Here is a 57,671-nt window from a genome sequence, read left to right on the forward strand (position 1 = left end):
CCGAACGCATGCAAGCTTTCATGAGAGCAGTACACCGTGCCGATGATGTAGAAGGTGTCGTCGACGTTGGCGACCCAGTCACGCAGTGCCTCGTTCATCGCGTCCTTGAGCGTGCGTGAACCAGAGGTGACCGGCACGACCTCGGCGCCGAGCAAGCGCATCCGAAATACATTGGGGGACTGGCGGGCGATGTCTTCCTCGCCCATGTAGACCACACATTTCAGGCCCAGCCGAGCCGCGACCGTGGCGGTCGCCACGCCATGCTGGCCGGCTCCAGTCTCGGCGATAATGCGCGTCTTGCCCATACGGTTGGCGAGCATCGCCTGCCCCACCGTGTTGTTCACCTTGTGGGCGCCGGTGTGGTTCAGGTCCTCACGCTTGAGGAAGATGCGTGCGCCGCCGTACTCGCGAGTCAGCCGCGCGGCAAAATACAACGGCGTGGGGCGACCGACGTAGTTGGCCAGATCCGCATCCAGCTCGGCGCGGAACGCAGGGTCAACCTTCAGCTTGTCGTAGGACTCGATCAGCGCATTCAGCGGCTCGATCAGTGTTTCGGAGACGAAGGAGCCGCCGTAGGGGCCAAAATGGCCAGGCGCGGGCGGTCTCGACGGTTCAGGGATCGGATTGGTCGGCACGTTGTACTGCTCTCATGAAAGCTTGCATGCGTTCGGCTGACTTCAGCCCCGGGCCATCTTCGACCCCGGTGCTGACATCCACCGCCCACGGACGAACGGCACGGATCGCCTGCTCGACATTGTCGGGTTGGAGCCCACCAGCCAGCATCAACGGCCGCTGGCGAGCCCAGCCCGCCACGCGATTCCAGTCAAAGGTCTGGCCGGTACCCCCGGCGGCACCAGGCGCATGGCTATCTGCCAGCACCAGCGCGTCCGGGTGCCCCGCAGGATCGACCGGAGTGGAGCCGCCAAGCCCCAGCGCCTTGATGTAGGGAAGCCCGAATTGACGGCATTCTTCAGCCGTTTCCGCACCATGAAACTGTAGCATGTCGGGCCGGACCACCTGAACGATCTGCTTGACCTGTTCAGCAGGCTGATCCATCACCAGGACCACGCAGGAACAGAGTCCGGGAATGCGCTCACGCAGCGTTGCGGCCTGCTGCAAATTCACCTGTCGGGGGCTTGCTGCAGCGAAAACCAGGCCGACGGCATCCGCGCCGAATTGAACGGCCTGATCAACGTCCTCGGCCCGCGTGAGCCCGCAGATTTTTATTCGAGTGCGTCGCATGGTGGTCCGAATAGCGCGGTATCACTGTCCGTCGAGGGGAAGTCGTAAGGTGGCGGATACAGGGCGGCGACGAAGTAAAGCCCGCCGGCCGGCCCGGTGACACCTGCCGCTTTGCGATCACGGGCAGCGAGAATGTCACCCATCGCCGCAGCATCACGCTTGCCCTGCCCGATCTCCAGCAGTGTACCTGCGATGTTGCGCACCATATGGTGAACAAAGGCGTTGGCCTGGATATCGATGAGCACGAAAGCGCCGAGCCGACGGACCTGCAAAGCGTCCACACGTCGCCATGGCGTACTGGATTGGCACTCCGAAGCACGAAACGAGCTGAAGTCATGCTCCCCGACCAGCACCTGTCCGGCGGCGTGCATGCGGTCTGCGTCCAGGGCATAGCTCCACCACGCAGCCCGGTCAGCCCAGATCGCCGAACGCGATCGGGAATTATGAATCACGTAACGATAGCGGCGGCCGACGGCCGTGTAACGGGCGTGAAAGGCGTCGTCCACCGGACGCACCCAGCGAATGCTGATATCCGCCGGCAGGCTAGTGTTGGCACCGAGCATCCAGCTATGCGTGGGGCGTGCGACAGGCGAATCGAAGTGCACGACCTGACCCAGGCCATGCACGCCAGCGTCGGTGCGGCCCGCGCAGATCACTCCAATCCGAGTATTCGCCACCGCGGACAGCGCGGCCTCAACATCGGCCTGCACCCCAGGCGAATGCTTCTGAGCCTGCCAGCCGGCATAGCGGGTTCCGAGATACTCCACTCCGGCCGCGAACCGCATCACAGCGCAAGCCCCGCGATCACGCCGCCTGCGAGCGCCACCGGCATCAGCCATTCCTGTAGCTGGGGGGTCGGCAACTCAATGGCCTGCGACGCAGTGTTTGCGGACGGTGCCTGTTCGATACCACGAATCAGCTCTGCCGCCGTGTCGACCCAGCCTTGCCTTGCGGCACCCCGCAACGCGTTGACCTGTTCCTGCAGCTCGCCCACCCGATGCAGCGTCATCGCCAGCCGGACCGCGAACCGCCGGGTGTGCAAACCCAGGCGTTCCAGCGGCGTGGTCAGCCAGACCATACCGCCCGCAAGCGCATCGGTGGGCACGGGCCGAACCAGCCAGTGCACCGCCATCAGCAGGGTTGCCAGGACCAGCGCCCTGTGACCACCTTCCAGGGCACCTTGCCAGGTCGGCCGCGCAGCCCAATCCAGCAGCGGTGTACCTGGCGTGAAGCCGAGATAGAGCACGGCCAATGCGAGAAACAACCATTTCAACTGCCAGAGTGCCCGCAGCCATTCCTTGATGGCGGTGCGTCCGCATTCCAGCAGAAACAGGAGAGCAACCACCCCGAAGAAGACGCCCAGCGCGGCGAGATCGACCAGCATCAGGCCAACCGCCAGGACCAGCAGCGTGATCAACCGGACGGGGGCCGACGGCTTTCGCCAGCTTGCAGAAGGATATCGAGTCAAACCAACAAGGTCCGTCGCCGCGACGAGCCATCACGCCGCATCAGACTCCGAACTCCCTTAGCTGCCGCCACTCAAGCGATTCTTCAGCGTCGCCGCTTCCGCCTTCTGCTCGTCGTTTCCGCCAGCCAGCACGTCGTCGATCAGGCTGTTCGCCATTTCGGCATCGCCCATGTCGACATAGGCTCTGGCCAGATCCAGCTTGCCACCAAGATCGGCATCGGCGGCCGTGTCGGAGTCGACATCCGCCGCATCGTCGTCGTCGAACATCGCGTCGAGATCAAAGTCCGTCGCATCGGTTGACACCGGAAGCGCCGGTTCCGCAGGACCGTCCGACTCGAAATCGAACTGATCGAGATCAATCTCGGAATCGTCGGCACTCAGCAGGTCACTTTCGCCGGACGACGCAGCATCCGCTACAGCCTCATCCCCCAGGTCGAAATCGCCCAGGTCAAAATCGAACGCCGGCTCATCCCCTGCCGGTTTATCGTCCGGTATCGCATCGACGTTCGCTGACGATGTCAGCGGGGGTTCGGGCTGTGGTTCGGGTGATTGAAGGCTTGGTGACTCCTCGGCGTCCACAACGAAATCATCCAGGTCGCCGAGAAAGGCTTCCGCCTCATCCGCGTCGATGGTTTCGCTTGACTCGTCCGAAGCCTCTTCGGACTCGACGTCGACGGAATCATCGATTCCAACCGCGGCGACTGGCGCCTCGCTCAGGGCCGGTTCATCAGGAAACTCCGGCACGATGTCCTGCGGTGGCGGTGCTGCTGCGACCTCATCGGCAACGCCGTCGTCAGCGCCATGGTCATCCGTCGACGGCTCAGCCTCGGCGCTGCCAACCTCGAAGTCCTCCAGGCCTGCCAACACGTCTTCGGCATCGTCTTCGCCCGCCTGGGTGCCGGTGTAGAGCGGCGCGTCAGACGTCATCGTGTCGATGTCGAAGGCGAGTCGATCCTGAATGTCGGCTGCCACCGCGGATTCGGGGTCAACCTCGTCCGCTACGCTGGCCGGCTCCGGCTCGGGCTCGGACGACGGCACGTCAGCGTCGAAGTCTTCGAGCTCGAACTCCAGCGAATGTCCGTCGTCTTCGACGCCCGCGTCGGCCTTCGTGGATTCGTTACTGTCGACCGTCGGCGGCTCGATCTCGAATGCCAGCGATGCCTCGTCCTCGGCGGTTTCATCGGCCCCAAAGTCATCGAGATCGAAGTCAGTCGCTGGCGCTGCTGTGTCGGGTTCGGCGTCAAAGTCCAGATCAAGACCAGCGTCATCGAACCCGGCCACTTCGTCCTGCTGGAAGATGGCCTCATCGGGGGCGAGCTGCTGCCCCATGATGATGACGCGCTGCCACTCGGCGGATGACAGCTCATCCTGGATTTGTTCGGCGAGTTCGATGAACTCGGCACGCTGGCTGGCCGCGAAATAGACCTCCGCCAGCTTGGCCTTCACATCGGCGCGACCCGGTTCAGCCTGCATCGCCTGCTGCAATAACAGGGCGGCCTCGTCATATAGCCCGTATGCCAGATGGAAATCCGCCTCCGCCACCGGATCGTCGCCGCTGACGTCGATCATGATGGTTTCGGAGTGGAACTGCTGCGTCGACTCCGAAGCCGGCGTCGCTTCGCGCGAAGGCTCATCGCCCGGCGCGGTCAGATTGCCCGCATCGAAGATCGCGGTCGCATCCAGATCGCCAGCGGTTTCGCCAGTCTCCTGCGGCGCCGTTGGCTCAGCGTCGCCGGCATCGTAGACCGCCGTCGCCACCATGAGATCATCGGCAACCGGTGCTGCGGCGGCAGGCGCCGCTTTCTCCGGCTTACTCCGCTGTTCGGCGGCGTCGGTTTCCGTCTGCGAGACATCGACCGGCGCGGGCTGCGGCGCGGTTGGCCAGATGGAGGCCGGTTCTTCAGCCGCCTGACGGCGTTTCCAGAACCAGTAGCCAGCCCCGCCGGCCACCAGAACCAACAACAGCAGCAACCAAGGGAACCCACCCTCGTCGTCGACCGGTTGCGCCGGCGCCGATGGCTGCTGAACCGGGCGTGTGGCGGGCGGTTCGTCCGGTTCCGCAGCCAGATCTTTCGCGCCGGCATCACCTTCAGTCGCTGGCGGAGCGGCGGCCAGCTCGGTCTCGACATCCGTGTCGTCGCGCGTTGACGGCTGGGGCTCCTGCGAGCGCCCTGCCTGCTGCGCACGCAAGCGCTCCAGCGCGCTCATCGGTTGTTCAGCCGGCGGCGAAGACCCCGCACTCGGCTCGCGACTGGCCGGCGGCGTGCTTTGCTCTGATGACGTTTGCGGTGACCGCGCCGGCTCGGCACGCGCCACGTCGGAATCAGCGACCTGCTCGTCGGCTCCCCCCGCGGCGGCCGTCTGGCTATCGGCAACAACCGGTTCAGGCGTTTCGGGCTCGCGTTGCGTCGGCGTGGCGTCTTCCGTGATCGCGCTGCCGGTTTCGGGCACCGGCGGCTCAGCAACGGCAGGTTGTTGGATCGGTTGGTCTTGTGTGGGCGTCGGCTCGGGGCGGCGAGGCGCTGCCGGCCGTTCGGCGCGAGGTGACGCCACCGGCGCCACTGGAGGCACGTACGCCCTGCGCTGGCGCGCGACCTCCTGCTTGGCCGTCTCAGGGTCGACGCTGGCAACGTCCGCCGCTGATGGCACGGCGAGCGTCGCGCCAGCCTTGAGGGTGTTCAGATTGCCGTCGAACGCCTCCGGATTGGCATAGAAGATCGCCAGCTGCATCTGATCCATCGACAGCGACGGGTCTGGGCGCAGGCGATACGCGATGCTCCAAAGCGTTTCGGATTTCTTGACTGGCCCGTATCGCCCGGTGGTGGTGCCACGCGCGGCGCCGACCGTCGGCGCGGAGGCCGCGGCTGCGGGTCGCGTCCGGGGTTGAGGCTTGGGCTGGACCGACGTTTCGGGCGATGCCGCGTCGACCCAACCAACGCCTTCGTTGAACGCCGGATCGGTGATGGGTTGTGCGGTGTCCGCAGGTGCTGGCGCCACAGGCCGGGCTGGAGCCGCGCTCTGCGGCTCTCCCACGCTCGGCTCAACCGCGGCCGGCGCATCGGATTGCGACTGCTCTGCCTGCGCGACCTGCTGGAAAGCCACGGCCGGCGGGTCAAGCAGGATGGTGTAGTTGCGCAACAGCCGCCCACTACCCCAGCTGAATTCCAGAAGCAGGTCCAGAAACGGCTCGCGGGCGGCGGTCCGCCCGCGGACGCGCACGAACGGCGATGCGCCCGGCACCACTTCAAACTGCAAGCCGGCGACATAACCGGTTAGTTCAAGACCGGCTGTTTCAAACGCAGCTGCCGACGCCGGGCTGACTACAAGCGTGCTGAGCTCGGATGACGATGCGGCCACGAGCGGCACCTGGGCATCCAGGGGCTCGTTGAGCATGGAACGCACTTCGATTTCGCCCAGCGCAAGCGCGTCGGCACGAAAGACGAGACTGATACTCGCGACCGCGAGAAAAACGGCGAATAAACGCATGATGCTGTCGACTCTCCCCTGGCGCGATGCCACTGGTCGACCTACCCCCGGTCTGAATTAGGCGCGTTAACTTGCTGTTATACCTTACAAACCTCTGGCGACCAAGGTTTCTGCGATCTGGATGCTGTTGAGCGCCGCACCCTTGCGGACGTTGTCGGAGACGATCCACAAATTGAGGCCGTTCGGATGGGAGATATCCTCGCGGATGCGGCCCACATAAACCGCATCGTTGTTAACCCCTTCCGTTACAGCTGTCGGGTAGCCACCATCTTCATGGCTGTCGACCACGACCACGCCAGGCGCCCGTTCGAGCAGCTCCCGGGCATCCAGTGCCGACAGCGGCTCCCGCAGTTCCAGATGCACGGCTTCGGAATGGCCGAAAAACACGGGAATGCGCACCGCCGTGGGGTTCACACGAATGTCCGCGCGCCCCATGATCTTCTGGGTCTCCCACACCATCTTCATTTCTTCCTTGGTGTAGCCGTTGTCCAGGAAGACATCAATGTGCGGCAAGGCGTTGAACGCGATCTGCTTGGGATACGCCGTCGGCGTCTCGATCTCGAGACCGTTGAGCAGCCGGGCCGTCTGGCCGGCCAGTTCCTCGACGCCGGGCTTACCGGTACCAGAGACCGCCTGATACGTGGCGACATTGATCCGTTCGATATGCGCCGCGTCGTCAATCGGCTTGAGGGCCACCACCATCTGAATGGTGGAGCAATTCGGATTGGCAATGATGTTCCGTGCTTCGAAGCCGTCCAGTGCCTGCGGATTCACCTCCGGCACGACCAGTGGAATGTCGTCGTCGTAGCGAAACTGCGAGGTGTTGTCGATAACCACGCAACCGGCGGCCGCAGCCTTCGGGGCGTATTCGGCAGAAACCGAAGCACCGGCCGAGAACAGGCCGATCTGCACCTTGGCAAAGTCGAAATCGGCAAGGTTCTGCACTTTCAGCTGACGCGAGCCGAAGGCCACGCGTGCGCCTGCGGAGCGTTCGCTCGCCAGCGCGTACACCTCGCCAACGGGGAACTTGCGCTCGGCGAGTATGGACAGCATCGCCTCGCCCACCGCACCGGTCGCACCGACGACAGCCACATCGTATGTCTTGCTCATGATCGTCTTTCCAATTCGTTAAGTGTTCAGTCCGCGCGGCTTTCCAGCGCCCGGATCACGGCGTCACCCATGGCGACGGTTCCGACGCTGGGGCCGCCGCCGGTTTGCAGATCGGCGGTACGTAGCCCGCCCGCCAGCACCTCTGCCACCGCGGTCTCGACCGCGTCGGCCATCGCTATTTCGTTGAGGCTATAGCGCAGCAACATGGCCAGCGACAGCATCGTCGCCAGCGGGTTCGCCTTGTCCTGCCCGGCGATATCCGGCGCCGAGCCATGCACCGGCTCGTACAGACCGCGGCTCTGCTCGTTGAGCGATGCCGATGGCAACATGCCGATGGAACCGGTCAGCATCGCAGCAATGTCCGACAGGATGTCGCCAAAGAGGTTACCGGTCACGATGACATCGAACTGCTTCGGCGCCCGCACGAGCTGCATGGCCGCATTGTCGACATACATGTGTGACAGCTCGACATCCGGATAGTCCTGAGCAACCGCCGTCACCGTGTCACGCCAGAATTCGGAGACTTCCAGGACGTTGGCCTTGTCCACCGAGCACAGCCGCCCATCACGCAGTCGAGCGATCTCGAACGCGCGCCGGGCAATGCGCTCGATCTCGTCCCGGCGGTAGACCATGGTATTGAACGCACGATGCTCGGCGCGCTCCCGCGGCTGGCCGAAGTAAATGCCTCCGGTCAGCTCGCGCACGATCATGATATCCAGCCCGGCCACCAATTCCGGGCGCAGGCTGGAGGCGGATGCCAACTCCGGCACCAGACTGGCCGGCCGCAGATTGGCGAACAGGTCCAGCGCCGCACGAATGCGCAGCAGCCCACGCTCCGGACGCAGGTCGCGTTCGATGCCGTCCCACTTCGGACCGCCGACGGCGCCGAACAGGATGGCATCGCTCGCCTTTGCAAGAGCCTGGGTGCTGGGTGGCAGTGGATCACCGTCCGCCTCATAGGCGGCGCCGCCGATCAGCGCCGATTCGGTTTCCACGTTCAGGCCATGGGTGCGGACCAGGGTCTGCAACACCCGCTCGGTCTGCCCGACGATCTCCGGACCAATGCCATCGCCAGGAAGTAACAGCAGCTTGTGCGTCATACCTCGGTGACTCCCTGCAACCACGGCGAGGCCGCTCGCTGTTTGGCCTCGAATGCACGAATGGCCTCTTCGTATTGCAGCGTCTTGCCGATCTCGTCCAGCCCCTGCATCAAGGCATCGCGGCGAAAGCCATCGATGTCGAAGCTCCACACGCGCCCGTCTGGGTGCCGCACTTCGCAGGCCTGCAAATCCACCGTCAGATCCAATGGCGCGGCCAGCGCATCCTGCATCAGGGCTTCGATTGCATCAGCCGGCAGCACGACGGGCAGCACGCCATTCTTGAAGCAGTTGCTGAAAAAAATGTCTGCATAGCTCTCGGCGATGACCACGCGAAACCCGTAGTCCGCCAGCGCCCAGACCGCGTGCTCACGGGAGGAGCCACAACCGAAGTTGCGCCGCGCCAGCGCGATACTGCTGCCCCGGAACGCCGGCTGGTTCAGCACGAATTCAGGATTCTCCGTGCGGTCTTCCGGACGCGAATCCAGTGTGCCCGGATCCTTGAAGCGCCATTCGTCGAACAGGAAGGCACCGAAACCCGTGCGTTTGATCGATTTCAGGTATTGCTTGGGAATGATGGCATCGGTGTCGACATTCGACCGATCCATCGGCATCACCCGGCCAGTGTGCGTAATCAGTGCTTCCATGATCTAGGCTCCCAGTTCCAGCGTGCGCACGTCGACAAAATGACCATGGACGGCTGCAGCCGCCGCCATCGCCGGGCTGCACAAATGCGTACGCCCGCCCTGTCCCTGACGTCCTTCGAAATTGCGATTGGATGTCGAGGCGCACCGTTCGCCAGGGTCCAGTCGGTCTGCGTTCATACCCAGACACATGGAACAACCCGGCTCGCGCCACTCGAATCCGGCATCGACAAAAACCTTGTCCAAACCTTCGGCCTCTGCCTGCGCCTTGACCAGACCCGATCCCGGCACGACCAGCGCCTGGCGGATGTTGGGGGCCACGCGACGGCCTCTGGCCACAGCCGCGGCTGCGCGCAAATCCTCAATCCGTGAATTCGTGCAGGAACCAATGAACACACGGTCCATGGCGATCTCGGTCAGGGCTTGCCCGGCGCGGATGTCCATGTATTCCAGGGCCCGCGTCCATCCGGATCGCTTGTCAGCCGGCGCGGCGGCCGGATCCGGCACGCGGGCGGTGACGGGCGCCACCATCTCCGGGGAGGTGCCCCAGCTCACCTGCGGCGTGATGTCGGCTCCCTGCAGCTCGACTTCAACGTCGAACACGGCGCCGGCATCGGACACCAGATCCCTCCACGCAGCCTCGGCCTGGTTCCACAGTGCACCACTCGGCGCATAGGGGCGGCCGCGCACGTAATCGATCGTCTTGTCATCGACGGCGACCATGCCGGCTCGGGCGCCCGCCTCGATCGCCATGTTGCACAAGGTCATACGCCCTTCCATCGACAGGTCGCGGATCGCCTGACCGGCAAATTCGATCACACAGCCAGTGCCGCCGGCGGTTCCGATCTCGCCAATGATGGCCAGCACGATGTCCTTTGCAGTGACTCCCGCACCCACCGCCCCATCCACGGTGACGCGCATGCTGCGTGATTTCGACAGCACCAGGCATTGCGTGGCCAGCACCTGCTCGACCTCGGAGGTTCCGATGCCGAATGCCAGCGCCCCGAACGCGCCGTGGGTGGCCGTGTGCGAATCGCCACAGACTACCGTCATGCCCGGTAAGGTCGCGCCCTGCTCCGGACCCATGACGTGGACGATGCCCTGCCGTGGGTCGCCCAGGTCGAAGAACGTCATTCCCACGGTACGCACGTTGCTCCGCAGCGCCTCGACCTGCGTACGGGAAATCGGATCGGCAATTTCCACACTCTGATCCGTGGTCGGCACGTTGTGATCCGGCACGGCGAGGTTCGCATCCAGACGCCAGATATCCCGCCCGGCCAGCCGCAGCCCCTCAAACGCCTGTGGCGAGGTCACTTCGTGAACGAGATGGCGATCGATATAGACCAGGGCTGTCCCGTCACCGTTGTCGCGCACCATGTGGGCATCCCACAACTTGTCGTAAAGCGTCTGTCCAGCCACGGCCCAACCTCTCTGGCATCCATCAGGGGTGGCGACTGTGCCCGCCTGGCACTCATTCTACAAATGAATTATTTTTCCTACACACATTCCATAATGGAATTACCCGACACAAATGGACACTGCCCAACTGCAAGCGTTTGTCAGCACCATTGAGTCCGGCTCGGTATCGGCCGCGGCCGCCCGCCTGCATTTGACCCAGTCAGCCGTCACCAAACGCCTGCAGGCGCTGGAATCGCAACTCGGCGAGACGCTGCTTGACCGCATTGGCCGCGGCGTCCAGCTCACCGACGCCGGCCAGCGCCTGGTACCGATTGCGCGCCGAATTCTGGCCGACATGACACTGGCGCAGCAGGCGGTTCGCAGCGCGCCTGGTACCGTCACCGGCGAACTGAATCTGGCGACCAGCCACCACCTGGGCCTGCACCGCTTGCCGTCAGTACTCAGCCGATTCTCCCGCGCCTACCCCGCCGTGGATTTGAACCTGGAATTTCTGGACTCGGAGGAAGGCTGTGACGCTGTGGAATCCGGCCGACTGGAACTGGCCGTCGTGACGCTGCCGCGCCGACCGTCCACCCGCCTGCTGACCCGCGTGATCTGGGAAGATCCGCTCACGCTCTGCGCTGCGCCAGACCACCCGCTGACGACGCAAGCCGATCTGACAATCGAGCACCTGGGGCGTCACGCCGCGATTCTTCCGGATCGCCGCACCTTCACCCACCGGCTGATCGCGGATGCGCTGGCGCAGGTCGACATGGCGCCGAAAGTCCGCATGTCCACCAACTACCTGGAGACGATCAAGATGTTGGTGTCGATCGGGTTGGGCTGGTCGGCGCTGCCGCGGACGATGCTGGACGACTCCATCGTCGCCCTGCCACTGGATCTGAACATCCACCGCAGCCTCGGCACGGCCGTGCACCGCGGGCGCACGCTCTCTGGCCCGGCGCGCGCGTTTCTCTCCGTTCTGGAGCCAGCCACCGGCTAAGCGAAGACAACTCCCGAGAAATTCAGGTCTCCACCACGGCCGCCGGCCGGCCCGACCGGACCAGCGCCGGGCCACGTAGGTAGCGCCATGCGACCAGCCAGCCGGCAATGGCCGAGCCGGCCGCGAACAGGAACAGCGCTTCCGATGGGAGATGGTCCCAGATTACGCCGCCCAGCAGGCTGCCCAGCGCACCACCGGCGCCGAAGGAAACCGCGCTGTACAGGGCCTGCCCTCGGCCTTGCTGGCGCCCCAGAAACACGCGATTGATCAAAAACACGCCGACGGCGTGATAAAGCCCGAAGGATCCCATGTGCAGACATTGGATCAGCACCAGCATCGGCAGCGACCCCGCAAAAAACGCCAGCAAGGACCAGCGCAGGGCGGCCACGGCCAGCGCCACTAGCATCAAGCGGCGCGGGCCATAACGCCGCAGCCAGCGCGGCGCGAGCAAGAACGTCAGAATCTCCGCCGCTACGCCCATGGCCCAAAGGCCGCCGATCAGGCTTTCGCCATGACCATGGCTTTTCACGTACAGCGAGTAGAAACCGTAGTACGGACCGTGGCTCATCTGCATCAGCGCGCAGGCCAGCAGCAGACCGGCGACCATCGGTTGCCGCAGCGTATGCAGGATCGGCCCGGGGTCATGCGTGGTCTGCGCTTCGGGTTCGCGCACCGTCGAGGCGACCAGCGCCAGCATGCCGAGCACGGCCGCAACCACATAGGGCAGCACGGTTACGCCCACCCGCTCGATCCAGGCGCCCAAACCGATGGAGGCGATGATGAAACCGACCGAGCCCCAGAGCCGGATCTGTCCGTAGCGATCGGCCTCATCCCGCAGGTAGTTGAAGGTGATGGCCTCGAACTGAGGCAGCGCGGCGTTCCAGAAGAACGCGAACACCACGATGACAAGCAGCAGCGGCCAGAAGCTACTGACCTGCGGCACCACCAGAAAGGCCGCCGCAGCCAACACCGCCGCGAGCCGGATCACCGGTAAGCGGTGTCCCAGATGATCGGCCAGTTGCCCCCATACATACGGCGCGATGATCTTCAGGCCCAGCATCGCCCCGAGCAACACACCAATCCGGGACGCCGAGTAACCGATGTCATCGAGGTAAACGCTCCAGAACGGCAGCAGCAACCCCAGGGTCGAGAAGTAGAACGCGTAGAACGCCGATAAACGGACGTACGGCAGCTTGGCCGGCAAAATCTTAGCGCTGCGCGGGAATGCGCGGCGTCGTCGGGGTGACGTCGGCGTTCTGAGCCCGGTGTCGTAACCAGTGGTCGATGATCACGAGCGCCATCATCGCCTCGACAATCGGCACCGCGCGTATGCCCACGCAGGGGTCATGGCGCCCGGTGGTGCGCATCTCGGTGGCCTCACCGGCCCGGGTGATGGTCTCGCCGGGAATGATGATGCTGGAGGTCGGCTTGAACGCGACGCGCGCGACCAGGTCTTGGCCGGTGCTGATGCCACCGGCCACTCCGCCCGAGTGGTTGGAGCCGAAACCGTCGGGGCTGAGCACATCACGGTGCTCGCTGCCGCGCTGGCCGGCCGCGGCGAAGCCGTCACCGATCTCCACCCCCTTGACCGCATTAATGCCCATCATGGCCTTGGCGATGTCGGCATCCAGCCGGTCGAACACGGGCTCGCCAAGACCGGGAGGCATACCGGTGGCCTCTACCTGCAACACTGCGCCCACCGAATCGCCGTCGCGCCGCAACGCGATCAAATCCTGCTCCAGCGCCTCCACCTGTCCGGGATCCGCACAGAAAAACGGGTTGTCGTTAACGGCGCTCCAATCATGAATCGCCAGCGCTCGCGAACCGATGGCCGTGACACAGGCCCGTATCGATACGCCGAGCTGCGTCTGCAGGTATTCGCGGGCAATCGCACCCGCCGCCACCCGCACGGCGGTCTCACGGGCGCTGGAGCGCCCGCCACCCCGGTAATCGCGAAACCCGTACTTCTGGTCGTAGGCGTAGTCGGCGTGATTCGGACGGAAGACGTCCTTGATCTTGTCGTAGTCCCGCGAGCGCTGATCCTGGTTACGGATTAACAGCCCGATCGGGGTTCCGGTGGTCTTGCCCTCGAACACGCCGGAGAGAATCTCGACCGCATCCGGCTCCTTGCGCTGCGTCACATGCCGGGAGGTGCCGGGGCGCCGACGATCCAACTCGCGCTGGATCAGCGCCTCGTCCACCGCGAGCCCGGGCGGGCAGCCGTCAACGACACAGCCAATGGCGGGGCCATGCGATTCACCAAATGAGGTCACTGCGAACAGATGACCGAACGTGTTTCCAGACATGCGGACCGTACTTCGAAAGGCGATGCAGCGGCATCGCGGGACGCAGAAGTCTACCGCGGCAAATCGTCCTCGCCGACCACGAAGATCCCTTCGCCGCCTTGTTCCAGCTCGACCCAGGTGAACGGCACGGCCGGGAACGCCGCTTCAAACTCGGGGCGCCAGGCACCGACTTCACCAATGAGACTGCCGCCAGCTCGCAGATGCCGGCGCGCTTCGCTCACGATCCGACGCGGATGCTCCATACCGTCCTCGCCAGATTCCAGACCCATCCGGGGTTCGTGCGCGAACTCCTCTGGCAGTGCATCCACTTCCAGGCTCGGCACATAGGGCGGGTTGGTCAGAATCAGGTCAAAGGTCTCGTCGGCCAGGGCATCGAACAAATCGGATTCAACCAGCGTCGCGCGCTCTTCGAGGCCGTGAAACTCCACGTTCATCGCGGCCACGGCCAAGGCATCCGGCGACAGATCAGCCAGCACCAGCGTGGCTTCAGGAAAGGCCATCGCCGCCGCCAACCCGATACAACCCGAGCCACAGCAGAGATCAAGAATGCGCGTCGGCGGATGAGACAACCAGGGGCTGAACCGCTGATGAACCAGCTCGGCCAGCGGGGACCGCGGAACCAGTACGCGCTCGTCGACAAGAAATGGCATGCCCGCAAACCAGGCCTCGCCGGTGATGTAGGCGACCGGCCGGGCATCGACGATGCGCTCATGCAGTGCCTCGTAAATCGCTGTTCGTTCGTCATGCAACAGGCGCCCCCGAAGCCAGTCGAGGGTGCTGTCCTGCGGCAGGCCCAGCACGTGGCGCACGAGAAAGACCGTTTCGTCCAGCGGCGAAACATAGCCATGCCCGCTGCAGCGCTGCGCCCGCTGCATCTCGGATGCGCCCCATCGCGCCCAGTCCAAACCGGTTTCCAGCATGTCGATCACGGTTTGAGCGGCTGCGTCTGTCATAATTTCTTCTCTTGGCTCCCTGCCCACAAGCAAGTTCTCCCTCGAGATGTCCAAACGTCTGTTGTTATTAATCGTCGTGGCTCCGGCCGCGCTGGGTCTGATTGTCGCCATGATCCTGCGTGCACCCGCTCCGGTGCAATCCATCACCCTGCTGGACAACCCGCGACCCCTGCCGGATACGCGCCTGTTGACCGGCGAGCAGCAGACCGTGTCGGCCAATGCCGCAGGCAAGCAGTGGCGGCTGATGTTCTTCGGTTTCACGCACTGCCCGGACATCTGCCCGACCACGCTGCAACGGCTGGCGAAACTGCGCGGCGACTCCGACCTGCTACGCGATGCATTGCGTCTCGAGTTCGTCACGGTAGACCCGGAACGCGATACACCGGAAACCATGCAGCAATACGCCACCTACTTCGATCCCAGCATCCGTTCGCTCACCGGGTCGACCGACGCCATCGCCGAACTCGCCGAAGGCGCCGGCATCGCGTTTGTGAAGGTGCCGATGGATGACGGCGGCTACACGGTCGACCACTCAGCTGCGCTAGTCCTGGTCAGCCCATCCGGCGCCATCGCCGGTTATATCCTGCCGCCCTGGGATGACGATCAGCTGCGCAAGGACCTTGAGACCGTGGTGGCTTCGTGAGCGAGGCCCGCGAGCGCCTCACACCACAGCAACGCGCGTTCGTGCTGTTGCAAAGGGTGTTGCCCACGCTGATGCTCTCGCGACTCGCGCACCGCATCACGCGCAGCCAGCGCGCCTGGCTTAAGCGGCGCCTGATCCAGCGATTCATGTCCCACTTCGGCATCTCGTTGGCGGACGCCCGGCTGCGCAACCCGGATGCCTACGTCAGCTTCAATCACTTCTTCACGCGCGCGCTAGTGCCCAGCGCCCGCCCCATCGACCCCGACACGGACGCGCTGATCAGCCCGGTGGATGGAGCCGTCAGCCAGGCCGGGGCGAGTCAGGAAGGTCGCCTGATTCAGGCGAAGGGAATCCGCTATTCAGCGGCCGAATTACTGGGCTTGGATGCCGTTGGTCTGGGCGCATTCCTCGGTGGGGAATTTGCGACCTTGTATTTGTCACCCAAGGACTACCATCGGATCCACATGCCAATGGACGGCAAATTGATATCGATGAGCTTCCAACCTGGGCGGCTGTTCAGCGTCAATCCGACGACGGTGGCGGGGATTCCGCGCGTGTTCAGCCGCAACGAGCGGCTGAACCTGTTCTTCGAGACGGCAGTCGGCCCGTTCGCACTCGTGTTGGTTGGCGCGATCTTTGTTGGTTCGATCGAGACCCGCTGGACGGGTGTCGTGACACCGCCGCATGGTCAACGCGCCTGGCAGAAGCGCATGGACACACCGGTCTCGGTCGCCAAGGGCGAAGAGATTGGTCGGTTCAACATGGGTTCCACTGTCATCCTGCTGGCCGGGGCCGGCGGTGTGCAGTGGAGTTCGCAATTGCAACCACTGGCTCCGCTGCGCATGGGGCAGCGGATTGGAACCCTTGGCAGAGATTGATGCGCGCGCGGAACTGCTGCGGGCATCACGCCATCAGAACTAGGATGCTGGCCTAGGAGGCCGTCAATGAATCTGGCACGAATGGAATCGCTGGGATACGCTTCCCACTCAATGGATATGGACGCACATAGTCAACTCGACCGGGCCCTGCGGCGCTTACTGCGCCCGTTGGTGCGCATCATGCTCCGGCAAGGCATTTCCTTTGGCGAGTTCTCGGAAATCGCCAAGCGCACCTACATGGAGATCGCCTGGGACGAATTCACACCCAGCGATGCGCGCGCATCGGACTCGCGCGTAGCCATCATGACCGGACTGACGCGCAAGGAAGTGAAGCGTCTGCGCGAAACCCGCGCGCAGAAGACTGAGACGTCCACCAATCACATGAACCGGGCGACGCGCGTGCTGTCAGGCTGGTTCCGTGACCCGGATTTCTGCGACGAAAAGGGTCAGCCACGCAGGTTGAACATGACCGACGACGGCCTGCAGTTTCCGGCGCTGGTTCGCCGCTATTCGGGCGATATGCCGCCGCGCGCGATGCTCGAAGAGCTGCGTCGCGTGAACGCCGTGCGCGTCGATGAGAAGGGCATCCAGGTCCTCTCCCGCAGCTTTGTGCCCGCCGGTGGTGACCCCGACAGCCTGCGCATGTTCGGCCTGGCCATGAGCGACCTGGGCCACACCATTGACCGCAATCTGAACGATGGCACCAGCAGTGAAGAGCTTTTGTTCCAGCGCTACGTGTCGAACGCCCAACTGAATCCGCGCATGGTGCCGCTGTTCAAGCGCTTGCTCGCCGAACGTGGCATGCAATTGCTGGAGTCGCTGGACGATTGGATGTCCAGCAACGAACAACCGGATGACGCGGCCGGCTCATCCGCTCATATCGGCGCTGGCATCTATTTCTTTGATCGCACCGACCAGCCCCCCACCGACGACTAATCCATGCACCGATTGCTTGCCCACCGCCTGTTCCCTGCCCTTGTTGCCGCCAGCCTCACGGTGGCCTGCGGCACGGCTTTGCGGGTGGCCGGCATCGAAGGCACAGGAGACTCGAACGGCTCGGCGTCCGGTTATGGCAGCCTGTTCGTCAATGGCCGGGAGTTCGACACGAGTCTCACTGAGTTCCGGCTGAATGGAGCCTCGGCGACCGAAGCCGACATCAAGGTCGGCATGCAAACCTCGGTGCAAGGCGACCTGCTCGCCGAGCAGGCAAGCAGCGTTTCTGCCCGACGCGCGCTGCTGGCGCCCATCGACGGCATCGCACGCGTTGGCGCGGTCAAAACGGCGTCGTTATCCGTCCTCGGACAGAACGTTCGCGTCGATGAGATGACCCGGCTGATCGGCATCACGCTGGATGAACTCGACTCCGACATGCTGGTGGACATTCATGCGCTGGTGCCGGCATCAGGCGAAGCGCTGGCAACCTATCTCGCCGTGGAAGATTCCGACTACAGTGCCGGCAGCCAGCCGCTGACACTGACCGGCTTTGTCGACACGCTGTCGGCGACCGAGCTGACGATCGGCTCGCTCACCGTAGACGTCAGCGCAGCCACCGTCGTAGACGCCGTGGCCATTGGCGATCGCGTCACCGTCACCGGACAACAACCAACCCGCGGCGGCACGTTATTCGCGTCCGTGGTCACACCGGCGCCGGCCGCACCGACGCCAGCCACCTACGCCGATCGCGCCGTAGTTGTGGACGCCATCGATGGCAGCCGGGTGCGCGGCGGCCAAACCGAGATTGAACTGGCCGATGCGCAGCGCCGCGATACCGCCGCGCAGTCCATCGACGTTGGAGCCCATCTGCTCGCCCGTGGCCCGGTCGACGACAGCGGCCTGCTGAACGCAGCCGACTACTGGGTGATCCCGGCACCCGATGTCCTGCTGCACGGCGTCGTCGCAAGCCTGACACCGAACATCCAGGTTCTTGATCAGGCCCTCACCGTGCAGCCGCTGACCCAATACATCGAGTCCCGGCCCGGCCAGCCACGGCAGTTCTCGGCCACCGACTTGCAGCTCGGTGACGCGCTTGCGTTGGTCGGGTATTTCGACCAGAGCGGACAGCTCGTCGTGACACGCATGGAACGTACGCCCGCCGACCCGATAGCAGCGGTTTACGGCGTTCTGTCGGATATCGTGGCAGGCGTCACCTCCAACACACTGGTCATTGGCGGTGTCAACGTGATCACCGATGACAATACCGTCTACGAATCGGTCGGCGGTACCGAGATCTCGGAAACTGTCTTCCTCGCGACGGCAACAACGGGACTGCTGGTACAGGCCTGGGGCGAGGAAGTCACCGGCGCACACACCCTGCTCGCCAGCCGGGTCCGGCTGCTGAATTCGGAAGAAGATATCGCCACAGCGCGCTAGCGTCGGCCGCGGTTGTTTGTCGCCTAGTCGCGAGCAAACGGCATCACATGCCCCACTGCGTTCGCGCCTAGCGCGCACATAAGCAAGCGATCAACGCCCAACGCGACACCGCTTGCAGCCGGCAGCCCGAGCTCCAGCGCCGCCACCCAGTCCGCATCGATGGCCATGACGGGCAACCCGGCCCGGCGACGATACTCCAGATCCGCGGACGCCCGGCGGCGCCAGGCGTCCAGCTCGGTGAGTTCCTCACCGCCGTTTGCCAACTCCACGCCAGCCCAATACAACTCAAAGCGCAAGGCCCGCGTATCGTCGGCAGGATCCAGCCGGGCGAACGCGGCCTCTTCCGCGGGAAAACCCGTCACGAAGACCGGGCGATTCTGGCCCAGAGTCGGCTGAACACAGTGGGAAAACAGCAAGTCGCGTAACGCACGGGGATCAGCGGTCTCCAGCAGCTGCCGCGAGACGCCAAGGCCGGCTGCGCGTTGAGCCAGGGCGTGCCGGTCAGCCTCGGGTTCCAGACTCGTGTGGTCCACGAACACGCTCCGCCAGTCCACCGTGTCCACTTGCGTCACCGCGGGCTCGACCAGGCGCAGGATGGCGACCACCTCGTCCATCAAGTTCTGCATCGACCAGCCCGGTCGGTACCACTCCAGCATCGTGAATTCGGGCTGATGCAACCGACCCAGCTCACCGGCGCGGTAGACCTTGCCCAGCTGATAGATCGGCCGACCATGTTCCGCCAGCAGGCATTTCATCAATGCCTCAGGCGACGACTGCAGGAACTGCGGCTCCGCAGCCTCGCCCACGGCGAGCACCGGGATATGCGGGTCGGAAGCGCAGGTGATCCGCAAGGACGGCGTGTCCACCTCGACCACGCCGCAAGCGGCGAAATAGGCGCGAATCGCCGCCATCAAATCAGCGCGTTGCCGGAGCCGCTCCCAGCTCAGTCCGGAGCGGCCGTGCTCTCGCATGGCTTATTCTTTGACGCGCGACACGTACTCCGCCGTGCGCGTATCCACCTTCAGGAGTTCGCCCTCTTCGACGAACAGCGGAACGCGCACGACTGCGCCCGTTTCCAGCGTGGCCGGCTTGCCGCCACCACCGGAGGTGTCGCCACGCACACCGGGATCGGTTTCGGTGACCTTCAACTCAACGAAATTTGGTGGTTCCACGGAAATCGGCGAGCCATTCCAGAGCATCAACTTGCAGACGTCCTGCTCTTTCAACCAGATCTTGTTGTCGCCCACCGCGACTTCGTCTGCCGAGTACTGCTCGAAGCTGACGGGCTCCATGAAGTGCCAGAATTCACCGTCGTAGTAGAGATACTGGAGGTCCAACTCCATGACGTCGGCACCCTCGACGGTGTCGCCGGACTTGAACGTCTTTTCGACAACGCGGCCATTCTTGAGATTGCGCACGCGCACGCGGCTGAAGGCTTGGCCCTTACCCGGCTTCACGAATTCGTTTTCGACGATGGTGTAGGGATCACCGTCGAGGAGAATCTTCAGGCCGCTCTTGAACTGGTTCGTGGCGTAAGTCGTCATAGGGTCTCGCTCGCGCTGCGCCGCTGGCTGCGCGACGCCGATAGAATAAAAGGGATATGGAAGCGCGCATGATACAGCCACAGCCGTCGGGCACCGAGCCCCCGCAAGCGTTCCGCTCGCCCGGCGAGTTGCTCCGCCACCTTGGCCTCACGGAAGCGGCGCTGGCCTTTGCGCTCGACCCTCACCCGGATTTTCCGTTTCGTGTTCCACGTGCATTGGCCGACCGCATGCGTCATGGCGACGCGAAAGACCCGATCCTGCGTCAGGTGCTACCCAGTCTCGAGGAGCGCGCCGCCGATCCGCTGGCTTCGACCGACCCGGTCGGCGAGTCGCAGTTCGCGATCGGCGATGGCCTGATTCGCAAGTACCCCGGCCGGGCTCTCATCGTGACCACTGGCGCCTGTGCCGTGCACTGCCGGTATTGCTTTCGCCGCCACACGGACTACGGTGCCGTCGGCCTGGGGCGGCAACTGGAACGCGCCATTGAGGTACTGGAAGGCGACGCGACGATTCACGAGGTGATTCTGTCCGGCGGCGATCCGCTTTCACTGGCTGAACATCGCCTGATCGACCTCATCCAGGCGCTGGGCGACATCGCCCACCTGACCACACTGCGGCTGCATTCACGCACCGTGGTGGCAGATCCAGAGCGGCTTGGCGATCCGCTCATCGACGCGCTCGCAGCTAGCCGGCTCCGCATTGTCCTCGTGACCCACGTAAACCATGCCGCCGAGATCGGCCCATCGGCCCAGACGCGTCTGCGGGCGCTACAAAACGCCGGGATCACCTTGTTGAACCAATCCGTACTGCTAGGCGGCGTCAACGATCACGTCGAGACGCTGGCGGAGTTGTCGACCACACTCTTCGAAAACGGGGTGCTACCCTATTATCTGCATGCGCTGGACCCCGTGGCCGGTGCGTCTCACTACCGTGTCACTGACCTACACGCATTGCACATCATGCAAGAGCTTCGAGATCGTCTGCCTGGGTACTTGATTCCGCGCTTCGTTCGCGAGGTTCCGGGTGATGATTCCAAGCGCCCCGTTGAAGTGGGTCCGACAATCGCCACCAGCACGGAGCACTCGTGAGTCGCAGCCGGCAGAAACCCCAGTTGATCGTCGCGTCGCGCACGGAAAACCTCGCGAACACGATCCAGAGCGAGTTACGCAATTCGGGCATCCAGACACAGGTGCACTGGCCGTCGGCGGGCGACGAATTCGGCTCGATGCTGGCGAGTCTCACCCCCGAGTTAGTGCTGTGTGAAGAGCGCCTCAAGGACCCGGCGGTTGAGGATGTGATTCGGGCGGTCCGCGACTTCGATCCCGACCTGCCGGTGCTGGTCATGGGCGATCATGTCACGCTGATGCGCACCGTCGGCGCCATTGACCTGGGCGCGCGCGATTTTGTGTCGTCGCAGGACATGCGCCATCTCACCCTGGTCGTGCGCCGCGAACTGGAGTGCTACGAGGACCGTCGTCGCATGCATTCGCTGTTCAAGCGGGCGCAAGAGCTGGAAGCCCGCGCCCGCAGCCTGTTGAAGGAGACCGGTGACGCGGTGCTGCAGGTGCAGGAAGGCGTGATCACCGAGATCAACCCGGCCTTTCTGGGCCTGCTGGGGCGGACCACCGACGACGACGCATTGATCGGCCAGCCTGTGCTGGATATCGCCGCTGCCGACGACCAGCCATCGTTGAAAACCGTTCTGAAGCGAGCCCGTAAATCACCGGCAACGGAGATCGAAACGGAGATCCGGCTGCTGGGCAAGGACGGCGTCACGCCACCGGTGCAACTGGATGTGGCCTCCAAGTTCGTCGATGGCGAGCTGGTCACCGAATGCATGGTCCGCCAAAGCGCGCTGGACAAGGCATTCTCGCCCGGTAGCCGACCCGACCTGTTCAAGCGGCTACAGGCACTCACGCCTCCTGTCGATGGCAGCCTGACCGCGCTAGTGCTCATCTACGTCGACCAGTTCGATTCCCTGGAAGAGCGCATCGGCTATCTGGATTCCGATCAGATTCTGCAACACCTTTACGACATGCTGGCGCCGGTTCAGCAACCCGGCGACCGCGTGTTCCGGTTTTCGGTGTCGGAACTGATTCTGCTGGTGAAGCGCAGCTCCGCTGACGACACCCGGGCGTTCGCCGACCAATTGCTGGATGTCGTCGACCAAGCCACGTTCACCACGGCGGAACACGAGACCGCAATCACCGCAACCATCGTGTCCTACCCGCTCACCGGGGAGGAGCGCCCGCAGACGCTGATCCGCGATATGCGCCGCAACGCCGCGCAGGTGTCGCGGCGTGGTGGCGATATCACCATCTTCATGGGCCCGACGGCGGAAGCTTCAGAACGCAAGCGCGTGGCCGACCAGCAGGCCGAACGTATCCGTGCTGCCCTGCGCGCCGATCAACTGAAGCTGGTGTTCCAGCCGATCGCCAGTCTGGAAGGCGAGCCGGGCAACCTCCTCGACACCCATGTGCGCATGCTGACGCCCGACGGCGGCGAGCTGATGGCCATGGACTTTCTACCTGTGGCCATCGAGTACGAGTTGATGCCCGAGATCGACGCATGGGTCATGCAGGCGGCGGTGCGGGTGCTGGGCGGCTCGGGCGACGCGGCGGGCCTGAACCCCACCCTGTTCATTCGAATCTCCAACCAGACCCTGGCCAATCCGCAGACCGTGACCAGCATCTGGCGGGATGCGATCGAGTCAGGGCAATGTCGCAGCGAGCAGATCGTGTTCGAGATTGGTGAAGGGCAGATTCACGATCATCGCGCCAAGTTCGCGGCCCTCGCCGAGGCGCTACAAGCCCACGGCGGCCGCGTGGCAATTGACCGATTCGGCAACAAGCGTGCGTCGCTAAGCCTGCTCACAACCCTGCAGCCGCAGTTCATCAAGCTCGATCCGGCCTTTACGCGCTCGCTGGAATCCTCTGATGCTGAGGCGAAGCGCCAATTCGCTGAACTCATCGAGACCGCGCAGTCCCAAGGCATCCGGACGATCGCGGAGCATGTGGAGGACGCGAACTCCATGGCGCAGCTATGGCAACTCGGCATCAACTACGTGCAAGGCAACCACGTGCAGTCAACCATCACCGCCGACGAACCGCTGGCGGACGCCATTTCGCTCGTGTGAAGACCCGCCCGCAGGGCCGTGAAGACACCCGTTAAGGCTGCGACGACTCCAGGGCACGTATGCGTTCGCCAAGCGGTGGATGCGTCATGAACAAGCGGCGCAGACCCTGTCCCACGTGCCCGGCGATTCCGAATGCACTGAACTGATCAGGCAGAGGGTCCGGCTGTCCCCCCTGTAGCCGGCGTAGCGCCGCGATCATCTTGCGGCGACCGGCCAGATGGGCGCCTGCCGCATCGGCACGGAACTCACGCTGCCGCGAGAACCAGCACACCACCACGGACGCCAACACGCCGAACAGAATCTCGAACACAATCCAGGAGATGAAATACCCAGGCCCGCGGCCCTCCTGCGTACGAAAGATGAGGCGGTCGACAAAAAAGGCCGCGACGCGGGCGAGGAAAATCACGAAAGTATTCACCACGCCCTGGATCAGAGTGAGCGTCACCATGTCGCCATTGGCCACATGTCCGATCTCGTGACCCAGGACCGCCTCGACCTCGTCGGCGGACATGTTCTGGAGCAACCCGGTGGACACGGCGACCAAGGCGTTGTTCTTGGACGCGCCCGTGGCGAACGCGTTGGGCGATGGCGACTGGAAGATCGCGACCTCCGGCATGCCGATGCCCGCCTGACGCGCCAGCCGCTGCACGGTTTGCATCAGCCAGGCTTCTTGGGAGTTCGATGGCCGCTCGATGACCTGCGCGCCCATGGACCGTTTGGCCATCCACTTGCTCATGGCCAGCGATATGAACGCCCCGCCAAAACCGAACACCGCCGAAAAGATCAGCAACGCGCCGTAGTTGAGCTGCCCGCCCGTCGTGTGATCAAAGGCGTTGACGCCGAACACGGCGCCCAGCACCCAGACCGCAATGGACAGAATCACCATCACCGCGATGTTGGTGGCCAGAAACAGAACAATTCGCTTCATCGATATCCCTGATGTCGACCGAGATCTACAGTCATCGCCTACGACCTCAACGCAGATCGTCGGTTCGCGATGCCCCGCCTAATATGCGACCGCCGAACGGCGAATCAAGCATCCACGGTGACGATTCGCTGCACCCGCTGAAAGCCCCGCGGGAGCATGACCCCTCGCTGGGCACGCTTGCCCTGATAGCTGGCCTCGATATCGGAGATTTTCAGCCCGATGTGGCGCTGGCCGCTCTCCAGCCGGAGTTGTTGTGCGGGGCCCAGCGCGGCCCAGCCCACCAGGGTCTCACCGGCCTTGAGGGTCATCAGCTTGTTGCCCTTGCCGCGCGCGAGTTCGGGCAACTCATCCAGCGGAAAGGCGAGCATCCGTCCACCGGACGACACCACGCAAATCCATTGCGCGTCGCTGCCGAAAGGCACCGGGGCGAGCACCGCACCCGCTTTCGGCACCGTCAGCACGGTCTTGCCGCTCTTGTTCCGGCTGACCAGTTCGGAGACCCGGGTCGCGAAGCCGTACCCGGCGCTGGAGCCAAGCAGCACCCGCTGTTCGGGATCGCCAATGACCAGACCGACGAAACGAGCGCCGGGCGGCGGATTGAGCTTGCCTGACAGCGGCTCGCCCTGCCCGCGTGCCGACGGCAGCTTGTGTGCTGCGATCTGATAGGACCGGCCGGTTGAATCGAGGACCACCAGCGACTGGTTACTGCGGCCCGGCACATCGCAGAGATAGGCGTCGCCGGCCTTATAGCTGAGCGTATCCGCCTCGACGGCGTGCCCCTTGGCCGCCCTGATCCAGCCAAGCTCGGATAACACCACGGTGATGGGCTCGGCCGGCAGCAGGTCCGACTCGGCCAGAGCACGGGCCTGCGGCCGTTGCGCCAGCGCGCAGCGGCGATCGTCGCCGTATTTTTCGGCATCCGCGGACAACTCTTCGCGAATCAGTTTGGTCATCCGGGCTTCTGAACCCAGCACGCCGGTGAGCCAGTCGCGCTCGCGGGCCAGTTCATCCTGTTCGCCGCGAATCTTCATCTCTTCCAGACGCATCAGGTGACGCAAGCGCAGGTTGAGAATCGCCTCGGCCTGGACCTCGGTGATGCCGAAGCGCTCCATCATCACCGGCTTGGGCGCCTCCTCGGTGCGGATGATGCGAATCACCTCATCGATATTCAGATAGGCGATCAGCAGACCGTCGAGGATGTGCAAGCGGTCTTCGACCTTGGTCAACCGATGTTCCAGGCGCCGCCGCACGGTCTGACGGCGGAACACCAGCCACTCGCTCAATATCTCGCGCAGACCACGCACGCGTGGACGACCATCAAGGCCGATCATGTTGAGGTTGACGCGTATGGTCTTTTCCAGATCGGTCGTCGCGCAGAGATGCGCGATCAGCGCATCGACATCGACCCGATTGGACCGCGGCGAGATCACCAGCCGGCAAGGCGATTCGTGGTCCGATTCATCCCGCAGGTCGTCGACCATCGGCAGCTTCTTGGCCCGCATCTGCGCCGCGATCTGCTCCAGGATCTTGGAACCGGACACATGGTGGGGCAGCGCCGAGACAACCAGGTCCTGACCATCACGCTCGAATACGGCACGGACACGCACCTGCCCGGTCCCGGCCTCGTAGATGGCGCGCAGCTCATCGGTGCTGGACACGATCTCGCAGCCGGTCGGGAAATCCGGCGCGGGCACATACGCCAGCAAATCGTCCAGAGTCGCCTTGGGCCGGTCCAGCAAATGCCGGGCCGCCGTGACGACTTCGCGCAGGTTATGGGGAGGGATGTCCGTGGCCATACCCACGGCGATGCCGGTGCCGCCATTGAGCAGCACATTCGGCAGCCGCGCCGGCAGCACCTTGGGTTCGGTCAGCGTGCCATCGAAATTCGGCGCCCAGTCCACGGTTCCCAGCGCGATCTCCGCGAGCAGCGTCGCCGCATAGGGGGCTAGCCGGGATTCGGTATAGCGCATGGCCGCAAAGGACTTGGGATCGTCCGGCGAGCCCCAGTTGCCCTGTCCGTCGACAATGGGATAGCGGTAGGTGAACGGCTGCGCCATGATCACCATCGCCTCGTAACAGGCGCTGTCGCCATGCGGATGGAACTTGCCGATCACGTCGCCGACGGTGCGCGCCGACTTCTTGTGTTTGGACGCCGCGCTAAGTCCTAACTCGCTCATCGCGTAGGTAATACGCCGCTGCACCGGTTTGAGGCCGTCCCCGATATGGGGCAGCGCCCGGTCCAGCACGACGTACATGGAGTAGTCCAGGTAGGCCTTTTCGGCAAAGCTGCGGATCGGCAGGTATTCGCCTTCCAGCGCGGTGTCTTCAGTCATCTCGCGTTCCCGTCAGAACGGTGGGAAAAAATATGGGCTCAGCCGACTGGCTCGGCGCGATCACCCTCGGCTTCCAGCCAGACGCGGCGATCAGACGCCCGTTTCTTGGCCAGCAGCATGTCGAACAGCGCATCGGCGTCGGTGGCCTCGACACGCAGTTGAACCAACCTGCGGGTATCCGGTGCCATGGTGGTCTCGCGCAGCTGCGGCGGGTTCATCTCGCCCAGGCCCTTGAATCGCGTCACCGACACCTTGCCCTTGATGCCCTCCGCATCAATGCGGTCCAGGATGCCGTCGCGCTCTGCGTCGTCCAGCGCGTATTCCACCTGCTTGCCGATATCGACACGGAACAGCGGCGGCATCGCCACGTAGACATGGCCCTGCTCCACCAAAGGACGGAAGTGCTTCAGGAACAAGGCGCAAAGCAGCGTGGCGATATGCAGGCCATCCGAATCGGCGTCGGCGAGAATGCACACCTTGCCGTAGCGCAGGCCGACCAGGTCGGCCTGACCGGGCGAGATCCCGATGGCCACCGAAATATCATGAATTTCCTGCGACCCGAGGATCTCGCCGGTGTCGACCTCCCAGGTGTTCATGATCTTGCCGCGCAGCGGCATGATCGCCTGTGTCGTCCGGTCTCGGGCCTGCTTGGCTGAGCCACCAGCCGAATCCCCCTCCACCAGAAACAGCTCGGTCTGTGCGGGATCGTCGATCACGCAGTCGGCCAGCTTGCCGGGCAGCGCGGGGCCGGAGACCACCCTCTTGCGCACCACTTTCTTGGCGGCCCGCGCCCGACGCTGGGCCGTGGAGATAATCCACTGGGCCAGCGCTTCGCCGTCCTGATGATGCTGGTTCAGCCACAGGCTGAAGGCGTCCTTGACCACGCCGGAAACAAAGGCGGCGCATTCGCGCGAACTCAGGCGCTCCTTGGTCTGTCCGGCGAACTGCGGATCCTGCATCTTCACCGAGATCACGTACGCGCAGCCATTCCAGACGTCATCCGGCGTGATGCGCAGGCCGCGCGGCAGCAGATTACGAAACTCGCAGAACTCGCGCATCGCTTCGGTGAGCCCGGTGCGCAGGCCGTTTACATGGGTCCCACCCTGTGGGGTCGGCACCAGATTCACATAGCTTTCGGTGACCACGGAAGACTCGCTGTCTTCGTCGACCACCCAGGCCACGGCCCAGTCCACGCCCTCTCGCTCGCTGGCGAAATGGCCGACAAAGGCCTGTTGTGGAATGCGATCGGCCACCCCCACCGATTCATCCAGGTACTCCGCAAGACCGTCTGCGTAGCACCAGACCTCCGGCTCCTCGACACCCGGGTAGTGGAAGACGACTCGCAGGCCGGGACATAGCACGGCCTTGGCCCGCAACACGTGGCGCAAACGAGGAATGGAAAACTTCGGCGAGTCGAAAAAGGTGACATCCGGCCAAAAGCGTAAGCGTGTGCCGGTGTTGCGCTTGCCCACCGCCTCGACCGCCTCCAGCGGTCCGACCAATGCCCCGGCGGCGTACACCGACATCCAGCGCTGTCCGTCGCGCTTGATGTCCACCTCCAGGCGGGTGGACAGCGCATTGACCACCGACACCCCGACCCCGTGGAGCCCGCCGGAAAACTGATAGTTCTTGCTGGAAAACTTCCCGCCGGCATGCAGCCGCGTGAGGATGAGCTCAACGCCCGGCACCCCATGCTCCGGATGGAGATCAACCGGCATGCCGCGGCCGTCGTCCTCGACCTGCAAGGAACCGTCGTCAAACACGGTGACCTGGATTTCGGTGGCGTGGCCGGCCAGGGCTTCATCGACACTGTTGTCGATGACCTCCTGCGCCAGATGATTGGGTCGTTGCGTATCGGTGAACATGCCCGGGCGCTTCCGGACAGGCTCCAGGCCGCTGAGCACCTCGATGGAGGCCGCGTCGTAACTACTTGTCATGATTGGCTTTTAAGGAAACACTGATTGATTCGTACCGCCAAGTTGCTGCCCGAAATGAGGCCAAGCAAGGCGCGAGAAGTGAAGTTTGGTCATTCCAAATAAGCGACGAACACCCATTCGCCAAGCGCGAATTGAAACCGCCGATGGCCGGTCCGAATCCGTTCCGTACGCATTCGTGTCGTTCGCTCATTTGGAATGACCCAATCGCACTCACTACCGCCTTCGCTTGCGCGAAAACCGTCTCCGGCTTGGTGGTACGAAGCAATCAGTGTTTCCTTCACGAGCGGCGAAACACCGCGTGCAGGCAACCTAATCGACGCCCGTCGTGCAATCAAGCAGCGACCCATTCTGACGGATTGCGACGCCTGCCGCCGCCGACTCGGCGCATGTGAATCCATTACACTTGCGCCCCCGAAAATCGCCGCCACGCCGATGCCGCAGTCCAACAAAACCCAGAAACTCTCGCTGTCCGATTTCGAATCCGCAGTCGCGGAACTGGAAGGCATTGTGACAGCCATGGAATCGGGAGAGCTGAGCCTTGAGCAGTCGCTGCAACGCTTCGAGCGCGGCGTCACCCTCGTCAAGGCCTGTCAGGAGGCGGTGCGCGGCGCCGAGCTACGCATTCGTCAGCTCACCGAAGACGGCGAAGAGACAGCCCTACCGGACGACGAGCCCGGCTTGTGAATTCAGAGGGCTTCCGGCGAACGCTGGAACAACGGGCGCGCCGGGTCGAACTGGCCGCGCAGGGCTGGCTGCCCGCGGCGGAAACCTCGCCTCAGCGACTGCACCAAGCCATGCGCTATGCGGTACTGGGTGGCGGCAAGCGGCTGCGCCCGCAACTGGTCTACGCCGCAGGCAAGGCGCTGGGCATCGCAGAGCAACGCCTCGACGGGCCCGCGGCTGCGCTGGAATTGATTCATGCCTATTCGCTGATTCACGACGACCTGCCGGCCATGGACGATGACGACCTGCGGCGCGGTCGGCCCACCGTCCACAAGGCATTCGATGAGGCTACGGCCGTTCTCGCCGGTGACGCGCTGCAGCCCTTGGCATTCGAGGTGCTGGCGCATGACGAAGCCATGCAGGCCACAGCCGTACAGCGTCTTCATATGATCCGTCGCCTAAGCCTTGCAGCCGGGTCCCGCGGCATGGTGGGCGGCCAGGCGATGGACCTGGACCAGGTCGGACAAGCACCCGAGCTGCGCGTTATCGACACCATGCATCGACTGAAAACCGGCCAGCTCATCGAGGCCGCCGTACTGCTGCCGACCGCGTTGCTGTCCCCCCCTGACGCTGCCGCAGCCTCGGTGCTGGAAACCTATGGGCAATGCATCGGTCTGGCGTTTCAAATCCACGACGATGTGCTCGACGAAGTCGGCGACTCGGCCGTCCTGGGCAAGACCGCCGGCGCCGATCGGGCGCGTGACAAACCGACCTACCCGGCGATGATGGGACTGGACGCCTCGCGCAAGCGCGCATCCGAGCTGGTGGAGTCCGCCCTGGACAGCCTGACTTTGTTCGCCGAAAACGCCGATGATCTCAGGGCCTTGGCACAGCACGTGATCACGCGGGAGAAATGAGTTTGAAGCCCATACGCCACCGCTCCATAATGGTGCGATCCCTCCGCTTGGTAATTCCGTGTCATGTCTGACGCGTCTGGTTATTCTCTGCTCGGTCGCGTCCACTCGCCCGAAGACCTTCGCGCCCTTCGCGAGGATCAACTCCCGGCGCTTGCCGTTGACCTGCGCCGCTTTCTGATCGAAACGCTGGGCCGGGTCGGCGGTCACTTCGCCGCTAACCTCGGGACGGTGGAACTGACCATCGCGCTGCACTATCTGCTCGATACGCCCGATGACCGCCTGGTCTGGGATGTGGGCCACCAGGCCTACCCTCACAAGGTGCTAACGGGCCGTCGCTCCCGATTGGAGACCATCCGCAAGAAAGATGGACTGGCGCCGTTTCCGTCACGGGACGAAAGCGAGTACGACACCTTCGGAACCGGTCACTCCAGTACCGCCATCTCCGCGGCTGTCGGTATGGCCGAAGGCATTCGTTTGCTCGGTCGCCACGGTGAACAACGTGTGGCCTGCGTCATCGGGGACGGCGGCATGACGGCCGGCATGGCCTTCGAGGCGCTGAACCACCTCGGCAGTGCCGGCAGTGACGTGCTGGTGATCTACAACGACAACGACATGTCGATTTCGCAGAATGTCGGCGCCCTGCGTGACCACTGCGCCCGCGTCTTCGCGCGGCATCCCGACGCGGCCCGCACACCCGATGCCTATCGCCGTGCCATGGCGCCGGAGAGCGAGTTGTCACCAGACGATGGCGATCTGTTTGAATCGCTGGGTGTGCAATACCTCGGGCCGGTCGACGGCCACGATCTCGACACGCTGTTACCCGCCTTGCGACAGGCGCTGACCACGCGCGGTCCACGGCTTCTTCACGTTGCGACCGTCAAGGGCAAGGGTTTTGACCCGGCCGAATGCGACCCCATCGCCTACCACGGAGTGAGTGGATTTGATCCGGTGACGGGCGAAATGCCGAAAGGCGGAGCGTCACGGCCGACCTTCACCAAGGTATTCGGCCGCTGGCTATGTCAGGCAGCCGAAGCCGATCCGAAGCTGGTCGCGATCACCCCCGCCATGCGTGAAGGCTCGGGCCTGGTCGAATTCGCCAACCGCTTCCCGGATCGCTACTTCGATGTCGCAATCGCCGAGCAGCATGCGGTCACGCTGGGCGCCGGACTGGCGACCGAAGGCCTGCATCCGGTCGTCGCGATCTACTCGACGTTTCTGCAGCGCGGTTACGACCAGCTGGTTCATGACGTCGCCATACAGAACCTGCCGGTCATGTTTGCCATTGACCGTGGCGGCATCGTCGGTGCCGATGGCGCCACGCACAACGGCGCCTTCGACCTCAGCTATCTGCGCTGCGTGCCGAACATGGTGGTGATGGCGCCTAGCGACGAAAACGAATGCCAACGCATGCTCGCCACCGGCATTCGGCACGACGGCCCGAGCGCCGTGCGCTATCCGCGTGGTAGCGGGCCGGGCGCGGAGCTCGACGAGATCGCGCAGCCCCTTGAGATCGGTCGCGCACGGATTGTGCGCTCGGCTCTGGGCCGACGCCGCCCCCGTGTGGCCATCCTGGCCTTCGGAATCATGGTGGAACCCGCACTCGCCGCAGCGGAACTGCTGGACGCCGCGGTCGTCGACATGCGCTTCGTCAAACCGATCGATGTCGATATGGTCTTGCGCATGGCCGATGAAGCAGACCTACTCGTCACCGTCGAGGACAACGTCGTGGCTGGCGGTGCTGGCAGTGCCGTCAACGAGGTGTTGATGGCGCGTCACCTGGCCGTGCCGGCGCTCAACCTCGGGCTACCGGATACGTTCGTCGAACATGGCGGTCGCGAAGAGGTGCTGGCCGATCTGGGTCTGGATGCCACCGGGATTCAGCGCGCCATCCAGCGCCGGCTGCGAGCACGCGACCTGGACGGCGTCAGTTCGGCCGGCAGCGCGGGCTAGTTCGCGTAGCGACCAGGCCGCGTCGCCAACTGGTCCAGCCTCCAGGCGTCCGTCGGTTCTTCACGTTCCAGCGTGATTTCCACCGCGTCGGGCAGCCCGGCGAATAAATCGAGCCCGGTCGCCTGCTCGACCGCGTCAATCGTCTCCACGAAATTCCGCAGATCAGCATCCGTAGCCGCCTGCTGTGGAACGACGAAGGCCAGCGCCCGCAAGCCGCCGTCGTCATCACGAGCCAGCAGCACGCGATATAACGCATCCGGCACTTCCACCTGGTCGCCAACCCACTCGCGCTGAGCGTCGAACACGGGACCGGTGACCACCCACAAGGTCTCCGTCTCGGCGGCCCACTGATCGGTTTCCAGCTCCTCGATCCGCTGCCAGACCCCGCGGTTCATGGCGTGACGTTGGGCAACGATATTGCTCATCCGGAACGTGGCCAGCTGCGCATCCCGCCCGTACAGGCGGGAGATCGCGTAATTCGGAGCCAGATGCCCACGCCCGTAGGCAGTGCCCCGCAGCGCGTCTGGCGCCGGCTGTCTGAAGACTCGCCAATCCCGGTTGAACCGGTCCGGCCTGGGCGGGCCGGCGGGGTCGGTGATATGCCCGCTTCGGTAGGCGACCCAAATCGGCGCTGCGCGGATTTCCGAATATCCGGTCAGGAAACCGGGCGACTCCAGAACCCGAACCCATGTGTACCGGCCACCAGTCTCCGCCGCGACCGGCAATCCACCGGGTAGCGCAGCATCGGCGCCCCAGGGCGGAAGTAGCAGCGCGGCGACCAGCCACAGCGCGACCGCAAGACCACCGGCGAGGGTCCCGATTCGGCGCCTGGTGCGCGTCATGCAGCGGCCGTGTCGAACCAGGCCAGGTCCGGCCGGAGAGTGACCACCGTGCCGACAATCAACAGCGCCGGCCCCTTGAGTTGGGCCGTGAGCACCCGCTCCGGAAGCGTTCGCAGGGTCCCGGAGACGACCCGCTGCGCCCGTAACGTGCCCGACTCGATCATTGCGCAAGGATGCGTCGGCCGCAGTCCGTGAGCCACCAGCTGCCCGCATACGTCAGCAAGCGTTGCCAGGCCCATGTAAACGACCAGTGTCTGCTGCGGTGCTGCCATCGCCTGCCAGGGCAGGTCCAACTCACCGTTGGCCTTGCGGTGGCCGGTCACGAACATGCAGGACTGGGCGTGATCGCGATGCGTCAGCGGTATTCCGGCATACGCGGCGCAACCCGACGCTGCGGTGATGCCGGGCACGACCTCCACGTTGAGACCGGCCGCCACGACATCGGCAAGCTCTTCGCCTCCGCGACCAAATATGAAGGGATCGCCACCCTTGAGACGGACCACCTGCTTGCCCGCACGGGCGTAGTCGATCATCAGCGCATTGATCTGCGATTGCGGCACGGTATGCCGATCCCGGCGCTTGCCCACGTGGATGCGCTCGGCGTCTCGCCGTGCCAGATCGACCAGGTCCTGATTGACCAAGCGGTCGAACAGCACCACATCGGCATCTTGCAAGCGGCGTAGCGCGCGCAAGGTCAGCAGTTCGGGGTCGCCGGGACCGCCACCGACCAGGCTCACGCGGCCCGCCGGCGCTTTGCGTGGCTCACCGGCCTGCGCCAAGGCACGTTCGATCCGCTGGCCGATCAATTCATCGGATTCGGCAAAGCCCTCCCGCCAGAGGCTGTCAACCAGCCCCTCCCAGAATCCGCGCACCCGATCTGCGTCCAGCCGCTCGCGCACACGATCGCGAAAACCCGATGCAATCTCGATGAAACCGCCCATCCGGGCCGGAAGCACCTGCTCGATCCGCTCGCGGATACGCCGAGCCAGCACCGGCATTACACCTTGGGAGCTGATCGCGACCAAGATCTCACCGCGTTCGACAATGGCGGGGGTGATTGCGGTGCATTGCGCCCGATCGTCCACCACGTTCACAGGAATATTGCGGGCCTGGGCCGCCCTGGACACCGCGGCATTCACCCCGGCATCTGCCGTGGCCGCGATGACCAGGCGCTGCGCCGCCACGTCGCCCGGCTCGAACTCGCGGCCGGACCAGGTGATGGATCCGGCCTGCGCGGCCTCTTCCAGAGCGGGCGTCAGCGCAGGTGACACCACCGTGATTCTGGCCGGTGTGCGCGCAAGCAACCGCCATTTTCGCTCGGCGATCACGCCGCCGCCGACGATCAGCACGTCGGCCGCTGTCATGTCGAGAAAGACCGGAAAATACCGCACCGATGTACCCCTGCGCCGTGGTGGTCCGGGCGCCCGACTGCACCCTGATAGACCGGCCAGAAAGTCTAACGTAAGGTTCCCGCACGGTTTGTTCCCGGTGACCACATGAAGTTGCGGCAGCTGCATTTTGTCCATGAAATCGTGCGCCACGAACTAAGCATCACGGCGGCCGCGGATGCCCTGTTCACCTCGCAACCCGGCATCAGCAAGCAGCTGCGCCTGCTGGAAGACGAGCTGGGCGTGCCGCTGTTCGAGCGCAGCGGCAAGCACCTGACGCGGCTGACACCCGCCGGCGAGCAGATCGTCTCCATCGTGGATCGCGTCCTGCAGGACGTGGACAACATCCAGCGCGTGGCCAAGGACTACTCCGACGGTGACCGCGGCACGCTAAGCCTTGCCACCACACACACGCAGGCGCGCTACGCGCTGCCGCCGGCGGTGACAAAATTCAAGACCGAATATCCGAACGTGACGCTGAACCTGCATCAGGGTTCACCCCCGCAGATCGCGCGCATGGCAGCCGAAGGCGAAGCCGATTTCGCCATCGCTACCGAAGCCATGCACCATTTTGATGAACTCGTGATGCTCCCCTGCTATCACTGGAACCGCGCCCTGCTGCTGCGGCCTGGCCATCCGCTGGCCTCGGTGAGCAAGCCGTCACTGAAGGACCTCGCCCGCTACCCCCTGGTGACCTACACCTTCGGGTTTACCGGGCGCTCGCAACTGGATCAGGCATTCAAATCTCAAGGCTTGTTGCCGAACGTCGTGCTCACGGCGGTCGACGCTGACGTGATCAAGACCTACGTGCGGCTGGGTTTCGGGGTCGGCATTATTGCCAACATGGCCTATGACGCAGAGGAAGATTCCGATCTGGTGTCCATCGATGCCGGTCATTTGTTCAGCCGGAGCACCACGCATATCGGTTTCCGCCGCAACCAGTTCCTGCGCGACTTCATGTTCCGTTTCATCGAGGTCTTCGCGCCGCACCTGAGCCGCGAGCTGATCGAACAGGCCGTCGAGATTCGCGAGCCCGCCGCACGACGCGAATTCGTCGCCCAGCATGTCGGAGAGGTTCCGGCCTTATAACATTCCGTTTCCAACGCTTGCGCCACGGCGGCGTATTGCTATGCTCGCCGCCCGTTTTCGCTGAGCGGACGTCCAGATGTATCAATATGACGCCATCGACCAGACGATTGTCGACGAACGCGTCCGTCAATTTCGTGACCAGACCCAGCGCTTTTTGCGCGGCGAGCTGACCGAAGACCAGTATCGCCCGCTGCGACTGCAGAACGGCCTGTACATCCAGCGGTTTGCGCCGATGCTGCGGGTCGCGATTCCGTATGGCGTGCTGTCGACGACGCAGGTCCGCATGCTGGCGCATATCGCCCGGACCTATGACCGTGGCTATGGGCATTTCACGACCCGGCAGAACATCCAGTACAACTGGCCCAAGCTGGAATCGGTGCCAGACATTCTGGAAGACTTGGCCAGCGTCGAAATGCACGCCATCCAGACGAGCGGCAACTGCATCCGCAACACGACGTCGGATCAATACGCCGGCGTGGCCAGTGACGAACTGGAAGACCCCCGCGCCTACTGCGAAATCATTCGCCAGTGGTCGTCCTTGCACCCCGAATTCGCCTACCTGCCGCGCACGTTCAAGATTGCGGTTACGGCCAGCAAGACCGACCGCGCCGCCATTCGCGTGCACGACATCGGCCTGCACCTGATCGAGAACGATCACGGCGAGCGCGGATTTGCCGTGTACGTGGGTGGTGGCCTGGGCCGCACGCCGGTGATCGGCGTCAAGATCCGCGATTTTCTCGCGCCGACCGACCTGCTGTCCTATCTGGAAGCGATTCTGCGCGTGTACAACCGCCTGGGTCGCCGTGACAACAAATACAAGGCGCGCATCAAGATACTGGTTCGCGAGTCCGGCGCCGAGCGCTTCACGGACTGGGTCGAGGCCGAATGGGCCAAGATCCGCACCGGCTCGCTAGAGCTGGGCGTGGATGACATCCAGCAAATGCAGGCCTACTTCGAGCCGCCCGCGTATGCGGCGACCGAGGACAGTGCCGAGATCGACACACAGGCGGCGCAAAATCCGGCCTTCGGTCGCTGGCTCAAGCACAACGTCATCGCGCACAAGCAGGCCGGTTACCGCATCGTCACGGTCTCGCTTAAAGATCCGAACGAGGCGCCTGGCGACTGCACAGCCGAACAGATGGAGCGCGTGGCTGATCTGGCCGACGAATACGGTTTCGGCGAGGTCCGTACCACACACGAGCAGAACCTGATCCTGCCGGATGTGCCGCATGCGGCGCTGTTCAATGTCTGGTCCGCGCTGGATGAACTCGGGCTCGCCACGGCGAACCACGGGACGATCTCGGACATGATCGCCTGCCCCGGTCTGGATTTCTGCAGCTTGGCGAACGCCGGTTCCATCGGCGTCGCCCGCGAGATCAACGATCTATTCGCCGACCTGGACGAGCAGTACGACCTCGGCGAAATCAAGCTCAAGATGTCTGGCTGCATGAACGGCTGCGGCCACCACAGCGTCGGGCACATCGGCATCCTGGGCGTGGATAAGAAGGGCGAGGAGTGGTACCAGATCATGCTCGGCGGATCGGCTGCCGAAGACGCCACCCTGGGCCAGCGTCTGGGTGCCTCGGTATCTAAGCACGACATCGCCCCGGCCGTGCGCAAGATCGTCGACCGCTATGCCGAGTTGCGCGAAGGCGAGGAACTGTTCGTCGATACCGTCAACCGTCTGGGCATCGCCCCGTTCCGCGAGGCTGTCTACGGATGATCCTGCTGCGCACCGATGGCTCGCGTGAGTCGATCAACCTCCGTGTTCTGGACGCCGACGAAGCACCCACCGGCGCAGCCTGGGAGGCTGTGGGGCTGGATCATCCAGCGCTTGCCGAAGCTGAAAGCCCGACGGGTCTGACGCTGGCAAACGACGTGAATGTGGAGACGCTGGACTGCGACCCGCAGCGGTTCGCCTTCATCCTGCTCGACTTTCCGGCATTCACCGATGGCCGCGCCTATTCCCAGGCCCGTGTACTCAGTGAACAGCTGGGATACCAGGGCACGCTGGTCGCCGGCGGCGAGCTGTTGCAGGACCAGGCCCATTACCTGAAGCGCTGCGGGTTCAACGCCTTTGCACTGGCGGACGCCGAGGCGGCCGACCGATTGGCACAGGGCTTTAACGATTTCACCGCGGCCTATCAGGCGACCAGCCGCCACGAGCTGCCGGTGTACCGTCGAAGACGGGCCTGATTCTCCGCAGTACGCCGCCTTGTCAATCCGGTACTGGAATCGTGTCGGCGCCGAAATAGGCCGCGAGAGCCGCTGGCAGCCGTATCGAGCCATCGGCCTGCTGCCCGTTCTCCAGCACCGCCACTAGCGCACGCCCCACCGCCACGCCGGACCCGTTCAGCGTATGGACCAGTTCCGGCTTTTCACCCTGGGCTGCGCGATAACGCGCCTGCATGCGACGGGCCTGGAAGTCCCCCGTGTTCGAGCAGGAGCTGATTTCGCGGTAGGTGTCCTGGCTGGGCACCCAGACTTCGAGATCGTAGGTCTTCGCCGCCGAAAAGCCGAGATCACCGCCGCAGAGCGCAACGACGCGGTAAGGCAATTCCAGTGCTTGCAAAACCGCTTCGGCATGCCCGGTGAGTGCTTCCAGCGCCTGCTCTGAGGCCTCCGGCCGAACAATTTGCACCAGCTCGACCTTTTCGAACTGATGCTGGCGAATCATCCCCCGGGTGTCACGCCCGTGCGCGCCGGCTTCCGCCCGGAAGCACGGCGTGTGCGCTGCGAATTTCAGCGGCAAGGCGTCGGCATCCAGAATCTGCTCGCGCACGAGATTCGTCAGCGGCACCTCTGCCGTCGGGATCAGATGGAGACCGCGATCATCGTTGATCCGGAACAGGTCATCGGCAAACTTCGGCAACTGCCCGGTGCCTTCGAGGCATTGTGGCTGAACCAGAAACGGCACGGCCATCTCGGTGTAGCCATGCCGATCGACGTGCAGGTCCAGCATCATCTGCGCCAGCGCGCGGTGCAGCCGCGCCAGCGGGCCTCTGAGCGCCACGAACCGGGCACCCGACATCTTGGCTGCGGCATCGAAATCCATGCCGCCCAGTCCCTCGCCCAGCTCGACATGATCCTTGACCGGAAAATCGAACCCCTGGGGCTCGCCCCAGCGTCGCAACTCCTGGTTGTCGGTTTCGTCCGCCCCTGCCGGTACGCTGGCGTCCGGCAGGTTGGGTAGGCCTAGCGCGGTTGCTTCCAGGCTTGCCCGCGTGGCCTCCAGCTCCGCCGCCACCGCGCGCATCTCGTCGCCGATGCGAGCGACCTCGGCCTTGAGCGGCTCGATATCTTCACCACGCGCCTTGGCCTGGCCGATCGACTTCGATCGCCGATTCCGCTCGGCCTGCAACTCCTCGGTGCGCACCTGCAACTGCTTGCGCTCGGATTCCAGCCGCTCGAACTCCTCGACGTCCATGACGAATCCACGCCGCGCGAGCTGCTGCGCGATGGCCTTGGTGTCCTGCCGAAGCTGTTTCGGGTCGAGCATGTGTCTGATTCCAGCGAAAAGAGGCGGCGGATTATACGGGCCCCGGCCCGCCCGCCCAGTAGCGCCCGATCATCCAGCCCAGCCAGACACCGGCCAGGCTGCCCAGCAGATTGAGCAGCACGTTCGCCAGGGCCGTCCAGGGCCGCCCCGCGGAGGCCAGCGCCAGCGTGTCGTAGGAGAACGTCGAAAAGGTGGTGAACCCGCCCAGCAAGCCGATCGCCACGAACAGCCGCAATGGCTCGCCCACCAGGGCAGAGCGTGGCAGCCACCACGCCATGAAGGCCCCCAGCAGACAACTGCCGAGCACGTTGGCGCTCAAGGTCCCCAACGGCCATCGGGTCAGTCCGGACGTCCAGACGGCCAGTCCGTAGCGCAGCGATGCCCCGAGCCCGCCGCCCAATGCCACCCACAACCAGTTCACCGCGCGCCCCCGCGTAGCCGCGCCAGACGCTCGGCGATTTTCGTCTCCAGTCCGGAGTCTCTGGGCTCGTAAAAGCGGCGGCGCCGAATGCCGTCTGGCAAAAAGGTCTGCCCTGCGGCGTGGGCACCTGCTTCATCGTGGTCGTAGCGGTACCCGGCGCCGAAGCCCATCGACTTCATCATGCCGGTGGGGGCGTTCCGCAAATGCATGGGAACCTCCAGCGAACCGCTTTGCCGCACCTCGTCCATCGCCGACTTGAATGCGGTGTAGGCAGCGTTGCTCTTCGGCGCGCTCGCCAGGTACAACACGGCTTGCGCCAGCGCCAGATCGCCCTCGGGCGACCCTAGCCGCTCGAAGGCGCTACAGGCATCAATGGCAATGGTGAGCGCTCGCGGATCGGCATTCCCCAAGTCTTCCGAAGCCATGCGGACAAGCCTCCGGCCGATATACAACGGATCGCAACCGCCATCCAGCATACGGGCGAACCAGTAGATCGCGGCGTCCGGATCGGAACCACGAACCGATTTATGCAGCGCGGAGATCTGTTCGTAGAACAGGTCCCCGCCCCGGTCGAAGGCGCGCATCGCGGTGCCCAGGCTGGACTCGACGTGTCCGAGTTCGATCACATCCGCGGACTCCGCCGCGGCGGAAGCGCAGGCGGCCTCCAACAGCTGCAGGGCACGCCGCGCATCGCCGTCGGCCAAGGCCACCAGGCGTTCGCTGGCGACCTCACTGAGCGACAGATCCGGAAAACTGCGGTCGACCGCGCGCCGGAGCAATTTCAATATGGAGTCCGCTTCCAGCGCCTTGACCACGTAGATCTGAACACGCGACAGCAAGGCGCGGTTGATCTCGAAGGATGGATTCTCCGTCGTGGCGCCAATCAGCACGACCGAGCCGGCCTCGACAACCGGTAGCAGGGCATCCTGCTGCGCCTTGTTGAAGCGATGAATCTCATCAAGAAAGATAACGACCGGCGAGTCGGGACTGGCGTCGGCAAAGGCAGCACGCAAATCTTTCAAGCCGGCGGTCACAGCGGACAGACCGTGAAACGGCAGCCCGGCCGCGCCGGCGACGAGACGTGCCAGCGTGGTCTTTCCGGTACCCGGTGGCCCCCAGAACACCAATGAACGCAGATGCCCGGCAGCCAGCGCGTTGCGCAGCGTGCCGTCGGGTCCGACCAGATGGTCCTGCCCGACCACATCGTCCAACACCGCTGGCCGCATGCGTTCCGGCAGGGGGCGGCGGTCGCCGCTCATGGCGACAACAGCCTCATGCGGCGCGGCGCATGCCCGTGAAACCTCGCGGCAAGATCAGCAGCGAAACCAGCAGGCCAAGCACCACGCCGACGCCGTTGGCGACCATATCCGCCAGTTCGAAGGCGCGGTAGGGCAGCACCGCTTGCGCGAATTCCATGGAGAGACCGAACCCCAGCGCCATCGCGGCCGCCCGCCATCGGCGGCCCGGGAGCAAGGCGGCCCACCAACCTGCGATGGCCGCATAGGCGATGGCGTGATTGGCCTTGTCCCAGAAGAAATCGCCGGCCGGTGATTCGGTCAGGTTGACCAGGGACAGCACCCCCACGATCAGCAGCAGCAGCCAACCGACCGACCGCAACACGATCCAAAGCAGCCCCCGCGCTGGTCTCACGCGCCAGATTCGCCGACGACATCCACCCCGGCCGGGGGATCAAAACGGAACCAGCCGTCTTTGAACTGCACGTTCCGCGAGACATCGAAGAACTCGATTCGGGTCTGCTGGCCCAGTGCATCCTGAATCTCGAGCACACGGATCGTGCCTCCCTCCAGCTGCACGGTCGCCGATTCGAATTCCGCCTCGGCGTTGCGCGGCCGGAGCAAGAAGCGACCGTTGCCCTGCTCTTCCACCGAAAACGTGTCCTCCAGATCTGCCGCGCCGGACAACAACGCGGCAGGCGTCGCGCTCAGTGTCTGCCCCACGGGCCGGACGGTGACCTGGGCGAGATCCTTGTCGTAGTGCCAGATCGTGTCACCGTCGCTGATCACCTTCTGCACGTAGGGTTGATCGTAATCCCAGCGAAAAGCGCCGGGGCGGCGCAGGGAGAACTGTCCGCGCGAGGCTTCCAGCACCAAACCCTCGCTGTCCATCAAGGTCTGCTCGAATACGCCGGCAAGCGTGCTTGTCGCGGTCAGCGCATCCGCCAGTTCGTCGGCGGCTGCATGGGCCGCGCCCTGGAATCCGCCGAGTAGCAGCACCACGCCAGACAGCAGCCGGCGGCACATCGGGTTTTGAAACATCTCAGACCTCTGGTGGTGGCGGTGCAATCACTTCGCGAGCGCCGCCACCCGATACGGGCCCGACAACGCCGGACGCCTCCATTTGCTCAACGATGCGGGCGGCGCGGTTGTAGCCAATCTTCAGGCGCCGTTGCACCCAGGAGATCGATGCCTTGCGGCTCTCGGTGACAATTTTCACGGCGTCGTCGTAAAGCGGGTCCGATTCGTCGTCGCCACCCGCAGCACCGGCCTCGCCCGGCAGCGCGGCGTCGCCAGCGCTGCCGTCGAGAATGCCATCCTCGAACACCGGCGCGCCCACCTGCTTGAGATAGGCGACGACCTTGTGCACCTCGTGGTCATCAACAAACGCGCCGTGGACACGCGTCGGCACGCCGGTACCAGGCGGCAGGTAGAGCATGTCGCCATGCCCAAGCAGGCTTTCAGCGCCCTGCTGATCCAGAATCGTTCTGGAATCGATCCGGGAAGACACCTGAAAAGCGATGCGTGTGGGGATGTTCGCCTTGATCAAGCCGGTAATCACGTCCACCGAGGGCCTCTGCGTCGCAAGAATCAGATGGATGCCGGATGCACGCGCCTTCTGCGCGAGCCGGGCGATGAGTTCCTCCACCTTCTTGCCTACGACCATCATCATGTCGGCGAGTTCGTCGACGATGACCACGATGTACGGCATGTGCTCCAGCGTTGGCCGCTCCTCTTCCTCCGGATCGGACAGTGGATCGATAATCGGCTCCCCCGCCTGCTCCGCATCCGCAATCTTGCGGTTCAGGCCGGCGATATTGCGCACGCCCATGGCTGCCATGAGCTTGTAGCGCCGCTCCATCTCCGCAACGCACCAGCGTAACGCGTTGGCGGCCTCCTTCATGTCGGTGACCACGGGCGCCAGCAGATGCGGAATGCCGTCGTACACCGACAGTTCCAGCATCTTGGGGTCGATCATGATCAGCCGCACATCGCGGGCCGTGGCCTTGTACAGCATGGACAGGATCATCACATTGACGGCGACGGACTTGCCCGAGCCCGTCGTGCCAGCCACTAGCAGGTGCGGCATCTTGCCGAGGTTCGCGACCACGGCCTGGCCACCAATGTCCTTGCCCAGCGCCATGGTCAATGGCGACTCGGAGCGCCCATAACTCGCGTTCTCGAGAATTCCGCGCAGCGCGACCAGTTCGCGGTGCTGGTTGGGTATCTCCAGCCCGATCACCGACTTGCCCGGGATAACCTCGACCACACGCACGGCAACCGCGGACAGCGCCCGCGCCAGATCCTTGGACAGGTTGCTGACCTGGCTGACCTTGACCCCCGGCGCTGGCTCCAATTCGAAGCGTGTGATCACGGGCCCCGGTGTGGCCGCCACCACCTCCACTGTCACGCCGAACTCTGCGAGCCGCGTTTCGACTTCGCGCGACATCTGATCCAGCTCTTCGGTGGTGTAGGCATGCGTGGACGCACGTGGCGGGTCCAGCATTTCCGACGATGGCAAGGGGTTGCCTTCAAACGTCGGCACTGCAGCACCAGAGGCATCCGCATCCATTGGCAGGGGCAACTGATTGGCCGGTTCCACCGCCGGCGCCGTTTTCTTCTTGGCCTTGCGCTTGCTCTTGGGCGGCTCCGCCGGCGGCAGAACTGGCGGCGGTTTGGGCGCAGTGACAGCCGGCTTGGTCTTCTTTTTGTCCTCGGCCCGCCGCGCCGCGCGTTCGGCCATGCGCGAGCGAAGTCGCTGCACCAGCCCTAGCAAGCCGCCGCCGATCGCGTCCATGATCGCCAGCCAGGAAAACGCCAGCGACAGCGGCGCTGCCGCAACCAGAATCGTCAGGAACATCAGGGTGGACCCGACCGTGCCCAGCACCTTGCCCAGTTCGGTGGCCATCACCGCACCCAGCATGCCGCCGCTGCCCTGAGGCAAGGCGGCTGGATCACCCAGATCATGCGCCGCGGCGAGCCCACAGGCGCCCAGCAACAAGAACACGGACGCGACGATCCGCGCCGTCACGCTGTCGACGAGCCGGCGACCGCCGGTAGAAGACCGATAATGGATCACCCCACCCGCGAAAATCAGCCAGGGCAGCACAAACCCCACGTAACCGAAAAGACTTAGCACCACATCGGCGACCCAGGCGCCGACCACGCCACCCAGATTGGACACGGATCCGCCAACACCGGTCGATGACCAGCCGGGGTCCGTGGTGTCGTAACTGAACAGGGCGAGCAGCAGATAGATCGTCACCGCGGCAGACGTCAGCAGCACGGCTTCGCGCAAGCTGCGCTCCAACCGCGTTGGCCCCTCGGCCACGGCGTGCGTTTTCGATTTCGACATGAACAGCGCGGGATCGGTCGTTGCTGCGCCCTAGGCGCGTAGGCTGCAGTATATCAGTGGCTCAAGCAGCGTCTCAGACGATGACCGGGGTTTGACACCGCTTGATTGACCGGCGGACAGCCTCATATTGGCGCGTAGACATTGAGCAATTGAGAGCATGTCCATCAAACACTATCTGTTAACAACCGAAGGCGAGATACGCGAGTACGACGCAGAACGCGCAGCGCGTGTCGCGGCCGGTGACAGCGCCCTGCCGGAATTTGCGGGCGCGGAGATTCACTACGTGCAGGTCTGGGTCGATGACGAACCCAAGGGCAATGAACTGCACGTGCGCACCGCGGGCGCCATCGTTCATTTCGACCAGCAAGGCCATTTCGAGGAAGCTTCAACGCCGGAATCCTCGGACAACCGGATGCGGTTTGCCCACGACACCTGCATTCAGCTTGCGCTGCACAAGGAGTTCCAGGAACCCTACACTCTGCACTGAGTGAGCGCGGAGGATTCCACCGTCACGGCCTATGCCCCCCAGATTGAGTCGGTTGAGTCCATCGCGAGCGTTGATGCCGACGTCTGGGACCGGCTATTCGACGCAGGCCACAATCCGTGCGTGTCGCACGCTTTTCTTCATGCGCTGGAAATCACCGGTTGCGTCGGCGAGCACACCGGCTGGCGACCGCGTCATCTGCTGGCGCATGATGCCGACGGCAGGTTGGTGGCCGCAGCACCGGCGTATCTGAAGACTCACTCGCGTGGCGAGTTCGTATTCGACTGGGCCTGGGCAGATGCCCTGGAGCGTGCCGGTCACGCCTATTATCCGAAGCTGGTCTGCTGCGTGCCTTTTACGCCGGTTCCAGGGCCTCGAATCGCAGGCGATCCCGGCGCAGCCCAGCTGGTCCGGCAGGCGTTTGAGGCGCAGTGCGCGGCGGGCGCGGCCTCCTCGGCGCATCTGCTGTTTCCTGCCACGGACCAGGACGCGCCGTGCTCCGCAGACTGGATGGAGCGACGAGACCTCCGATATGTCTGGTCCAACAACCGCTATCCAGACTTCGACGGCTTCCTGACGCAACTCAGCGCGAAGCGCCGCAAGGAAATTCGCCGGGAGCGCCGCCGCCTCGCCGAGCAGGGCATCCAGTTCCTTTGCCGGCCCGCCGATGGGCTGGACGCCGCGCATTGGCAGACCGTCTACGCACTGTATGCACGGACCTATCATGTCCGTGGTCAGTCGCCCTACCTGACGCCTGAGTTCTTCCCTACTTACGCCGCCTTGGCGCCGGGTCGCGTGCTGTTAATCGAGGCGCATCTGGACCAGCGGCTGCTAGCCGTGGCAATCGCGATTGTCGGCGACGACACCTTGTTCGGGCGGCATTGGGGGACCGCGGTGGACGTGGACGGTTTGCACTTCGAGACTTGTTACTATCAAGGCATTGACTACTGCATCCGCCATGGACTGGCCCGTTATGATGCTGGAGTGCAAGGTGAGCAGAAGCGCATGCGTGGATTCGAGCCTGCCGTGACGCGGTCTTTACATCACATCGCCCACCCCGGTCTGCGACGGGCCGTGGATGTCTTCTTGTCCGAAGAGCGCCGGGCGGTATCGGACTGGGCGCAATCTGCCCAAGAACATAGCGCGTTCCGTAAGGTCTGACGGACTATGGAAAGCCCCGTCCGACTGTACTGGCTCGACCCCCGCGACCCCACACAGGCGTTCCCCGATCCGCGCCTGGCGATGGCGGAACCCAATGGCCTGCTCGCCATCGGGGGGGACCTGTCGGTCCAGCGGCTGATCCGCGCCTACTCGCAAGGTATTTTCCCCTGGTACAACCCGGATGAACCCATTCTCTGGTGGTCTCCCGACCCTCGCGTAGTCTTTCCGCTGGACGGATCCGCCGCTCCGCGCACGATCCGCCGGCTGGTGGGGCGCGGGGATTACGCGGTGACGCTCGATCGCGCATTCGACGAGGTGATCGCCGCCTGCGCCGCACCGCGGCCCAAGCAGCGCGGTACCTGGCTGGGCCACGAGATGCAGCGCGCCTATCGTGATTTGCACCAGGAAGGTTACGCCCACTCGATCGAGGTCTGGCGCGACGGCGTGTTGATTGGCGGGCTCTACGGCCTGGCGCTAGGCCGCGCCTTCTTTGGCGAATCGATGTTTAGCCGGACAACAGGGAGTTCCAAACTGGCAATCCACTGGATTCGCCAACAGCTGACACACTGGCGGTTTGACTTGTTCGACTGTCAGGTCGGCTCCGAGCACCTAAGCCTGCTGGGCGCAACAGGCATGCCCCGTGAACAGTTCGTGACCCATGTCCACCTGGCCACGTCGCGCGGCCACCGCCGCGGGCGCTGGCGTTTTGACATCCCGGTTCCAAGCTCGACACTGCATACCGGCAACCGATGAACCTCTACCCCACCGCCGAGCACACATGCTCGTATCTGCCTGGTCAACTGGCGCGGGAAGCCGTGATCGACCCCAGCCAGACGCTCAGCCCGCGGCATTATCAGCAGCTGCTCGCGCTGGGCTTTCGTCGTTCCGGGCCCTATGCCTACCGAACCGCCTGCCGGGCTTGCCAGGCCTGCATCGCTGTCCGCATTCCGCTGAACCAACCCCTTGCGCTGCGGCGCCGCCATCGCCGCGTTCTAAAGCGCAATGCGGACTGTCAGGTGAGGATGGTCGCCGGTCGCATGCACCCGGAGCATCGCTCGCTGTATCTGCGTTACCTCAGCCACCGGCATCGCGAATCCGGCATGCGCGATCTATGCGCTGACGACTTGCTGGACCCGGCGGGAGCCTTGTCCTGCCTGTGCGAAATCCGCGTCGCTGGCCGCCTGCTGGCCTACACGGTCGTGGACTGCACGCCAGACGCCTGGTCGGCGGTTTACACCGTCTTCGATCCGCTGGAAGAGCACCGCGGGCTGGGTAATTTCGCCATTCTGCAAACCCACCGGCTCGCGAAATCGGCGGGGGCGGATTTTCTCTATCTCGGCTACTGGATCCACGCTGCCCCGCAGATGGGTTACAAGACGGAGTTTCGGCCCTTGCAGATTTACCTGGGCAAGCAATGGCAGCCATTTGCCGAGGGTCGATGCTTTGAGGATAATGCGCCGCCCTAATCCAACGCTGAGCGCGCATGCCCAAAGAAGACCATATTGAAATGGAAGGCACGGTGACCGACACCCTGCCTAACACCACATTTCGTGTCGAGCTGGAAAATGGCCACGTGGTCACGGCTCATATCTCCGGCCGCATGCGGAAGAACTACATCCGCATCCTCACCGGCGACAAGGTCACGGTGCAGCTCACCCCGTACGATCTGAGCAAGGGCCGAATCACCTATCGAGGTCGCTAGCCGCGTCGCGATGCCCTGACCCAGGGTGCATCGCGCTCTTATGCCCTTAAGGCTAGACGGACTCGGCTTCAGCCAGCTTGGAGTGCGTGTCCAGAGTCAGCCCATCGGGTCCGGCGCTGACCGTGACCCGGCCACCGTCAACCAGTTCCCCGAACAGCAACGCGTCGGCCAGAGGACGCTTAATGTGTTCCTGGATCACGCGTGCCATTGGCCGGGCGCCCATCTGCACGTCGTAGCCGTTCTCGGCCAGCCACGCCCGCGCTGCATCATCCACGGTGAGCTCGACACCACGGCCTTCGAGCTGGACTTCAAGTTCCATGATGAACTTGTCCACGACCCGCTTGATCACGTCGCCGCCCAGTGACGCGAACGGCACGATGGAATCCAGGCGGTTGCGGAATTCCGGCGAGAAACTGCGCCGGATAACCTCCATCCCGTCGCTGGAGTGATCCTGTGTCTTGAAGCCGATCGTTCGCCGCGCCATCGATTCGGCGCCGGCATTCGTGGTCATGATCAGGATCACGTTGCGGAAGTCCGCCTTGCGGCCGTTGTTGTCCGTCAGCGTGCCGTGGTCCATCACCTGCAACAGCAGGTTGAACACGTCCGGATGCGCCTTCTCGATTTCGTCGCGCCAGACCATGGCATGCGGATGCTTGATTACGGCCTCGGTTAGCAGACCGCCCTGGTCATAACCCACATAGCCGGGCGGCGCGCCGATGAGCCTCGACACGGTGTGCCGCTCCATGTATTCGCTCATGTCGAAACGCACCAGCTCGATTCCGAGCTGCTGAGCGAGCTGGCGTGTGACCTCCGTCTTGCCGACACCGGTCGGCCCGGCGAACAGGAATGAGCCGATCGGCTTTTCCCCGCTCCGCAATCCGGAGCGTGCCATCTTGATGGCCGAGGCCAGCATGTCGATGGCGTTTTCCTGGCCGAAGATCACCAGCTTGAGATCGCGATCCAGCGTCTTGAGTACTTCGCGGTCATTTGCGGACACACTCTTCGGAGGAATCCGAGCGATCTTGGCCACGATGGTTTCGATGTCCTTGACCTGCACCGTCTTGCGTCGCTTGCCCGCTGGCAGCAAACGCATCTGGGCACCGGCCTCATCGATCACGTCGATGGCCTTGTCGGGTAGGCGTCGATCATTGATGTGACGCGCCGCTAGCTCGGCAGCAATTTCCAGCGCCGTGTGCGTGTAGCGCACCTGGTGGTGATCCTCGAACCGCGACTTCAGGCCTTCCAGGATGCGCACCGTCTCGGGTACGGAAGGCTCCGGAACATCGATCTTCTGGAATCGGCGCGCCAAGGCCCGATCCTTTTCGAAGATGCCGCGATACTCGTCATAGGTCGTGGACCCGATGCACTTGAGTTCGCCGTTCGAAAGCACAGGCTTGATCAGGTTCGATGCATCCATGACGCCGCCAGAGGCCGCGCCGGCACCGATCACGGTGTGAATTTCGTCGATGAACAGCACCGAACCGGGTCGCTTGCGCAGCTCGGCCAGTACGCCCTTGAGGCGCTTTTCGAAGTCGCCACGGTATTTGGTGCCGGCAATCAGCGACCCCATGTCCAACGCGTAAATCGTGCTGCCAAGCAGCACCTCGGGCACATCGCCCTCGGTGATCAGCCAGGCAAGCCCTTCTGCGATAGCGGTCTTGCCAACGCCGGCTTCGCCGACCAGCAGCGGATTGTTCTTGCGGCGCCGACAAAGGGTCTGAACGACCCGCTCGATCTCGTCGCGGCGCCCGATCAGCGGATCGATCTTGCCCTCGGCGGCCAAGGCGTTGAGATCGGTGGCGTACTGTTCCAGCGGATTTTGCGAGGCTTGGCCGGCCTCGTCCTGCTTGGGGTCGCCTTCCGGTGCGCCCGATGTCCCGTCATCGCCGGTTGTCTTGGAGATGCCGTGGCTGATGTAGTTGACGACATCGAGACGGGTGACGCCCTGCTCGTTGAGCAGATAGACGGCATGGGAATCACGCTCGGAGAAGATCGCGACCAGCACATTGAGTGAGGTCACCTCCTTCTTGCCGGCGGACTGGACGTGGTAGACGGCGCGCTGCAGCACCCGCTGAAAAGACAGCGTCGGCTGCACCTCGTTGCCGTCGGCATCTTCTTCGACGACCGGCACGTTCTCACGAATAAAGCTGCGCAGGTCGCGTTCCAGTGCATCCAGGCCGACACCGCTGGCCCGCAGCACCTCGGTGACATTCACATCATCGAGCAAGGCCAGCAGAAGATGCTCAATGGTGAGCATTTCGTGGCCCTCGTTGCGGGCAGCGAGAAACGCCGCGTCGAGTGCCTTCTGCAGTTCTTGGCTCAGCATATTGTCCATCCGTATCGAGTGGGGGTAGTGGGTCGACAGCGTCCGGTCAACGGCCTTAGACCGGGGCAATCCATCGCCCCCCATAGATGGCTCAAAGTTACGCCTGTTCCAACCTGCACAGCAAGGGGTGTTGATGCCGCCTGGCGTACTCAATGACCTGATTCATCTTGGTTTCGGCAATTTCGGCGGTGTAGGTGCCGGCCACGGCCGCTCCGGTCGTGTGGACCTTGAGCATGATGCGAACCGCAGTTTCGCGATCTTGACGGAAAATGCGCTGCAGCACTTCGATGACGAACTCCATCGGCGTGAAATCGTCATTGAGCAGCACCACCTTGAACCTGGGCGGCTGCTGCAATTTGGGTTTGCTGGTTTTTTCTGCGAGACCGACACCGTCATCTCGCTCGAAATCACTCATGCTGACCTCTGCGAAGCGCGCGGTCGAAACCAATAGACGCGGGCAGGAACGAAGTGTTCCCGAGGGCTGCCGATTGTAACGAATCCGGCCACAGGCTTGTGACCACAGTTAAAAAAGGCGGTTCGCAAACAGCCGACTATTTGCTGGTGTGCGTGTAGACGCCGTCCCAGTCATCGCCGGGCGGGTTGGCCCGATAGTGGGCGATACGCTCCTGGTACAGGCGATAGATTGGCAACGGCTGACCTGACTGCTGTAACCCAAAGAACTCGGCCTCGGCCTGATCCCAGGCCTGCGACCGAAACAAACGCAGCGCCTGGCGATACCGCGCCAGATCCTTCTTGATCTCCGCAGGCAGGACATCCTTTTCGCCGAGTGGCTCGTAGATCGTGACCGGTTCCTGCTTACCCTTCACACGGATTCGGTCGAGCTCCCGGTACGCGAACTCCGGGACCGCAGCCCGGGTCGATTCGGACACGATAATCTCGACGCCGTAATTCTTCGTCTGCCCTTCCAGCCGCGACCCCAGATTCACTGCGTCCCCCATCACGGTGTAGGCGACGCGGAATTCCGACCCCATGTTGCCGACGCTCATTGGCCCGGTGTTCAGCCCGACGCCTATCTTCAGTGAGGGCCAGCCACGGGCGGCGAAACTGTCGTCCAGCGCCCGGACCGCCCGCAGCATGTCCATGGCTGCCAGCAGGGCGTTCCTGGCATGGTCGGGGTCGTCCAGCGGGGCGCCCCAGAACGACATGATGGCGTCACCCATGTACTTGTCGATGGTGCCGCGATGCTCGTGGATCACCCGCGTCAGCGGGGTCAGGAACTCGTTCATCAACTGCGACAGCTCGCGAGAATCCAGGCCCTCGGAGATGGTCGTAAAGCCGCGCACGTCCGAGAACAGGACAGTCAATTCGCGGGTTTCACCCTCCATCGAAATGTCTTCTGGATTCTGTGCCATCTCGTCGACCAGCTCAGGCGGCACGTACTGCCCGAAGAGTCGGGTCACCTCGCGCTTGCCACGGGATTCCACGAAATACCCGTAGAGCAGATGCAATAGGAACAGGATGAGCGTGAACGCCAGCGGCAAACCTAGCGGCACCACGACATTGAAACGGCTCCACAGCAGCAGCGCGATGATGGCGATCGCACCCAGAAACGCCAGGCCCATCAGCGCGGCGGTGGCCGCGGAGACCCTCGGAAACACCCAGGCCATCATCACCGCGATAAAGAACAGCATGACCGCCGTCAGACCGGTGGCGTAGGACGGATGGTATTTGACGCGGTCTTCCAGGATGCCGGAGATGATATTGGCGTGGACTTCCACCCCCGCGAATGCACTGCCCACTGGCGTGTTCCGCAGATCGAGCAGCCCTGGCGCCGACGTGCCCACGAGCACGATGGCATCCCGCAACACCGAGGCGTCGGCGGTCTGGTGAATCACATCGGTGGCCGACACATAGGGGAAACTGCCCTGACGCCCGCGGTACGGGACCATGACCGCCATTTCGCCGTCCACCGGGATCTCATGATCGCCGAGCGCGACGGCTTCGAGCGCCTGGGCACTAGGGGCTTCGTCGGCGCTCAGAAACTGACCATCGAACACGAACCCGTAATCCGGCGAATCCATGGCGATCCGGGTTAATTCAAAGGCTAACGACCCGTAGATCGCGCCATTGAATTTCTGCATCAACGGAACGCGGCGGAACACGCCGTCGATCTCCTCACGGGCGAGAGGGTTGTCGAAAAATCCCGCCCGCGTGCCCATGCGCTGGAGCTCGGGCAGGTTGGCCGAATAGCCCTCGGCCACAATGAAGTTGGCCGGCACGCTGGCGGCGAGTTCTGCCGAAATCAGCGGCTCCGGCAGCTGCCCGATGCGACTGTCGTCGGTGGACTGCAATACCATCCCGAGCACCACCGGCCGGTTCTGGATCGCCGCGGCCAGCTTGGCCTCACCGCTGGCGGTGAACCCCAGCTGCGAACCGGTGTCTTCCAGCAGAGCGCGGACGTCCGGACGGGGGGCCAGCCGCTCCAGCATTTCCTGGTACGCGGAGCGTTGCGGCTCGGCGAACAGGACGTCGAAGCCCACGGCCCGGACCGCGTAATGCTCAAACAGGTTGTCGACCATCTGCGCGAACTTATCGCGCTCCCAGGGCCAATAGCCTTCGGCCGTCATGCTGCGTTCATCGATATCGACAATCACGATGGCGGGGTCGACCGTGTTCGTCATCGTCGCGCGCACCCGCGCGTCGTAGGACGAATTCTCCACCTGTTCGAGGAAATCGATCCGAACCACCTCGTTCAGGTGCACAACCACCAGCGCGAACAGCACCAGGCTGATGGCGTAGCGAATGATTTGATGCATCGATGGACTCCCCCCAGATGCCGAAACCGTAACGTCACGGCCCTAACGAGGCAACGCGCGTGTCGCCTTCAGGCGACGGCAGGTATGATAGGCACCCGTTTTCGAACCCTTGTGATTTCATGGACGCGGCGCTAATCAAGTCGCTGCAACGTCGTGCGCGCCCGGTGCCGGGCTGGGCTGCCCTGGCGCTTGCGGCAGCCTGCGGCCTGCTGCTCGCCAAAATGATCTGGCTGATGGTGCCGCAGCCTGCCTGGCAGCCGCCCCCTGCCCCGGCGACGACCGTCACCAGCAAAGCGACTGATCACGCGGTGGACATCCAGGCCATCGCCAACGCAAACCTGTTCGGCAGGGCGGCGCCCAAGCAGGTGGAAGCCACGCAGCAGCAGGTTGTCGATGCGCCCGATACCCGGCTTCCGCTCACGCTAAAAGGCATTTTTGCCTCGGAACTGGACGGCGAATCCAGAGCACTGATCGCGCGTGGCAGTGACGAGGAGAAGCCCTACGCCGTCGGTGACACCGTAACCGGCGGCGCCGAGCTCTACGAGATCTACGCCGACCGCGTGATCCTCGACCGCGGCGGCAAGCTCGAAACCCTGCGCTTGAATAAGGATGAACCGGGCGCCAGTGCGAATCAGAGCGGTAATACCTCGCTGACCAGCCGAACCGGGGATGTTCGCGAAGTCGCCCCGACGCAGTCGCTGATGAATATTCGGCAGGAGCTGCTTCAAGACCCATCGCGGGCCTCCACTTACCTTCGCGTCCAACCGGCATACAATGCTGGGCAGCTGCGCGGCTATCGAATTTATCCGGGGCGCAATCGCACCCTGTTCTCGGAGGCCGGGCTGAGACCGGGGGATTTGGTGACCGAACTCAATGGCGTCAGTCTCGACAATCCGACACGAGCCTTGCAGATGCTGGGAGATCTCAGCTCCGCAACATCGCTGAACGTCACGATCCTGCGCGGCGGGCAGCCACAACAACTCAGCGTGAATCTGAACTGATATGACTATCCTGCTTCGGTCACTGGCCGCTCTACTGCTCTTCGCCCAGCTCTCGGTGGCCGTCGCGCAGTCCGCGTCGCAAGCCACGCTGAACCTGAAGGATGCGGACATCAACACGCTGATCTCGACGGTCAGCGAGATCACCGGCAAGAATTTCATCATCGATCCGCGGGTGAAAGGCAAGGTCACGGTGTTGTCGTCCACACCGATGAGTGCCGAAGGTGTGTACGAAACCTTCCTGGCCGTACTCCAGGTCCACGGGTTCGCGGCCATACCGGCTGGCGAAGCGATCAAGATCATCCCCGAGGTGAATGCCAAGCAGGACGGCGCGCCGACACGCGGCCCGCAAACGCTGGCACCGGATGATGTCGTCACCAAGGTCTTCACCATCGACAACGTGCCGGCGGCGCAGCTGGTACCGATCCTGCGGCCGCTGGTGCCCCAATACGGCCATCTCGCGGCCTATGCGCCGTCCAACATGCTGATCATTTCGGATCGCGTGGCCAACGTGGAACGCCTGCGCGCCATCATCCGCCAGATCGATACCTCCAGTGATCGCGAGTTCGAGCTGATCCGGATGACGCATGCCAGCGCTGCCGACATCGCACAAACCCTGACCACGCTGACCCAGCAGGATCGCAAGACCGACCCGAACACCACGCCGGTGACCATCCTCGCCGACGAGCGCACGAATGCCCTGTTGATCGGCGGTGACAAAGCCACCCGCTCGCAGTTTCGCAGCATCATCGCGGAACTTGATCTGCCCTTGGAGGACAGCGGCAGCACGCAGGTGATTTACCTGCGCTACGCCTCGGCCGAAAATCTTGGGCCGGTACTCCAGGGCTACGTGGAACAGGTCGCGGCCAGCGAAGGTGGCGGGCAGAACAATCAGGCGCGGACGTCGGCGTCGGTGGTCAAGGTGATTCCCGAGCCCGACACCAATGCACTGGTCATCACGGCACCACCCAAGATCATGCGGGCGGTCAAGGATGTCGTCGCCCAGCTCGACATCCGCCGCGCCCAGGTGCTGGTCGAGGCCATCATCGCCGAGGTCAGCGAGTCCAAGTCCCGCGAGCTCGGCATCGACTCGGTGCTATTCGACGAAGACCGAATCGCTGCCGCCAACATCCTCGACCCAGGCACGCTTAACGCGTTGACCAGCGTGGCCGGTGCAGCCACCGGCAGCATCACCGGCGCCGCCGCGGCGGCGTTGATCGAACAGGGAATCACGCTTGCAGGCGGCCGCTACAACGAAAATGGCACCAGCTTCCTGTTCCTGCTGAAAGCCTTGGCCGGTGATGGCAACACCAACATCTTGTCCACGCCCACGCTGGTCACGATGGACAACGAGGAAGCGGAGATCTCGGTTGGCCAGGAGGTCCCTTTCCTGTCAGGCCAGTACTCCAACAGTGGCACCACCAGCTCGACGGGGCTGGTCAATCCGTTTCAGACCATCGACCGGAAGGATGTCGGCATCACCCTGGGCATCACGCCTCAGATCAACGAAGGCGACACCATTCAGCTGAAGATCAGCCAGGAAGTCTCCGCAGTCTCGGCCGGATCGGCCGGCGCGGTCGACCTGGTGACCAACAAGCGCAGTCTGACAACCACGGTCATGGTGGATTCGGGTGACATCCTCGTGCTCGGCGGCCTGATTGATGATCAGGTGCAGGAAACCGAGCGGCGCACACCGATCCTCGGCAGCATCCCGATTCTTGGCAACCTGTTCAAGTTCCGCTCGGTCAGCAAGGACCGGCGAAACCTGATGATCTTCATCCGCCCGGTGGTACTGCGTGACCGCGAGACCGCTAACTACTACACGCGACAGAAGTACGACTCCATCCGGACGACCCAGCTGGGATCGCAAACGGGCGGCATCTCCATTCTGGGCGGTGCCAAGCGACCCCTCTTGGAAGAACTGGACGCCGTTGAGTCCCAGCCACGTGGCGGCAGGGAGTCGGGCCCGGCTCAGGTGAATCCCTCCGTGCCGAAGTCTTACCCGCGCACGCCGACCGGCGAAGCGGTGGACGAGTCTGAACACGACAAGCAACCGGTGGTGACTCCGCCAACAGACGACGCCGACGAGGACAAGAAGTCCTCCCGCACATTCGACAAAACCAAGCCTGGCAATACCGCCCGGAGGGCACATTGGCCGAAGTAGAAGAGCAGGAAGCGACGCTCCGGCGCCCGTCCTTCTCCTTTGCCAAGCGCCACGGACTGATTGTTGGGGCGCGCCACGATGACGGCGTGGAGTTGATCGCACGCCAGGATGTGTCCTTGCAGGCAACCGCAGAGATGCGCCGGTTTCTGGATCAGCCGATCCGGCTGCGCATGGTCAGCGCCGAGGAATTCGATCGCCTGCTGCAGCAGGCCTACGAAAACAAGTCCGGCTCGTCGATGCAGATGGTCGAGGGCTTCGACGACGACTCGCTAGACCTGTCCTCGGCCGCGGAAGCGCTGGCGGAGCCACAGGATCTGCTGGAATCCGACGATGACGCACCGATTATCCGGTTGATCAACGCCCTGCTCGCCGAGGCGATCAAGGAAGGCGCATCCGATATCCACGTTGAACCCTACGAAAGCCGGCTGACCGTGCGTCTGCGCGTCGATGGCGTGCTGCGCGAAGTGCTGCAGCCGCCGCGTGCGATCGCTCCCCTGCTCTCCTCGCGCATCAAGGTCATGGCCCGCCTCGACATTGCCGAGAAACGCCTGCCACAGGACGGCCGCATTTCCCTGCGCGTGGCTGGACGTCCGGTGGATGTGCGCGTGTCGACGATCCCGTCGGGCCACGGCGAGCGCGTGGTCATGCGCCTGCTCGACAAGCAGGCAGGCCGCCTGGACCTGGAACAGCTGGGCATGGCCGAGGATCAGCGCAGGCTATTCCAGGAACTCATCAAGAAGCCGCACGGCATCATCCTGGTCACCGGGCCGACCGGGTCCGGCAAGACCACCACGCTCTACGCTGGCCTGGCCGAAATCAACGACCGCAGCCGCAACATCATGACGGTCGAGGATCCGATTGAGTATTACATCGACGGGATCGGCCAGACCCAGGTGAACACCAAGGTCGACATGAGTTTCGCGCGCGGTTTGCGCGCCATCCTGCGCCAGGATCCGGACGTGGTGATGATCGGCGAAATTCGCGATCTGGAAACGGCGGAGATCGCGGTGCAGGCTTCATTGACGGGCCATCTCGTGCTCTCGACCCTGCACACCAACACCGCGGTTGGCGCGGTGGCGCGCCTGCGCGACATGGGTGTTGAACCCTTTCTGCTCGCCTCCAGCCTCATCGGGCTGATGGCGCAGCGCCTGGTCCGCACGCTCTGCCATCACTGCCAGACCCCGTACGAGGCGGATGACGCCGAGTGCCAGCTGTTCGGCATCGACCCCGCAAACCGCCCCACCATCTACAACGCGGTCGGCTGTCCCGAGTGCCGCCACACCGGCTACCTGGGTCGATCCGGCATCCAGGAGCTGGTCGCGGTCGACGACGCCATGCGCACGATGATTCATGACGGATCATCCGAACAAGCGCTGGAAGCCCATGCGCGGCGGTCCGCGCCCGGCATTCGTCAGGCAGGCTTGCGCAAGGTGCTGGAAGGCCGCACCACGGTGCAGGAAGTGCTACGCGTCACGCGGGAAGGCTAGCTCTCCACAATGGCAGCATTCGAATACAAGGCGCTGGATCGCCGCGGCCGCCAGAAAAAGGGTTTGATCGAGGCCGATACCGCGCGTCAGGTCCGTCAGCAGCTCCGCGACCAAGGCATGATGCCCACCGATGTCCGCGAGGTCGCCGAGCAATCCGCCGGCCAGGGATTTCGGCGCGCAACTGGCTTCTCCTCCGGCGAGCTGTCGCTGTTCACGCGGCAGCTGGCGACACTGCTGCGCTCGGGCCTGCCGCTGGAGGAAGCGCTCAGTGCGGTCGCCGAGCAAACCGAATCACGCAAGGTCAAACGTACGACGCTGGGCGTACGCGCCAGCGTGCTCGAGGGCCACACTCTCGCGCATGCGCTGGGTAGCTTCCCCGGCGCCTTTTCGACGCTTTACCTCGCGACCGTCGAGGCGGGCGAACACTCCGGACACCTGGACCTGATTCTCGAACGCCTGGCTGACTATGTGGAATCACGCCAGCTGATGCAGCAGAAAATCGTGCTGGCGAGCTTCTACCCGGCCATCCTGTCGCTGGTGGCCGTGCTCGTAGTGGTGCTGCTACTGACCTTTGTTGTACCGCAGGTGGTTGAGGTGTTTTCCTCGATTGACCAGGAACTGCCGGCACTGACGCGCGGCATGATCGCGACCAGCGACTTTCTGCGCGCGAATTGGTGGCTGCTGCTGGGCGGGATCGCGGCCGCATCGGTCGGCTGGTCCTTGCTGAAGCGCCGCGA

General features: G+C 63.9%; 50 protein-coding genes (1 of these 50 running past the window's edge). 22 read left to right on the forward strand and 28 right to left on the reverse strand.

What is annotated here, in order from left to right; all coding sequences use genetic code 11:
• From ACE1EY_RS06655 to leuC, 9 genes are all read right to left on the reverse strand, one after another.
• Positions 1–635 (reverse strand): pyridoxal-phosphate dependent enzyme (locus ACE1EY_RS06655; protein ID WP_370299754.1); only part of this gene is annotated, 635 nt, incomplete at its 3' end.
• Complete coding sequence (locus ACE1EY_RS06660; protein ID WP_291512870.1) at positions 613–1,242, reverse strand: phosphoribosylanthranilate isomerase; 630 nt, start codon at positions 1,240–1,242, stop codon at positions 613–615. The genes ACE1EY_RS06655 and ACE1EY_RS06660, both read right to left, overlap by 23 nt.
• Positions 1,224–2,027 carry a tRNA pseudouridine(38-40) synthase TruA gene (truA, locus tag ACE1EY_RS06665; RefSeq protein ID WP_291512892.1) on the reverse strand — a complete coding sequence of 268 codons (804 nt, stop codon included), beginning with the start codon at positions 2,025–2,027 and terminating at the stop codon, positions 1,224–1,226. Before truA ends, ACE1EY_RS06660 begins: the two co-directional genes overlap by 19 nt.
• Complete coding sequence (locus tag ACE1EY_RS06670) at positions 2,027–2,659, reverse strand: hypothetical protein (protein WP_291512871.1); 633 nt, start codon at positions 2,657–2,659, stop codon at positions 2,027–2,029. Before ACE1EY_RS06670 ends, truA begins: the two co-directional genes overlap by 1 nt.
• Before the next feature lie 108 nt (positions 2,660–2,767).
• Entirely contained in the window at positions 2,768–6,196 is a 3,429-nt protein-coding gene (locus tag ACE1EY_RS06675) for a FimV/HubP family polar landmark protein (protein WP_291512872.1), read from the reverse strand.
• A gap of 84 nt (positions 6,197–6,280) precedes the next feature.
• Complete coding sequence (locus ACE1EY_RS06680) at positions 6,281–7,306, reverse strand: aspartate-semialdehyde dehydrogenase (RefSeq protein WP_291512873.1); 1,026 nt, start codon at positions 7,304–7,306, stop codon at positions 6,281–6,283.
• Positions 7,307–7,332: 26 nt separating this feature from the next.
• Complete coding sequence (gene leuB / locus ACE1EY_RS06685) at positions 7,333–8,406, reverse strand: 3-isopropylmalate dehydrogenase (protein ID WP_291512874.1); 1,074 nt, start codon at positions 8,404–8,406, stop codon at positions 7,333–7,335.
• Positions 8,403–9,050: a 3-isopropylmalate dehydratase small subunit gene (gene leuD, locus ACE1EY_RS06690; protein WP_291512875.1), complete on the reverse strand. Its 648-nt coding sequence runs from the start codon at positions 9,048–9,050 to the stop codon at positions 8,403–8,405. Before leuD ends, leuB begins: the two co-directional genes overlap by 4 nt.
• A gap of 3 nt (positions 9,051–9,053) precedes the next feature.
• Entirely contained in the window at positions 9,054–10,466 is a 1,413-nt protein-coding gene (gene leuC, locus ACE1EY_RS06695) for a 3-isopropylmalate dehydratase large subunit (protein WP_370299755.1), read from the reverse strand.
• Positions 10,467–10,578: 112 nt separating this feature from the next.
• Between leuC and ACE1EY_RS06700 the strand changes: the two genes are divergently transcribed.
• Positions 10,579–11,448, forward strand: coding sequence for a LysR family transcriptional regulator (locus ACE1EY_RS06700; protein WP_291512877.1), 870 nt, complete (start codon positions 10,579–10,581; stop codon positions 11,446–11,448).
• Positions 11,449–11,470: 22 nt separating this feature from the next.
• On the opposite strand, the gene ACE1EY_RS06705 is transcribed toward ACE1EY_RS06700, so the two are convergent.
• The 3 genes from ACE1EY_RS06705 to prmB are packed head-to-tail and all read right to left on the reverse strand — an operon-like array spanning position 11,471 to position 14,707.
• The gene (locus ACE1EY_RS06705) at positions 11,471–12,652 is read right to left on the reverse strand and encodes an MFS transporter (protein ID WP_291512878.1); all 1,182 of its coding nucleotides are present in this window, start codon (positions 12,650–12,652) and stop codon (positions 11,471–11,473) included.
• A gap of 4 nt (positions 12,653–12,656) precedes the next feature.
• On the reverse strand, positions 12,657–13,754 hold the full coding sequence (gene aroC, locus ACE1EY_RS06710) for a chorismate synthase (RefSeq protein WP_291512879.1): 1,098 nt from the start codon (positions 13,752–13,754) through the stop codon (positions 12,657–12,659).
• A 50-nt stretch (positions 13,755–13,804) separates the two neighbouring features.
• Positions 13,805–14,707, reverse strand: a complete 903-nt coding sequence (prmB, locus tag ACE1EY_RS06715) for a 50S ribosomal protein L3 N(5)-glutamine methyltransferase (RefSeq protein WP_291512880.1) — start codon at positions 14,705–14,707, stop codon at positions 13,805–13,807.
• Between the two features lie 46 nt (positions 14,708–14,753).
• Here prmB and ACE1EY_RS06720 point away from each other — a divergent pair, with 46 nt between their 5' ends.
• The 4 genes from ACE1EY_RS06720 (at position 14,754) to ACE1EY_RS06735 (ending at position 18,598) form a co-directional block, all read left to right on the forward strand.
• A complete protein-coding gene (locus ACE1EY_RS06720; RefSeq protein ID WP_291512881.1) occupies positions 14,754–15,350 on the forward strand; it encodes an SCO family protein in 597 nt (198 codons plus the stop codon).
• Positions 15,351–15,421: 71 nt separating this feature from the next.
• Positions 15,422–16,228 carry an archaetidylserine decarboxylase gene (asd, locus tag ACE1EY_RS06725; RefSeq protein ID WP_370299775.1) on the forward strand — a complete coding sequence of 269 codons (807 nt, stop codon included), beginning with the start codon at positions 15,422–15,424 and terminating at the stop codon, positions 16,226–16,228.
• 66 nt (positions 16,229–16,294) lie between these two features.
• On the forward strand, positions 16,295–17,164 hold the full coding sequence (locus ACE1EY_RS06730) for a DUF6502 family protein (protein ID WP_291512883.1): 870 nt from the start codon (positions 16,295–16,297) through the stop codon (positions 17,162–17,164).
• 3 nt (positions 17,165–17,167) lie between these two features.
• Entirely contained in the window at positions 17,168–18,598 is a 1,431-nt protein-coding gene (locus ACE1EY_RS06735) for a DUF5666 domain-containing protein (protein ID WP_291512884.1), read from the forward strand.
• 23 nt (positions 18,599–18,621) lie between these two features.
• Here ACE1EY_RS06735 and epmA read toward each other — a convergent pair whose 3' ends face one another.
• Together epmA and efp are read right to left on the reverse strand one after the other, a co-directional pair.
• Positions 18,622–19,569: an EF-P lysine aminoacylase EpmA gene (gene epmA, locus ACE1EY_RS06740; RefSeq protein ID WP_370299756.1), complete on the reverse strand. Its 948-nt coding sequence runs from the start codon at positions 19,567–19,569 to the stop codon at positions 18,622–18,624.
• A gap of 3 nt (positions 19,570–19,572) precedes the next feature.
• Entirely contained in the window at positions 19,573–20,142 is a 570-nt protein-coding gene (gene efp / locus ACE1EY_RS06745; RefSeq protein WP_291512886.1) for an elongation factor P, read from the reverse strand.
• Between the two features lie 68 nt (positions 20,143–20,210).
• On the opposite strand from efp, the gene epmB reads away from it, so the two are divergent.
• The gene (gene epmB / locus ACE1EY_RS06750; protein WP_291512887.1) at positions 20,211–21,230 is read left to right on the forward strand and encodes an EF-P beta-lysylation protein EpmB; all 1,020 of its coding nucleotides are present in this window, start codon (positions 20,211–20,213) and stop codon (positions 21,228–21,230) included.
• The gene (locus ACE1EY_RS06755) at positions 21,227–23,278 is read left to right on the forward strand and encodes an EAL domain-containing protein (protein WP_370299757.1); all 2,052 of its coding nucleotides are present in this window, start codon (positions 21,227–21,229) and stop codon (positions 23,276–23,278) included. The genes epmB and ACE1EY_RS06755 overlap by 4 nt, the downstream gene beginning before the upstream one ends.
• Before the next feature lie 31 nt (positions 23,279–23,309).
• On the opposite strand, the gene htpX is transcribed toward ACE1EY_RS06755, so the two are convergent.
• From htpX to parE, 3 genes are all read right to left on the reverse strand, one after another.
• Positions 23,310–24,206: a protease HtpX gene (htpX, locus tag ACE1EY_RS06760; protein ID WP_291512889.1), complete on the reverse strand. Its 897-nt coding sequence runs from the start codon at positions 24,204–24,206 to the stop codon at positions 23,310–23,312.
• A 104-nt stretch (positions 24,207–24,310) separates the two neighbouring features.
• Positions 24,311–26,539, reverse strand: a complete 2,229-nt coding sequence (gene parC / locus ACE1EY_RS06765) for a DNA topoisomerase IV subunit A (protein ID WP_370299758.1) — start codon at positions 26,537–26,539, stop codon at positions 24,311–24,313.
• 38 nt (positions 26,540–26,577) lie between these two features.
• Positions 26,578–28,476, reverse strand: coding sequence for a DNA topoisomerase IV subunit B (gene parE, locus ACE1EY_RS06770; protein ID WP_370299759.1), 1,899 nt, complete (start codon positions 28,474–28,476; stop codon positions 26,578–26,580).
• A gap of 432 nt (positions 28,477–28,908) precedes the next feature.
• Between parE and ACE1EY_RS06775 the strand changes: the two genes are divergently transcribed.
• From ACE1EY_RS06775 to dxs, 3 genes are all read left to right on the forward strand, one after another.
• Positions 28,909–29,160 (forward strand): exodeoxyribonuclease VII small subunit, encoded by a 252-nt coding sequence (locus ACE1EY_RS06775; RefSeq protein ID WP_370299760.1) that lies wholly within the window; start codon positions 28,909–28,911, stop codon positions 29,158–29,160.
• A complete protein-coding gene (locus ACE1EY_RS06780; protein WP_370299761.1) occupies positions 29,157–30,056 on the forward strand; it encodes a polyprenyl synthetase family protein in 900 nt (299 codons plus the stop codon). Before ACE1EY_RS06775 ends, ACE1EY_RS06780 begins: the two co-directional genes overlap by 4 nt.
• A gap of 63 nt (positions 30,057–30,119) precedes the next feature.
• Positions 30,120–32,006, forward strand: coding sequence for a 1-deoxy-D-xylulose-5-phosphate synthase (gene dxs / locus ACE1EY_RS06785; protein ID WP_370299762.1), 1,887 nt, complete (start codon positions 30,120–30,122; stop codon positions 32,004–32,006).
• Here the strand turns inward: dxs and ACE1EY_RS06790 are convergent.
• Together ACE1EY_RS06790 and cysG are read right to left on the reverse strand one after the other, a co-directional pair.
• Positions 32,003–32,848 carry a DNA/RNA non-specific endonuclease gene (locus ACE1EY_RS06790; protein WP_291514321.1) on the reverse strand — a complete coding sequence of 282 codons (846 nt, stop codon included), beginning with the start codon at positions 32,846–32,848 and terminating at the stop codon, positions 32,003–32,005. The two genes, dxs and ACE1EY_RS06790, sit on opposite strands and share 4 nt — an antisense overlap.
• Positions 32,845–34,239 carry a siroheme synthase CysG gene (gene cysG, locus ACE1EY_RS06795; protein WP_291514320.1) on the reverse strand — a complete coding sequence of 465 codons (1,395 nt, stop codon included), beginning with the start codon at positions 34,237–34,239 and terminating at the stop codon, positions 32,845–32,847. Before cysG ends, ACE1EY_RS06790 begins: the two co-directional genes overlap by 4 nt.
• A gap of 105 nt (positions 34,240–34,344) precedes the next feature.
• Between cysG and cysB the strand changes: the two genes are divergently transcribed.
• The 3 genes from cysB to ACE1EY_RS06810 all read left to right on the forward strand — a co-directional run bounded on the left by cysB (position 34,345) and on the right by ACE1EY_RS06810 (position 37,521).
• Entirely contained in the window at positions 34,345–35,325 is a 981-nt protein-coding gene (gene cysB, locus ACE1EY_RS06800) for an HTH-type transcriptional regulator CysB (RefSeq protein ID WP_291514319.1), read from the forward strand.
• 76 nt (positions 35,326–35,401) lie between these two features.
• Positions 35,402–37,048, forward strand: a complete 1,647-nt coding sequence (locus ACE1EY_RS06805; RefSeq protein WP_370299763.1) for a nitrite/sulfite reductase — start codon at positions 35,402–35,404, stop codon at positions 37,046–37,048.
• Positions 37,045–37,521: a DUF934 domain-containing protein gene (locus ACE1EY_RS06810; RefSeq protein WP_370299764.1), complete on the forward strand. Its 477-nt coding sequence runs from the start codon at positions 37,045–37,047 to the stop codon at positions 37,519–37,521. Before ACE1EY_RS06805 ends, ACE1EY_RS06810 begins: the two co-directional genes overlap by 4 nt.
• 22 nt (positions 37,522–37,543) lie before the next feature.
• Here the strand turns inward: ACE1EY_RS06810 and serS are convergent, their stop codons facing one another.
• Genes serS through ACE1EY_RS06840 form a run of 6 tightly spaced genes read right to left on the reverse strand, consistent with a single transcriptional unit; the run spans position 37,544 to position 43,835 of the window.
• Positions 37,544–38,824, reverse strand: a complete 1,281-nt coding sequence (serS, locus tag ACE1EY_RS06815) for a serine--tRNA ligase (RefSeq protein ID WP_291514316.1) — start codon at positions 38,822–38,824, stop codon at positions 37,544–37,546.
• A 31-nt stretch (positions 38,825–38,855) separates the two neighbouring features.
• Positions 38,856–39,245: a fluoride efflux transporter CrcB gene (gene crcB, locus ACE1EY_RS06820; RefSeq protein ID WP_291514315.1), complete on the reverse strand. Its 390-nt coding sequence runs from the start codon at positions 39,243–39,245 to the stop codon at positions 38,856–38,858.
• Positions 39,242–40,504, reverse strand: coding sequence for a replication-associated recombination protein A (locus ACE1EY_RS06825; RefSeq protein ID WP_291514314.1), 1,263 nt, complete (start codon positions 40,502–40,504; stop codon positions 39,242–39,244). Before ACE1EY_RS06825 ends, crcB begins: the two co-directional genes overlap by 4 nt.
• 13 nt (positions 40,505–40,517) lie before the next feature.
• Positions 40,518–40,895 carry a VanZ family protein gene (locus ACE1EY_RS06830; protein WP_370299765.1) on the reverse strand — a complete coding sequence of 126 codons (378 nt, stop codon included), beginning with the start codon at positions 40,893–40,895 and terminating at the stop codon, positions 40,518–40,520.
• A complete protein-coding gene (lolA, locus tag ACE1EY_RS06835) occupies positions 40,892–41,521 on the reverse strand; it encodes an outer membrane lipoprotein chaperone LolA (RefSeq protein WP_291514312.1) in 630 nt (209 codons plus the stop codon). The genes ACE1EY_RS06830 and lolA overlap by 4 nt, the downstream gene beginning before the upstream one ends.
• 1 nt (position 41,522) lies before the next feature.
• Entirely contained in the window at positions 41,523–43,835 is a 2,313-nt protein-coding gene (locus ACE1EY_RS06840) for a DNA translocase FtsK (RefSeq protein WP_370299766.1), read from the reverse strand.
• A gap of 157 nt (positions 43,836–43,992) precedes the next feature.
• On the opposite strand from ACE1EY_RS06840, the gene ACE1EY_RS06845 reads away from it, so the two are divergent.
• The 5 genes from ACE1EY_RS06845 to infA are packed head-to-tail and all read left to right on the forward strand — an operon-like array spanning position 43,993 to position 47,182.
• Positions 43,993–44,322, forward strand: a complete 330-nt coding sequence (locus tag ACE1EY_RS06845) for a hypothetical protein (RefSeq protein ID WP_291514310.1) — start codon at positions 43,993–43,995, stop codon at positions 44,320–44,322.
• On the forward strand, positions 44,323–45,480 hold the full coding sequence (locus tag ACE1EY_RS06850) for a GNAT family N-acetyltransferase (protein WP_370299767.1): 1,158 nt from the start codon (positions 44,323–44,325) through the stop codon (positions 45,478–45,480).
• A gap of 6 nt (positions 45,481–45,486) precedes the next feature.
• Positions 45,487–46,233, forward strand: a complete 747-nt coding sequence (aat, locus tag ACE1EY_RS06855) for a leucyl/phenylalanyl-tRNA--protein transferase (RefSeq protein WP_291515128.1) — start codon at positions 45,487–45,489, stop codon at positions 46,231–46,233.
• Positions 46,230–46,946: an arginyltransferase gene (locus ACE1EY_RS06860; RefSeq protein WP_291515129.1), complete on the forward strand. Its 717-nt coding sequence runs from the start codon at positions 46,230–46,232 to the stop codon at positions 46,944–46,946. Before aat ends, ACE1EY_RS06860 begins: the two co-directional genes overlap by 4 nt.
• 17 nt (positions 46,947–46,963) lie before the next feature.
• Positions 46,964–47,182, forward strand: a complete 219-nt coding sequence (gene infA, locus ACE1EY_RS06865; RefSeq protein ID WP_291515130.1) for a translation initiation factor IF-1 — start codon at positions 46,964–46,966, stop codon at positions 47,180–47,182.
• Positions 47,183–47,234: 52 nt separating this feature from the next.
• On the opposite strand, the gene clpA is transcribed toward infA, so the two are convergent.
• From clpA to ACE1EY_RS06880, 3 genes are all read right to left on the reverse strand, one after another.
• A complete protein-coding gene (gene clpA / locus ACE1EY_RS06870) occupies positions 47,235–49,508 on the reverse strand; it encodes an ATP-dependent Clp protease ATP-binding subunit ClpA (RefSeq protein ID WP_370299768.1) in 2,274 nt (757 codons plus the stop codon).
• 97 nt (positions 49,509–49,605) lie between these two features.
• Positions 49,606–49,923: an ATP-dependent Clp protease adapter ClpS gene (gene clpS, locus ACE1EY_RS06875; RefSeq protein ID WP_291515132.1), complete on the reverse strand. Its 318-nt coding sequence runs from the start codon at positions 49,921–49,923 to the stop codon at positions 49,606–49,608.
• 136 nt (positions 49,924–50,059) lie between these two features.
• Positions 50,060–52,285 (reverse strand): adenylate/guanylate cyclase domain-containing protein, encoded by a 2,226-nt coding sequence (locus ACE1EY_RS06880; protein ID WP_291515133.1) that lies wholly within the window; start codon positions 52,283–52,285, stop codon positions 50,060–50,062.
• Positions 52,286–52,404: 119 nt separating this feature from the next.
• Between ACE1EY_RS06880 and gspC the strand changes: the two genes are divergently transcribed.
• The 4 genes in view from gspC to gspF are tightly spaced (at most 9 nt apart) and all read left to right on the forward strand, a layout consistent with a single transcriptional unit that may run on beyond the window.
• Positions 52,405–53,286 carry a type II secretion system protein GspC gene (gspC, locus tag ACE1EY_RS06885; RefSeq protein ID WP_291515134.1) on the forward strand — a complete coding sequence of 294 codons (882 nt, stop codon included), beginning with the start codon at positions 52,405–52,407 and terminating at the stop codon, positions 53,284–53,286.
• Between the two features lies 1 nt (position 53,287).
• Positions 53,288–55,447 (forward strand): type II secretion system secretin GspD, encoded by a 2,160-nt coding sequence (gene gspD / locus ACE1EY_RS06890; RefSeq protein WP_370299769.1) that lies wholly within the window; start codon positions 53,288–53,290, stop codon positions 55,445–55,447.
• A complete protein-coding gene (gspE, locus tag ACE1EY_RS06895) occupies positions 55,435–56,934 on the forward strand; it encodes a type II secretion system ATPase GspE (protein ID WP_370299770.1) in 1,500 nt (499 codons plus the stop codon). Before gspD ends, gspE begins: the two co-directional genes overlap by 13 nt.
• A gap of 9 nt (positions 56,935–56,943) precedes the next feature.
• A protein-coding gene (gene gspF / locus ACE1EY_RS06900) for a type II secretion system inner membrane protein GspF (protein WP_291515119.1) crosses the window boundary here: on the forward strand, positions 56,944–57,671 show its 5' portion. It continues 481 nt past the right edge of the window; only the first 728 of its 1,209 coding nucleotides appear in the window; its start codon is at positions 56,944–56,946; its stop codon lies off the right edge, out of view.

The organism is Abyssibacter sp. (genome assembly GCF_964229365.1).
GTDB lineage: Bacteria > Pseudomonadota > Gammaproteobacteria > Nevskiales > OUC007 > Abyssibacter.

Excerpts from the sequence above, each read along its gene's own strand:
- gspC (WP_291515134.1), top strand. The coding sequence starts at position 52,405 with ATGGACGCGGCGCTAATCAAGTCGCTGCAACGTCGTGCGCGCCCGGTG.
- epmA (WP_370299756.1), bottom strand. The coding sequence starts at position 19,569 with ATGCGAGAGCACGGCCGCTCCGGACTGAGCTGGGAGCGGCTCCGGCAA.
- leuD (WP_291512875.1), bottom strand. The coding sequence starts at position 9,050 with ATGGAAGCACTGATTACGCACACTGGCCGGGTGATGCCGATGGATCGG.
- ACE1EY_RS06775 (WP_370299760.1), top strand. The coding sequence starts at position 28,909 with ATGCCGCAGTCCAACAAAACCCAGAAACTCTCGCTGTCCGATTTCGAA.
- ACE1EY_RS06805 (WP_370299763.1), top strand. The coding sequence starts at position 35,402 with ATGTATCAATATGACGCCATCGACCAGACGATTGTCGACGAACGCGTC.
- ACE1EY_RS06880 (WP_291515133.1), bottom strand. The coding sequence starts at position 52,285 with ATGCATCAAATCATTCGCTACGCCATCAGCCTGGTGCTGTTCGCGCTG.
- ACE1EY_RS06700 (WP_291512877.1), top strand. The coding sequence starts at position 10,579 with ATGGACACTGCCCAACTGCAAGCGTTTGTCAGCACCATTGAGTCCGGC.
- parC (WP_370299758.1), bottom strand. The coding sequence starts at position 26,539 with ATGACTGAAGACACCGCGCTGGAAGGCGAATACCTGCCGATCCGCAGC.
- ACE1EY_RS06680 (WP_291512873.1), bottom strand. The coding sequence starts at position 7,306 with ATGAGCAAGACATACGATGTGGCTGTCGTCGGTGCGACCGGTGCGGTG.
- epmB (WP_291512887.1), top strand. The coding sequence starts at position 20,211 with ATGATACAGCCACAGCCGTCGGGCACCGAGCCCCCGCAAGCGTTCCGC.
- ACE1EY_RS06845 (WP_291514310.1), top strand. The coding sequence starts at position 43,993 with ATGTCCATCAAACACTATCTGTTAACAACCGAAGGCGAGATACGCGAG.
- clpS (WP_291515132.1), bottom strand. The coding sequence starts at position 49,923 with ATGAGTGATTTCGAGCGAGATGACGGTGTCGGTCTCGCAGAAAAAACC.
- ACE1EY_RS06790 (WP_291514321.1), bottom strand. The coding sequence starts at position 32,848 with ATGACGCGCACCAGGCGCCGAATCGGGACCCTCGCCGGTGGTCTTGCG.
- ACE1EY_RS06860 (WP_291515129.1), top strand. The coding sequence starts at position 46,230 with ATGAACCTCTACCCCACCGCCGAGCACACATGCTCGTATCTGCCTGGT.
- truA (WP_291512892.1), bottom strand. The coding sequence starts at position 2,027 with ATGCGGTTCGCGGCCGGAGTGGAGTATCTCGGAACCCGCTATGCCGGC.
- lolA (WP_291514312.1), bottom strand. The coding sequence starts at position 41,521 with ATGTTTCAAAACCCGATGTGCCGCCGGCTGCTGTCTGGCGTGGTGCTG.
- ACE1EY_RS06660 (WP_291512870.1), bottom strand. The coding sequence starts at position 1,242 with ATGCGACGCACTCGAATAAAAATCTGCGGGCTCACGCGGGCCGAGGAC.
- prmB (WP_291512880.1), bottom strand. The coding sequence starts at position 14,707 with ATGACAGACGCAGCCGCTCAAACCGTGATCGACATGCTGGAAACCGGT.
- ACE1EY_RS06840 (WP_370299766.1), bottom strand. The coding sequence starts at position 43,835 with ATGTCGAAATCGAAAACGCACGCCGTGGCCGAGGGGCCAACGCGGTTG.
- ACE1EY_RS06825 (WP_291514314.1), bottom strand. The coding sequence starts at position 40,504 with ATGAGCGGCGACCGCCGCCCCCTGCCGGAACGCATGCGGCCAGCGGTG.
- aroC (WP_291512879.1), bottom strand. The coding sequence starts at position 13,754 with ATGTCTGGAAACACGTTCGGTCATCTGTTCGCAGTGACCTCATTTGGT.
- ACE1EY_RS06810 (WP_370299764.1), top strand. The coding sequence starts at position 37,045 with ATGATCCTGCTGCGCACCGATGGCTCGCGTGAGTCGATCAACCTCCGT.
- clpA (WP_370299768.1), bottom strand. The coding sequence starts at position 49,508 with ATGCTGAGCCAAGAACTGCAGAAGGCACTCGACGCGGCGTTTCTCGCT.
- aat (WP_291515128.1), top strand. The coding sequence starts at position 45,487 with ATGGAAAGCCCCGTCCGACTGTACTGGCTCGACCCCCGCGACCCCACA.
- gspD (WP_370299769.1), top strand. The coding sequence starts at position 53,288 with ATGACTATCCTGCTTCGGTCACTGGCCGCTCTACTGCTCTTCGCCCAG.
- infA (WP_291515130.1), top strand. The coding sequence starts at position 46,964 with ATGCCCAAAGAAGACCATATTGAAATGGAAGGCACGGTGACCGACACC.
- dxs (WP_370299762.1), top strand. The coding sequence starts at position 30,120 with ATGTCTGACGCGTCTGGTTATTCTCTGCTCGGTCGCGTCCACTCGCCC.
- asd (WP_370299775.1), top strand. The coding sequence starts at position 15,422 with ATGCTCTCGCGACTCGCGCACCGCATCACGCGCAGCCAGCGCGCCTGG.
- htpX (WP_291512889.1), bottom strand. The coding sequence starts at position 24,206 with ATGAAGCGAATTGTTCTGTTTCTGGCCACCAACATCGCGGTGATGGTG.
- efp (WP_291512886.1), bottom strand. The coding sequence starts at position 20,142 with ATGACGACTTACGCCACGAACCAGTTCAAGAGCGGCCTGAAGATTCTC.
- serS (WP_291514316.1), bottom strand. The coding sequence starts at position 38,824 with ATGCTCGACCCGAAACAGCTTCGGCAGGACACCAAGGCCATCGCGCAG.
- ACE1EY_RS06720 (WP_291512881.1), top strand. The coding sequence starts at position 14,754 with ATGTCCAAACGTCTGTTGTTATTAATCGTCGTGGCTCCGGCCGCGCTG.
- ACE1EY_RS06735 (WP_291512884.1), top strand. The coding sequence starts at position 17,168 with ATGCACCGATTGCTTGCCCACCGCCTGTTCCCTGCCCTTGTTGCCGCC.
- cysB (WP_291514319.1), top strand. The coding sequence starts at position 34,345 with ATGAAGTTGCGGCAGCTGCATTTTGTCCATGAAATCGTGCGCCACGAA.
- leuB (WP_291512874.1), bottom strand. The coding sequence starts at position 8,406 with ATGACGCACAAGCTGCTGTTACTTCCTGGCGATGGCATTGGTCCGGAG.
- ACE1EY_RS06730 (WP_291512883.1), top strand. The coding sequence starts at position 16,295 with ATGAATCTGGCACGAATGGAATCGCTGGGATACGCTTCCCACTCAATG.
- parE (WP_370299759.1), bottom strand. The coding sequence starts at position 28,476 with ATGACAAGTAGTTACGACGCGGCCTCCATCGAGGTGCTCAGCGGCCTG.
- ACE1EY_RS06675 (WP_291512872.1), bottom strand. The coding sequence starts at position 6,196 with ATGCGTTTATTCGCCGTTTTTCTCGCGGTCGCGAGTATCAGTCTCGTC.